Origin of the sequence: Hymenobacter lapidarius (assembly GCF_001816145.1) — a bacterium.
GTDB classification, from domain to species: Bacteria; Bacteroidota; Bacteroidia; order Cytophagales; family Hymenobacteraceae; genus Hymenobacter; species Hymenobacter lapidarius.
The window spans coordinates 1-55,866 of the sequence record NZ_MDZB01000153.1; the positions used below are offsets into that span (position 1 = coordinate 1).

The following is a 55,866-nucleotide window of genomic DNA, read 5'->3' on the forward strand; positions in this document are numbered from 1 at the left end:
CCGGACAACTACCTGGCCATGCTCCATTTTGCCTGCGCGAGAATCACGTGGTATAATTGTCTTTTTGGCTGACGCTCATTCCCTATTCGGATAGACTCTTATTGCTTGTCGGCTTCCGGGCTGTCGGCTTCCGGCCGGGGCTCCGCTTCAGACGAGGCATCCTTCTTCCGGAGGGCCTGCTGAACTTCAGCCCGTGACTTGGGCACCTGGCCCGAGCCGGCCGGCCAGCCTTCGCGCTGTAGCTGCCGGTTGCCGTCGGTGGCTTCGGTCTGGTCGTGCCACAGAATCTGCTGCGTTGGGAAAGGCAGGTCGATGCCGTGGGCGACCAGCGTGTTCTTGATGGCCTCCAGCACCCGGTCCTGCGCGCCCATGATGTCGGCTCGGCGCGGGGGGTTTATCCACCAGCGGGCCCGGATGTTGACGCTGCTGCCGGCCAAATCCACCACCAGTGCCTCGGGGGCCGGGTCGGTGAGCACGCCTTCCACGCCGCGCATGGCTTCGAGGATAAGTTGGCGGGCCTGCGCAATGTCGTCGCCGTAGCCAATGCCAATGTCGTACTCCAGGCGACGCTTGTCGTAGGCCGTGTTCACCGTCACGGCGTTGATGAACAGCTCAGCATTAGGAATCACCACCCGCCGGCCGTCGTAGGTTTTGATGGTGGTGGCCCGCGTCTGAATCGTTTCCACCGTGCCCTCAAAGTCCTTGTAGCGAATCTGGTCGTTGATTTTGAAGGGCTCGGTGAGCAGTAGCAACACCCCGGCCAGAAAGTTCTGGAAGATGTCCTTGAAGGCAAAGCCAATGGCCACGCCACCAATGCCCAGCGCACTAATCAGGCTGGCCGGCGTGAAGCTCGGCACCATGATGGTGACCGTAACCAGCACCCCCAGAATTAATACCAGCACGAAGCTTAGGCGCCGGAGCAACGTCTTCAGGCCCTGGTTCTGGTTCTGTTGCCGGCTCATCACCCGTTCCACCAGCGACTGCACGCCGCGCGCCACAAAATAGAACACCACAAACACCACGATGCCAAACAGCAGGTTTGGCAGCAGCAGCATAAAATCACGACCTATCTGATTGATTTTCTGCCAAGCAATCGAAAAATCCATAAAGTCCGCTGTGTTGTCTGGAAAGGACAAATTGAATCAGAGTACAACCAAACAGGCCCTGTCATGCTCATCGGGTACTTGTCTGAAATGATATACAACTTATATAGTCCTACCGTTCTGATTGAGTTGCCTTGAGAAGATATGTTATTTTTTGTAACATATCAATACTGGACAATCAAAACGCTCTCATATTCAGTTTTATATAGTGCAAACGGTGTAGTTAGCGCGCCCAACCGCCGGTGTCAGAACCGACACCGACCAATCCCTGCAATTACTTTATTATCAGGCATTAAATCGGTTACGGTTCAGAATGAGGATTTGAAACCATTTAATCCAATTGTGCTATAGTTGAGAGACGGCAGCGCAAGCCGGGCCCGCTCGGCGGCCGAAAGGCAGGGCGCCAACCCCGCGGCGGCTTCAGGCGAGGGTGGGCAGCACCAGCACGGGCACCGGGCTGTGCAGCAGCACTTCGGCCGTCACGCTGCGGTGAAACAGCTGCCCCCAGAAGCTACGGGGCCGCGCCAGCACCACCACCAGGTCCGCGCCCCCGGCCTGGGCGGCGTGCAGAATGCCTTCGGCCGGATTGGCCGCCACCGCGTGCCGGAAGCGCATCGGGGTCGGCAAGTCGAGGCCCAGCCCGGTGCGCCGCACCGACGCCATTACGTCGTCCTCCGAAACGTCGGCGTCGGCATCCGGCGTCACGTGCAACACCGTCAACTCCACGCCCAGCGTGCGCGACAGGTGGCGCATGGCCCCGGCGTGCGGGCCTATGGTAAAATCTTCTCCGTCGACGGCCAGCAGCACGCGCCGGGGCAGCACCGTGCTGGTGAGCGTGTGCGGCACAATGAGCATGGGGTACGGCGCCGTGCGCAGGAGGTCGAGCGCGGTGGTGCGCACCAGCTCGTCGGGCGTGGCCGAATAGTCGGGCCGGCCCAGCACCACCAGCAGCGGGTGGTGCCGGCTCACGGCATCGGCCACGGCGAAGGCCACGCGGCCGTGCCCGATTTCGGCCACCACCGGCACGGCCAGGTCATTGGCTACCTGCTTCATGGCCATCGCCGTGGCTTCGGTGCTCAGGTCAGAAAGCTCGCCGGTGAGCCGCTCTGAGTCGAGGATGGAATCGCGGCGCACGTGCAGCAGCACCAGCCGGGCCCCGAGGGGGCCGGCCAGGTTAGTGGCGTAATCAAGCGCCTTGTTGGCGGCCCGAAAAAAGTCGGTAAGAATCAGCAGAGCAGGCGTCATAAGGCAAGGTTTGAGGTGTGGAGTAGCTTCACGGGCAAAGAACCGGGTGGCGCGTGACAAACGACATGCGCAATGTCAGGCTCCGGCATGACTTTCATCAAGTAGCTGGCCACCCGAGCGGCGTATCCTTGTATTCCCGCTTTTCTGCCCATTTCCTGAAGAATACCCCCGCCGACATCGGGCTTTCAGGGCCGGCCGCGTGGCCAGCCAGCCTACTTTCTCAATAGATACCACACGCCATGACCATCACCGTTTTCAGCTCCTACCCCTTCGAGCGCCCCTACCTCGCCACGGCCGCGCAGGGCCAGCATGCCTTCAATTTCCTGGACGCGGCCCTCACCCAGGACACCGCCGCGCAGGCCGCCGGCAGCACCGCCGTGGCCGTTTTCGTGAACGACGACGCTTCCGCGCCGGTGCTCGAAAAACTCTGGGCGCTGGGCGTGCGCTACCTGCTGGTGCGCGCCGCCGGCACGACAACGTGGACCTGCCCGCCGCCCACCGGCTGGGCCTGCGCGTGGCCAATGTGCCCCACTACTCGCCTTTCGCCATTGCCGAGCACGCCCTGGCCCTCATGCTGGCCCTGAACCGCCACCTGCGCCAGGCCGACGCCCAGATGCGCCGCGCCGACTTCCGGCTCGACAACCTCGTGGGCTTTGACCTGCACGGCAAGACGGTGGGCATCATCGGCTGCGGCACCATTGGCGGCACGCTGGCGGGCCTGCTGCACGGTTTTGGCTGCCGCCTGCTGGGCTATGATATCCAGCCCGATGCGGAGCTGCCCCAACGCTACGGCCTGGAGTACGTGTCGTTGGACGAGCTATGCGCGCAGGCCGACGTCATCTCGCTGCATGCCCCGCTCACAGTCGCCACCCGGCACATCATAAACGCGGCACAGCTGGCCCGCACCAAGCGCGGCGCCATGCTCATTAACACAGGCCGGGGCGCGCTCCTGGACACGGAGGCCGCCCTGGCGGCGCTGGAATCGGGCCAGCTGGGCTACTTGGGGCTCGATGTGTACGAGCACGAAAAAGGCCTGTTTTTCAACGACCACTCCCAACAGCCTTTGCAGGATACGCTGCTGGCGCGGCTGCTGGCCCACCCCAACGTGCTGGTAACCGGCCACCAGGGCTTCCTGACCCACGACGCGCTGACCAGCATCGCCACCACTTCCCTCGAAAACCTGGGCTGCTGGCTGGCCGGGCAGCCCACGCCCAACGAGCTGACCCCGCCCAAGCGAATGGCCGGGCCAGCCTGAGGGCAGGCGGGGAAAGCCCTGCAATAACCTTGTGCCTAAGCAGAAAAACGCCAGGCAGAGCATTCTGCCTGCTTTTTTCTGCTTAGGCAGGCTCGCCATCCGGGCATCGTGCTTTTGCTTGTAGCATCGGTATCCGTTTAGCGAGTTACTTCTTTGGCCAGCTGGTTGAGCGCGGTCAAAAACTCGGGCGTGTCGTATTCAGCCATGCCCTCGTGGCGGGCGGCCACCTGGCCATCGGGGCTGAGGAGGACGGTGGAGGGAATGGAGTTGGAATCGAACGGCGCGGGCAAATCGCCGGTACGCATGTACACGGGGAAAGTGAAGCCGTTGCTCTGCACATACTTCCGGGCCTTGGCCACGTCATCATCAAGCGAAAGCATTACGAAAGCCACTTTGGAGCGGTCTACCTTCTTATATAGGGCTTCAATGCCCGGCATTTCGGCGCGGCAGGGCGGGCACCAGCTGGCCCACAGGTTCACGAACACTACTTTGCCTTTCAGGTCGCTCAGGTTCACGGCTTTGCCGTCGAGGGTGGTCATGGGGAGGTTGTGGGGGTAGGCGCTGCCGTTGGCGAGCACCACCGGCATTTCGTTGGCGGGAGCAACGGGCACATCGGCTTTCATGAGGCCGGTAGCCAGCAGGCCGCGCTGCAGGCCACCAAGCACGATGGGCCGCAGCGGCGAAAACATGACGAGGGCAAAGAGGGCCAGCGGGAGCCAGGAGGTGAGGGTCTTGTGATTCATAATTGGGAGAATTAAAGGCATGACACAGTAAATATGAACAAGATTTCATTTGTCAAGCACCGGCAGGTTTTTGCCTTTAGCTCCACGCGCACCCCGTCCAAGGTGAACACCTGGGTCGGGTCGCTGAGGAAGGGCTGGCCGGTGGCCTTGTCGGTTACGTTGGCCCCGCGCATTGGGGAGTGGGCCAGCTGCTGCAACTCGCGGGTCCGGGCGCTGCCGTGGTCGTAATCGTGGTTGCCGAGCGCCATGAACTGGTAGCCCAGCGCATTCATCAGGCGGATGTTGGCGGCGCCTTGGTCTGGTTGGCCAAGAAGTTATCGCCGAACGTGTCGCCGCCGTCGAGCAGCAGCACGTTGGCCGCCCCACGCTGCTCCCGCACCTGCGCCACGGCGGTGGCCAGGTAGGCAAAGCCGCCTACGGTGCCCCCCCGCGTGCTCAAACGAGCTGGGCGGCCGGCCCGGGTCGCCGGTCTGCGACGTGGCATTGCCGGACGCCACGGCGAAGGGCCGGCGCCGGCCGTGAACGTCGTTGGTGTGCAGGATGGTGACGGTGCCGCTGACGGCCCCACCTGCGTTGGCAACGGCCGTTTCCTGTTGTTGCGGTGCCGATTTGCAGGCCGCCAGTAGCAGGTCCGCGCCCAGCACGACAACGGCGGACAGGCCCACGCGGGCTTTTTGGAGAGGACGCAGGGAATTTTTCAAACGGGTTGAAAGAGCAGGATTAGGAGGAAATACCGAAACTCCGTGAACTTATCGAGGGCTTACAATTGTACGTATGATAATTTGTTCATACATTTGTATCCCACATGACAATCCCTGCTTCCCCCGTTGCTGTTGATATGGGCCTCTCCATTGAAAAGATGGAGAAAGTGGCCTTCATTCTAAAGACCACGGCTCACCCCACGCGCATTGCCATCGTTCAGCTGCTGGCGGCCCAGGAAAGCATGTCGGTAACGGAAATAAGCAACAAGCTGAGCGTGGAGCAGAGCCTGCTCTCGCACCACCTTTCGGGCATGAAACTCAAGGGCATTTTGAGCAGCACCCGCGAGGGCAAAAACATCTACTACTCACTGAAAATGCGTGAAGTTATTAATGTAATTCAGTGCCTGGCCGTCTGTACCTTTCTGTAGGGGGCCGGCTTTTTTTGCCCTTACACATGAACAAATTTTCATAAATTCATGCGTTACCTCGTTTGAATTCGTTGCGCTCCCCCTTCTGATATGCTGCATTACATCGGTTACTTCGCCGCCATTTTTATTGGCCTTTCGCTCGGCATTATGGGCGGGGGCGGCTCTATTCTCACCGTGCCCGTGCTGGTGTACCTCATGGGCGTGAGCCCGGTGCTGAGCACGGCCTACTCCCTGTTTGTGGTGGGCTCGACTTCGGTATTGGGCGCGGCGGGCTACTTCCGCAAGGGGCTGGTGTCGCTGAAAACGGCCGTGGTCTTTTTGATTCCGTCGTTGGCGTCGGTATTTCTGGTGCGCAAGGTGCTCATGCCGGCCATTCCGCACGAGCTGTTCACGGTGGGCAGCATCGTGTTTACCAAAGACCTGCTGGTGCTGGTGGCCTTCGCCGTACTCATGGTGGGCGCGGCCGTTTCCATGATTCGCAGCAAGCAGGCGGAGGAAGTGCTCGATGAGGAGCTGCACTGCAAGCACGCCTTCAACTACCCACTCATTCTGGGCATTGGCCTGGTGGTGGGCGCGCTCACGGGCTTTGTGGGCGCGGGGGGAGGTTTCCTTATCATTCCGGCCCTGGTGCTGGGCGCGCGCCTGCCCATGAAACTGGCCGTGGGCACTTCCCTGGCCATTATCGCCCTGAACTCACTCATCGGCTTCACCGGCGACCTGAGCGCGGGCACGCCCATCGCGTGGCCTTTTATCTTGGGCTTTCTGGCCTTTGCGCTTGGCGGCATCGTGCTGGGCACTTACCTGGCCCGCTTCATTCCGGGCGCCAAGCTGAAGCCCGCCTTCGGCTGGTTCACGCTGGCCATGGGCATATTTATTCTGACCAAAGAACTCCTGTTTCACCAACCCTAACCCGTTTTCTTCCCCACTCTTTATGTTAGATGTCATGAAAATTGAGCAATTTGAAGACAAGGGTCTGGCCCATTTCTCTTATGCTGTTCTGAGCGAGGGCACCCGCGAGATTGTGCTGGTAGACCCCGCCCGCGACCCGCAGCAATACTACGATTTTGCAAAGCAGCACGATGCCAAAATCGTGGCCGTGCTCGAAACCCACCCCCACGCCGATTTCGTGTCGTCGCACCTGGAAATCGCGCAGAAGACCGGCGCCATCATCCGCGTCAGCAAGCTACTGGGGGCCGAATATGCCCACGAAGCATTCGACGAGGGCGACTCGTTCACGGTGGGCAAGCTCACGTTTCGGGCCTTGAATACGCCCGGCCACTCGCCCGATTCGGTGAGCACCGTGCTCAGCCGCGAAGGCAAAGACGTGGCCGTGTTCACGGGCGACACGCTGCTCATCGGCGACGTGGGCCGGCCCGACCTGCGCGAAAAGGCCGGCAACCTGACCGCCAAGCGTGAGGAGCTGGCCAAGCAGCTATACCACAGCACTCGCGAAAAGCTCATGCCCCTGGCCGACGACGTGCTGGTGTACCCCGCCCACGGCGCGGGCTCGCTCTGCAGCAAGGCCACCAACTCGGCCAACAGCAGCACCATCGGGGCCGAAAAGGCCGGCAACTACGCCCTGCGCCCGCAGTTGGAAGAAGACTTCGTGAAGGAGCTGCTGGCTGACCAGCCCTTCATTCCCAAGTACTTCGGCTACGACGTGGACCTGAACAAGGCCGGTGCGCCCGACTTTGCCCCGAGCATCGCCAAAGTCCCCCGCCTGGCCGCCGACGCAACGCTGGCCGCCGGTGTCGTGGTAGTGGATGCGCGCACTGAAGCCGAATTCAAGCAGGGCCACGCGGCCGGCGCCATCAACATTCAGCAGGGCGGCAAGTTCGAAACTTGGCTGGGCTCCATCGTGGGGCCGGAGGAGTCGTTTTACTTGCTGGCGGCCGACGAGGCCACGTTGACGGATTTGATTCAGAAAACGGCCAAAATCGGTTATGAGCCCCTGATTAAGGGCGCGCTGGTGGGCACGCCTTCCACCCAGGAAACCCTACCCACAATGGACGTGGAGGCCTTCCGCAAGCACCCCGAGAACTACACCATCGTGGACATCCGCAACGCCTCGGAGGTGAAAGCGGAGCCGCTGTTCGCCGGCGCCATCAACCTGCCGCTGCCCGAGCTGCGCGAGCGGGTGGGCGAGATTCCAACCGGTAAGCCCGTGGTGGTGCATTGCGCCGGCGGCTACCGCTCGGCGGCTGGCAGCAGCATTGTGACCTCCGCCCTGCCCGGCACCGAAGTGCTGGACTTGAGCGAGGCTGTGAAGTCTTTTCAGACGCCTGACGCCGCTTATTAAAGGGCCCGTTATCCCAATCAGACGGTCATGCTGAGCTTGTCGAAGCATGACCGTTACCATTTCACCTCATTCCCCAAAAATCCCCCGCCATGTTCGGTTTTAATAAATCCGCTGACTCCGCCTTCCACAACCTCACCCCCGCACAGTTCGCCGAGGGCCTGCGCCAGCCGGGCGCGGTGCTCGTGGATGTGCGCCGCCCCGAGGAGTTTGCCCAGGGCCATTTGCCCGATGCCGTGAATATCGAAGTCACCGCGCCCGACTTTGCCCAGCGCGTGGCCAGCCTCGACAAAGACGCGCCCACTTACGTGTACTGCCGCAGCGGGGCCCGCTCGGCCAGCGCAGCCGGCCTGCTCACGAAAACCGGTTTTGCCAACGTCAGCAACCTGCTGGGCGGGGTGCTCGACTGGCCCGAGGCGCTGACCACGCGGTAGTTCTTGATTTAAGTTCTTCCGAGCGTCCGGCTCTGAGCTGGGCCGGACGCTTCTTTTTCTCTTCTGAATATCATGCTTGAACTTCTGCAAAAGCCCTGGCCCTGGTACGTGGCCGGGCCCCTGATTGGCCTGACGGTGCCGGCCCTGCTGCTCATCGGCAACAAGGCCCTGGGCATCAGCTCCTCGCTGCGGCACGTGTGCGCGGCCTGCATGCCGGCCGGCATTCCCTTCCTCACCTACAACTGGCGGGCCGAAATCTGGAACCTGGTGTTTGTGCTGGGCGTGGCCCTGGGCGGCTTTATCGGCTACCAGGTGATGGGCCACCCCGATGTGGTGGGCATCTCGCCCGAAACCATCAACGACCTCAAAACCGAGCTGCACCTGACCGATTTCTCGGGTCTGCTGCCGCACGAGCTGTTTTCGCTTGATGGCCTGGCCAACTGGAAGGGCTGGTTTTTCCTGGTCTTTGGGGGCTTTCTGGTGGGCTTCGGCACGCGCTACGCTGGCGGCTGCACCTCGGGCCACGCCATTTCGGGCCTCTCAAACCTGCAGTGGGCGTCGCTGGTGGCCGTTATCGGCTTCTTTGCCGGCGGCCTGCTGATGACCTGGGTGGTTTATCCGATGATGTTTTAATTATACTTTCTGACCCCATGAAACACTTTAAGTATCTGGTGTTGGGCACGTTGTTCGGCATCATTCTCACCAAAAGCGAAGTCATCAGCTGGTTCCGGATTCAGGAAATGTTCCGCTTCCAGGCCTTCCACATGTACGGCGTCATTGGCTCGGCCATTGTGGTGGGCATTATCTCGATTCAGCTCATCAAGCGCAACCGCCTGAAAAGCATCGACGGCGAAGAAATTAAGCTCGCCGACAAGAAATTCAACCACGGCATCTGGATTGGCGGCTTCATTTTCGGAGTGGGCTGGGCCATTACCGGGGCCTGCCCCGGCCCGCTGTTTGCCCAGTTGGGCAGCGGCGTAGGCGCAGCGGCCGTGATGATTGTAGCGGCCCTGGCCGGCACCTGGACCTACAGCGCCTTGCGCGAAAAGCTACCCTACTAATTTCTCCCCCACTAACTCGACCCTACCAACCATGAAACCCACGGAAGGACGGGTACAGCAGCTGCCCCAACTGGTGCGCTTGCTAATGCTGCTGACCGCGGCCGTGCTCCTGGTCCTCATGGTGGTGCTCACCCAACCCTACGGGCCGGCTCCGGCCGCGCCCGAAGTGATAGCCAACGAAGCTACCGACGGCCCGCCGCTGCCCGGCAGCTACCGCCACCCCGCCGCCCCGACACGGCCACTATTCCGCGCACGGCCGCCGGCCGCCAGATTCGCTACGGCCGCAAGCTGATTGCCAACACGGCGCAGTACCTGGGTCCAGCGGGCTCGGTAGCTCACCAACAAGCAGGCCTGGGACGTGGCGGCTTTCGTGAACTCGCAGCCCCGCCCCCATCTTTCTGCCCAACGCGACTGGCCGGACATCAGCGAAAAGCCGGTAGACCATCCGTTTGGTCCCTACCCCGATGCGTTTTCGGCGCGGCAGCACAAATACGGGCCGTGGCAGCCAGCCCTACGAGGCCGATGTGCTGGCGGGCGTGGTTCTGGCCCAGTGCGAGAACTCAACGAAGGCCTACAAGCTGACGAAAGATGACATGCTGCCCTACATTTCCGTGGTGCCCACCGGCAACGGCAAGCTGATTATCCGTCAGGCCGAGGGCGGGGCGCTGGTGCATCCGTAATGGGCGTGCGGGTTTAGAACGGTCCTACTGAGGGCCCCGCCGCGTTGCCAACGACGGGCCATGCGCCCTGCGAAAATGCGCACAAGGCTTCTTCAACCCGAAATTTGACCTCACCTTTGAGGTCTATTTCCAAGCACCCCGGGATGAACGCAACGCAGCAGGAAGAAAAAGAATACCTGGAAGAAATTAAGGAGAAGCTGACGCTGGCCATTCGGCGGATAGACGGCTCGGTGCGGCAATATTCGGAGGAGCTGCGGGAGAAAAAGGAGTACATCCACGAGCACCAGTCCGGCATGGACGATGCCGACATGGTGGCGGCCGGCCAGTCCATTGACCGCATGGCGTTTACGGGGGAAGCCGCCGTTGGCCAGAAGCGGAAGCTCCTCAAGCTGGGGCAGTCGCCCTACTTTGGCCGCATCGACTTTGCGCCCCAGGGCAAGGACAAATTACCCGTGTACATCGGGGTATATTCCTTTATGGACGAGCAGCGGCGGGGCCTCATCTACGATTGGCGGGCGCCGGTGTCGTCCATGTTCTACGACTTTGAGCTGGGCGACGCCTCCTTCACCACGCCCTCCGGCGTGGTTAGTGGCACCATCGACCTCAAGCGGCAGTACAAAATCCGGGACGGCCGCCTGGAGTTCATGATTGAAAACGACGTGAACATTCACGACGACGTGCTGCAGCGCGAGCTGGCCAAGTCCTCCGACGACAAGATGAAGAACATCGTCGCGACCATCCAGCGCGACCAGAACGCGGTGATTCGCAACGAAACCGCGCCGGTAATGGTCATTCAGGGCGTGGCCGGCTCGGGCAAAACATCCATTGCCCTGCACCGCATTGCGTTCCTGCTCTACCGCTACCGGGATACCATCGCGGCCAAGGATGTGCTCATCATCTCGCCCAATAAAGTCTTCGCCGACTACATTTCCAACGTGCTGCCCGAGCTGGGCGAAGAGCACATTCCGGAGCTGGGCATGGAAGAGCTGGCCGCCGATTTGCTCGACCACCGGTACCAGTTCCAGACCTTTTTCGAGCAGGTATCGGCGCTGCTGGACAGCCACAACGCGGCGTTTATTGAGCGCATCCGCTTCAAATCGTCGTTCGAGTTTCTCAGCCAGCTCAACCAGTACCTGCTCCACGTTGAGAACACCTACTTCACGGTCACCGAGCTGCGGGTAGGCAACCTCACCGTGCCCCTGCCGTTCCTGCTGGCCCGCTTCAAAACCTACCACCGGGTGCCGCTCCTGAAGCGGTTTGCGCTGGTGGCCGAGGACGTGCGCACCTACGTGCGCGACGCCACCCGCCGAAAGCTAACTGGGCAGGAGAAATCCCGGATTGGGGAGGCCATTCCGCGCATGTTCAAGTTCCACCAGGTGCTGGACCTCTACCGGGACTTTTTCCGCTGGGTGGGCCGGCCCGAGCTGCTGCGCATCGACCACCGCCAGCACCTGGAATACGCCGACGTTTTTGCCCTGATTTACCTGCACCTGCGCCTGGAAGGCATCAGCGCCTACGCCCACGTGAAGCACTTGCTGGTGGACGAGATGCAGGACTACACGCCCGTGCAGTACGCCGTGCTGTCCCGCCTGTTTTTGTGCAACAAAACCATTCTGGGCGATGTCAGCCAGACAGTGAATCCGTACAGCTCTTCCTCGGCCGAAACCATTGAGCGCGTGTTCCCGGAAGCCGATGTGGTGAAACTGTACCGCAGCTACCGCTCCACCGTCGAGATTACGGCCTTCACCCAGCGCATCACCCCCAACCCGCGCATCATCCCGCTGGAACGGCACGGGCAGGAGCCCGTAGTGGCGCGCTTCGCGAGCAAAGAAGAGGAGCTGCAGGCCATCCAGCGGCTGGTTGCGGCCTTCCCAAGCTCCGAAAACCAATCCCTGGGCATCATCTGCAAAACCCTGCGGCAGGCCGAGGAAGTGCACGCGGCGCTGGACGCCGCTGGCGTCTACCTGCTCACCGACGAGTCCACGCTCTTCAAGGAGGGCATCATCATCACCACGGCCCACCTGGCGAAGGGCCTGGAGTTTGACGCCGTGATTGTGCCCTTCGCCTCCGCCCATAATTATAAAACGGAGGTCGATAAAAGCATGCTCTACGTGGCGTGCACCCGGGCCATGCACCAGCTCACGCTAACGCATTCAGGCACTGTCACCGGGTTTTTATCTGCTTAAAACGCAGTGGCTCCGGCCGCCCCCCTTTGGCGAAACATTAGGGAAGACGTGCCGGTATGCTTCCTGAAAAAGTAGTGGCAGCAGGTGGGGGTCGAAGCCCCGGCCTGCGCCATTTCACGCACCTACCAATACTGGTGCAGCAGCCAGGACTTGGCTGATGAGGCGCCCGACAGCAACTGCCGTGCCAGCCAGCCCCCTTGACCAGCGCCCTTCGCGCCTAAAAAACTACCCCCTTGAAAGAAGAATCTTTGACGGCCCCGGCGCCGGCGTTACCTGTCATCATCATTGGCGCCGGCTTGGCGGGCCTCACGGTGGCCCGGGCCCTGCACGCGACCGGCCGCGCGGTGCTGGTGCTCGAAGCCCGGGACCGGGTGGGCGGGCGCACCCTGGCCGTTTCCGCGCTGCCCGGCTCGGCCGAAGCCGAAGGGCTGGACCTGGGCGCCACCTGGGGCTGGTCGCATCACCCCTACCTGATGGAACTGTGCCAGGAGCTGGGCCTGCAGCCCTTTGTGCAGCCCAGCACCGGCGCCACGGCGTATGAAACGGTGGCTGGCACGCATCACCTGCCGCAGCACCCGTCCGGCTCCACGGGCTACCTGCGCCTGCCGGGTGGGGCGGCAGCCCTTTGCCGCACGCTGGCCCGGCAGCTGCCCGCCGGAAGCCTGCTGATTAATGCGCGGGTGACGCAGCTGCACGCCCCGGCCGGCCACCCAACCATCACGGTTGAGGTGCAGCACGAAGGCGGCCCGCGCACCTATCGGGGTTCGGCCGTGGTAGTGGCCCTGCCGCCGCGCCTGGCGGCGCACAGCCTGCAGTTTGCGCCGGGCTTACCGGCGGCGCTGCAGCAGGCATTGCGGGAAGTGCCCACCTGGATGGCCTATTCAATGAAAGCGGTGGCCGTGTACGCCACCCCCTTCTGGCGCGCAGCCGGCTGGTCCGGGTTTGGGGCCAGCCAGCTGGGGCCGCTGGGCGAAATCCACGATGCCTCCCCGGCAACTGGCCCGCTGGGGGCTTTGTTTGGCTTCTTCGCGCCGATGCACCCGCTGCGGAACGCGCCGCTCGCGCAGCGGCAGGCAGCCGTGGTGCAGCAGCTGGGCCGCCTGTTTGGCCCGGCCGCCCTGCAGCCGCTGGCCTACCACGAGCTGGACTGGAGCCAGGAGCCGCTGACCAGCATTCCCGGCGATGAGCAATTCCCCGACCAGATTCCCCTGCAGGGCCCGGCCCGGCTGCGCCAGCCCTATTGGGACGGCCGGCTGTACTGGGCCGGGGCCGAAACGTCCGTCAGCGAATGGGGCCGGCTGGATGGCGCCATTGAGTCCGGGCAATGGGCGGCTGCGCAGGTACTGAAGGCCCAGTAGCGGCAGCGGAACCCGCTTATACCCTGCTGAGCCGGGCAAAGCAGCACTTATGCAGGCAGGCCCGGGTAGCCGGCTAATACGTGCGGTTGGCTCCGGCCACGGTATAGAGCGGGTCTTCCAGAATGCTCACCTCGATGATGGAGCTGGCCTTGCCCAGCAGCTTGCGGCAGTCGGGGCTGAGATGGCGCAGGTGCACGGTTTTGCCGGCCCGGTGGTAGCGCTCCGTGAGCTTGTGCAGGGCGTCAATGGCCGACATGTCGGCCACGCGGCTGTCCCGGAAGTCGATAACGACCTGGGGCGGGTCGCCGGCCACGTCGAACTTCTCCCCGAAAGCCTGCACCGAGCCGAAGAACAGGGGGCCGAAGATTTCGTAGTGGCGCACCCCGGCCTCGTCCACGTGCTTGCGGGCGCGGATGCGTTTGGCGTTTTCCCAGGCAAAGGCCAGGGCCGACACCACCACGCCCAGCAGCACGGCCAGCGCCAGGTTTTGCGAAACAGCCGTGACCAGGGTCACCAGCAGCATCACCAGCACATCGGTGCGGGGCATGCGCCGCAGAATGCGCAGGCTGGCCCACTCGAAGGTGCCGATGACGACCATGAACATCACCCCCACCAGCGCGGCCAGCGGCAGCCGCTCAATCACGGGGGCGCCCACTACCACAAACAGGGCCAGCGCCCCGGCGGCCACCACGCCCGAGAGCCGCCCCCGGCCCCGCGACTCCAGGTTGACCATGGTCTGGCCAATCATGGCGCAGCCGCCCATGCCCCCGCTGAAGCCCGACGCCACGTTGGCCAGGCCCTGGGCCACGCAGTCCTTATTGCCCCGCCCGCGGGTATCGGTCATCTCATCCACTACCGTGAGGGTGAGCAGGCTCTCGGTGAGCCCCACCAGCGCCATGATGACGGCGTAGGGCAGCACCACCCCCAGGGCCTGCCAGGTGAGGGGCAGCTGCGGCAGGTGAAAGGTGGGCAGCCCGCCCGCAATGGAGGCAATGTCGCCCACCGACTTGGTTGCTATCCCGCCCCCAATCACGAGGGCCGACACCGCCGCGATGGCCACCAGCGAGGCCGGCACGGCCTTGGTGAGCCGGGGCAGCCCGTACACAATGGCCATGGTGAGGGCCACCAGCCCCGCCATAAGCAGCAGCGGACCGCCCGAGAGCCACTGCTCGGCCCCGGCCGCATCGCGCACCTTGAACTGCTCCAGCTGCGCCATAAAGATTATCAGGGCCAGGCCGTTGACGAAGCCGTACACCACCGGTTGGGGCACCAGGCGGATGAACTTGCCCAGCCGCAGCAGCCCGATGCCGATTTGGAGCAGGCCCATGAGCACCACCGCCGCGAAGAGATACTCCACGCCGTGCGTGGCCACCAGGCTCACAATAACCACGGCTACCGAGCCCGCCGCCCCCGAAATCATGCCCGGCCGGCCACCAAACACACTCGTTACCAGGCAAATAATAAAGGCCGAACCAATGCCCACCAACGGGCTGATGTGGGCCAGCAGCGCAAACGCCACCACCTCGGGCACCAGGGCCAGGGCCGTGGTGAGCCCCGCCAGGACTTCATCTTTCACATTGACGGTGTACTGCTGGAAATAGGAAGCAACTCGGGACATAAACACACTGAAACGGGCCAAAAGAAAAGCCGCACCCGTCCGGCAGGACGGGGCGGCAGAAGCTATGCTACGCCAGTGGTGGAAGTGGGGCGAGCTTGAAGAAGGAGCCGGCGAAAAACGCCAATGCGAGGGGCAAAGGTACGGCCGAAGAGTGCTGCGCCAGGCAGCACAACGCGCCTTTGCTATTTCCCGCAAAGCGACAGCAGCCTGTTTGAAGACCACAGCACGACCACCGGAAATTCGAGCCCGGGCAGCAGGCCAGGCAATTTGAGCTGGCCGCGCCGTCCGTCTGCGCGAGCAGTCAAATCCGTATTTATACCCGCAATTTCCGGGTATCTACGCCCGGCGGCCTGCGTAAAGCAGGCATGCCCACGCCTTCATTCAATAGCATTGCCCAACGCCGCCGCGCCGTGGCCTTTGCTGTCGCCCTCACGAGTGGAACCACGCTCGCCCCCCAGCGCTACGAGCGCGACCTGCTGGCCCTGTTCGAAGCCGGCATTCTGGACCTGGACGAGGTGAGCGGGCTGCTGGACCAAAGCATCTACCAAATCTTCTACCACAGCCGCGCTACCCAACCCCCAAGCGAAGACCACCTACGGGCCCTGCTGGAACAGTCGGAACGCAGCAACGCCCGCCATCAGATTACGGGCCTGCTGCTCTACAGCGACGGCCGCTACGTGCAGGTGCTCGAAGGCGCCCGGAACGATGTGGAAGCCCTTTACGCCCGCATTTGCTGCGACCCGCGCCACCAGCAGGTGGTGACCGTGAGCGAAGGCCCCGGCCCCAGGCGGCTATTTGCCGACTGGAACATGGGCTTTGGGCACGTGGCAGCGCCGGAAGTCGACCGGGTGCTCGACGCCGTACTGGCCCCGCACCCGCCCACTGGTTTGCGCATGGAGAATGCCCACTTGCAGGCCCTGCTCGAGGCCTTTGCCCCTGGTGCAGCAACTATTTGCCCCCAACCGGACTAGCCGCTGCGCAGCCGCCTTGCTTAGGCTCGGAGCATTTCGGCGGTAAACGGACGGGCATGTCCCGCAAATACCGAGCGCCGGAGTGCGGTTTACGTATAAGGGCTTTTGCTTAAGCCCATGCATCCTGCTGCCCCCTTGCTCGAGCTCGAAGCCGCCTTGGCGGCCGATGCGCCCCCAGCCGAAGCCCTGCAATGCGCCCTCGACCTGGTGGGCCCGCACCTGCGCGCCGACCGGTGCTTTCTGTACGTGCGCGACCCGGCCCAGGGCCGCGGCCGCATTGCCTTCGTCTGGCGCCTCGACGAGGCCGTGCCCGACCCGCGCCACGACTGGCAAGCCGACACCGGCGACCTGCCCATAGAAGACCCGCTCTTCCGGGCCGCGCTGGCCGCCGCGCCCGCCGTGTTTGTCGATGACGTGACCGAAGCCGGCCCCGACGTGCTCAATCAGGAATTTGAGCGCCGCACCTTTGGCCATCGGGCCCTGGTGCACGCCCACATCACCCACCACGAGCAGCTCTGGGGCATTCTGCAGCCCTGCGTGTTTGGCCACCCCCGCCACTGGACCGCCGCCGAACGCGACTACGTGGATGCAGCCGTGCCGCTGTTTCTGCCCGTGGTGCAGGCCTATATGCGGGCGCAAAGCCGGGAAGTAGCCGTTCAAAAGTAATTGGGTCGCCAGTCATTGGTCAATTGCTCAACCAGCAGCTAACAACGAGCAACTGACAGCTGTTGCCTGACAGCTGAGTAGGCCTAGTAAAGGCGTGAAGTTCGGCTCTGGTTCGACGGCCGGATGCACCGGCCAATGGCAAAAAACGCCGTTGCACCCAGTGGCCAGTTTGGCGCGCCTGCCCGCGCCGCGCCAACTCTTTCAACTTCCTAAACAAACAGCGCGAATGCGGCTTTACGCACCATCCGGGGCGACATTCGCCGTGCTGGTTCGTACGTTTGTGCCACTATTGCCCTGTTGTTGTCTACTTTATGCCCCCTGCTTCGTTACGATTATTTTTTGAAAACTCCGTCGGCCAGGTCCTCGCCCAGGCGCTGCCCGTAGGCGGTTATGTGATAGTAAAGCACAATCCCGGCCCGCGCCGCTTTGCCGATGTGCAAACCCTGCTCGGCCAAGCTAAACTGCTGCTGGCCAAACGCGAATGGCACAAGATACTGGGCGACCATCGGATGATGGTGCCCTTTACCACGGAAGAGGAAACCTGGATTACCGAGCTCTGGCTCAACACCTCCCAGCCGCGTCGCCACCCCTTGTTTGGGGCCGTGCTGCTACCGGCAGAAGCGTTTGCCCAGCTGCCGGCCGAAGTAGCCGCTGCCACCGCCCAGGCGGCAGCCATGACCTACCGGCTCTTCGATGACCCCGGCCTGGCACGGGCGTGGCTTGAGGAGATGGTATAAAGTGGGTATTAAAGCAAGAACACCAGCTACTGCCTGGATTTAAATAACTTAGCCCTGTTTTGGGGTTGTTGTAGGGAGGGTCGAGACGCAATACGCTGCGTCTCGACGTTGAAAGAACATTGCCGCAGCAGCGGCAATAAGCCCTGTTATGCTTGCTCGGGTAGCTTTTAAAAGTGGGCACAACAACGCGGCCGTGATAGCGGAATTGGCCGGGCCGGGGCGTAAGAGCCATTAGCCGCGGTGGCCGCACTGCTTCAGCCAGGCAGGCAAGGTGCCGGCGAATTATACCCTTCATTCCCGCAACCGCAGGGTGTCGAGCGCGACGATTTCAAGGTGTTGCTACCTGCTCATGAGTGCATTAATTCCTAAAAGCATCTATGCATATGTATGAGCATTCTTAAAAATTTTCATACCCAAAGCGCCACAGCCGCGTATAGGCAGCAGATGTTCCCTTCTCCCCTCGATACCGAGGCTCAGTGCCGCGTTAGGGATTGGGCCGCCGACCTAGCCGCCGCTTCTACCCCACACGCCCGGCATTACGAGCACCAGCTGCTGTCCCGCTACCAGCGGCAGGAGGTGAGCTGCGAGCAGGTGCTAACGCTTCTAGACGCTAGCCCTTACCACGTCTTATACCGCAGCCACGCCACCCGGCCCTTCTCCGAAGCCCAGCTGCAGGAGCTGCTGGCCGCGGCCCGCTCCTATAACACCCGGCACCACCTCACCGGGCTGCTGTTGCACAGCAACGGCTGCTTCGTGCAGGTATTGGAAGGCCCCAAAGCCGTCGTGCAGGCCCTCTACGCCCGCATCCAGCAAGATGCCCGGCACACGCACGTCGTCACCGTCAGCGAAGGCCATGGGCCAAAGCGGCGCTTCGGCAACTGGGACATGGCCTTGGGGCGCGTGGCCGGCTCGGCCGTGGTGCGGGCTTTCGAAACCGTGCTCCTTCAGGAAGAGGCACCGGATGCATTCGCTAGCGACAGGCTCCTGTCGGCGCTGCTCCAGGCCTTTGACGTACACCAGCCGCCGCCCACCAGCCTGGCTCCGCTGCGCAGGTAGCTGCCGGGCTTTTCAAGCCAGTAATAAAACATCCATTGTTCGGGCAGCGCCGCCCGTTGCTGACGGCGTGCTCCATGCGAAAAGCCTGTCTGCACCGCTGAAAAAAAAGCCCTGACCAGCGTGGCTAGGGCTTTTTCTTTGATGTCTCTGGGGTTTCCTCAGCTTTGCCAGCAGCTGGTGTTCGCATTCGCCTTGGCAATAAGCAATACAGCGGCCATAATGACAAGCACGGCAATCAATTGATAACCGACTGACTCACAAACGCGGCATTACCACCGATGTAACGCGCTTTTGCTTCCTGTCGTTCCCGGTGTCCTTTTGCCGCTGCGGAACGTATTAGGCACAAAATTCCCCGCCCATGCTTCAGTCGCGTCAGCCCACCACACTCCCACCCTCTTCCTTTGATGCCAACGAGCGGCTGCGCTGGGTGGAGCGTATCGCCCGGCTCATGGATAGCCAGTTTCGGCTGCCGGGCACCCGTTTTCGCTTCGGCCTCGACCCGCTGCTGGGCCTGGTGCCGGTGGTGGGCGACTTGTCGTCGCTGGCCGTGTCGGTGGCCCTGCTGATGACCATGCTCCGCCACGGCGCCAGCGGGGCGGTGGTGGTGCGCATGGCCTTCAACATCCTGCTCGACACCGTGATTGGGGCCATTCCCATGCTGGGCAACATCTTCGACTTCGCCTACAAAAGCAATGAGCGCAACGTGGCCCTGCTGCGCCGCCACTACGCCGAGGGCAGGCACACCGGCAGCGGCAAGGGCTTGGTGGCGCTCCTGCTGCTGGGGTTTTTGGTGGTGTTTGGGCTGGTGGCTTGGGGCAGCTTTGCGGTGCTGCGGTGGGTGTGGCAATATCTTGATGCCCACCCCATCGGGAGCGCCTGGTAGGGAGTGGTGGTGCAGCCCCTGGCGGCTCCGGCTTACGAAAGCTGCCGGGCCTGGTGGGCGGCGCTAATCAGGCCCGGGGCATTCCGGAGGGTGGCCAGCACCACTTCCCGGGCCGCTTGTTTGGCCTCGTCGCCGCTGATGTCCCGGATTTCGTGAGCGAACAGCTCCCCCATGGTCTGAAACGCGTGAAGCAGGGCCTGCCGCTGCGGCTTTTCGGCTTTCAGCTGGGCCTGCGCCAACCGAATCTGGGCAATAATCCGGCGCCGCCGAATGCGAAACACGGACTCATTAACCACGTACGGCTGCAGCGAATCCAGGAGTTCTACCAAGGGCAAGAGGCGGCTGGCTGTCGAAACCAAGGCCCCATCGAGCCGCCGGGGCCGTGGTGCTACTGCACCGGCCGCAACAGCAGCGCAGCCGTTGGAAACAGCATTGTCAGCGTCCGTCAGGCCGAACGGCTGGGCGGGCTCAGAAGTGGGGTTCGTTAGCATGAAGTAGGCGGGGTAGCACGGCGTAGTGGGTTCAAAGTAAGGGGATACGGGGCGGATGTTCGGCTACCGCCCTGCTAATGAAAGCGGAGCAGGCCGGATGATGCATCAGGCGCGGGGATTCAGCTTGCCGGGTCGTTCAACCCACCAAACCGCGCCGCGCCAATACCGGTTGCGGATTTCGCTCTACCTTTCGTTTTTGAAAATTCTGACCATAAGCCCGTTCCCTGCAAAGCATATGCACAAGTATTTATTGGCTCTTACCGTGGTGGCTTTCTCCCTGCCGGAGGCGGCCACGGCCCAGCAGCTACCGGCCCTCACGGCGCAAGACTACGCCCGCGCCGAACGCTTCATGGGCTACAACACCCAGGCGCTGGTAGACCGCAGCATGGGCCGCCCCAACTGGCTGGCCAACGACCGGTTCTGGTACCGGGTGATGACGGCCCAGGGCAGCGAGTTCATTTTGGTGGACCCGGCCCGCAAAACCCGCACCGCTGCATTCGACCACGCCAGGCTGGCGGCCGGGCTCTCAGCGGCCAGCGGCCAGCCCTACGAGGCGGCCCGGCTGCCGTTTCGCAGCTTCACGTTTTCGCCCGATGAAGAGGTCATTTCCTTCGTCACTGGCGGCAAAAGCTGGAATTACGACGTAGTAAGCGGCCAGGTGACCCCCAACACCACGCCCGCGGCCAAGCCCGGCCCCAATGCCGAGAATGAGATAAACTCGCCCAACGGCCAGCTGGCAGCGTACATCCAGGACCACAACCTGTGGGTGCGCGACACCAAAACCGACCAGAAAACCCAACTCACCACCGACGGGGCCAAGGACTACGGCTACGCCACCGACAACGCCGGCTGGACGCACAGCGACAAGCCCGTGCTGCGCTGGTCGCCCGATTCGCGCAAGATTGCCACCTTCCGGCAAGACCAGCGCAACGTGAGCGACATGTACCTGGTGACCACCAACATTGGCAAGCCCACGCTGAAGGCGTGGAAGTACCCACTGCCCGGCGACAAAGACATTGCGATGATTGAGCGGGTGATTGTGGAAGTGAATCCGGCCAAAGTGGTGCGCCTGCAGATACCCGCCGACGCGCACCGCGGCACCCTGTCGGACGATATTTCCAGCAGCGGCACCTTCGACGACGTAGACTGGAGCCCCGACGCCAGCCAGCTGGCTTTCGTGTCGACCTCGCGCGACCACAAACAGGAGAAAATCCGCGTGGCCGATGCTGCCACCGGCGCCGTGCGCGAAGTATTTGAGGAAAACGTGGCCACGCAGTACGAGTCGGGCCAGGGTGCCATCAACTGGCGCTACCTGCCCAAAACCAAGGAAATCATTTGGTATTCGGAGCGCGACAACTGGGGCCATCTGTACCTCCACGACGCCACTAGCGGCAAAGCCAAGCAGCAGATTACCAAAGGTGATTTTGTAGTGACGCAGCTGCTGAAAGTAGACGAGCCCAAGCGCCAGCTCTATTTCCTGGCCGATGGCCGCGAGCCGGGCAACCCCTACTTCACCCATCTCTACCGGGTGGGGCTGGATGGCAAAAAACTGACGCTGCTCACGCCGGAAGCTGGCAACCACCAGGTCACGCTTTCGCCCTCGGGCAAGTACTTTATTGATAGCTACTCGCAGCCCGACCGGCCGGGCGCCACGGTGCTGCGCGCGGCCGACGGCAAGCTGCTGCTGCCCCTGGAAAAGACCGATATTTCCCGCCTCACCGCCACCGGCTGGAAGGCGCCCACGCCCATCACGGTAAAAAACCAGGACGGCCAGATTGACCTGTACGGCCTCATGTTTACGCCCAGCACGCTGGACCCGGCTAAGAAATACCCCATCATCAACTACATCTACCCCGGCCCGCAGGGCGGCGGCGTGGGCAACTGGTCTTTTTCGGCGGCGCGGAGCGACCACCAGGCCCTGGCCGAGCTGGGCTTTGTGGTGGTGGTTATCGAAGGCAGCTGTAACCCCCTGCGCTCCAAGAGCTACCACGATGCCTGCTACGGCAACATGGCCGAAAACACGCTATCGGACCAAGTGACGGGCATGCGGCAGCTGGCGCAGAAATACCCGTACATCGACCTGGAGCGGGCCGGCATCTGGGGCCACTCGGGCGGCGGCTATGCCACGGCGGCGGCCATGTTCCGCTACCCGGACTTCTTCAAGGTGGGCATCTCCGAATCGGGCAACCACGAAAACCGCAACTACGAGGACGACTGGGCCGAGCGCTACATCGGCCTGCTCAAAACCAACCCCGACGGCACCACCAACTACGACAACCAGGCCAACGCCACGTTTGCCAAAAACCTGAAGGGCAAGCTCATGCTGGCCCACGGCCTGATGGACGACAACGTGCCCCCTTACAACACCCTGCTGGTGGTGGAAGCCCTCACCAAAGCCAACAAGAGCTACGACCTGGTGGTGTTCCCGAACGCGGCCCACGGCTACGGCGCCTACTCACCCTACATGACGCGCCGCCGCTGGGACTACTTCGTGCAGCACCTGGCCGGCGCCCAGCCCCCGCACGACTACGAGATGAAGCCCAAGGCCGACCCGCGCAACTAGGCGCGACTTACCCAAAACGCGAATGGGGCAACCGGAGCAGCCGTTACCACGGCCCCGGTTGCCCCATTTTCTGTACCCATGTAGATGCTACTCGCCGCCGTTGTCTAGCCGTGGGCCATCTTCGTTCCAGCCAGCGGAGCGGGCTACGCGGTGGGCAGGCTGCGGTTGAAGTGATTGTGCAGCACTGTGTTGATTTTCTCCTCCGTAAGGGGCTTGTTCAGAAAGCCGGCAATGTTGAGCTTGCCCACCCGGTCCACGTCCTGCGGGTGCAGCGAGGTGGTGAGCATGACGATGATGATGGCCTGTTTCTCCGGGAGAGGCAGCAGGTCGTAGGCCGCCAAAAAGCCAAACCCGTCTAATACAGGCATTTTTACATCCAACAGAATCAGGGCCGGGCAGTCTGTGGTGGCACCCTGGCAATGCTCCTCCAGCAGGCCCAGCGCCTCCTGGCCATTGGTGGCTACCAGCAGCTCACTGGTTACACCCAAACGATTCAACAACAGTTGGTTGAGATAATTAGTCGTTTGGTCGTCATCGACGAGCAAGACGCTGCTAAGTTTTTGCATGGAAGGGTATGGGCCGCTCAAAACCGGCAAACAAACGCGGGCTATCGGACGAAGTATACGGAAAACGTGGTGCCCACGCCGAGCCGGGAGCTAACCTCTATGCGCCCGCCCGCATTCTCAATCATTTTCTTCACCATGTAAAGCCCAATGCCCGAGCCCTCTACGTGGTCGTGGAAGCGCTGAAACATGCCAAACAGTCTTTGCTCATTATGCGCATCCAGGCCCAGGCCGTTGTCCTCCACCTCCAGCACCATATACTCCGCTTCGGAGCGGGCGCGCACGCGCACGTGCGGCGGCCGGCCGGGGTCGCGGTACTTGAGGGCGTTGCTGAGCAGGTTGAATACCACGCTGCGCAGGTTTTTCTCCGAAAACAACACGGTTGGCACCGCCGCCACGTCCACGTCGAGCCGCGCGCCGGCTGCCTGCACAAGCGGCTCCAGGTCGAGGCGCACGTCGTGGATAATGCCAGCCAGGCCCACGGGCTGCGTGGGCAGGCCGTGCTCCTTCTGCAGCTTCGACACGTCGGTGAGGTGCTCAATGGTGCGCTTGAAGCGGTTCACCGAGTCCTGCATCAGGTGCAGAATGGGCTGCACGGGCTCGGTCTGCACGGTGGCGGGCGGCAGCTCCACCAGCAGGGCATGCAGCAGCCCTTCTATGTTGCTGATGGGGGCCTTGAGGTCGTGGGAGGCCGTGTAAATGAAGTTGTCCAGGTCCACGTTCACCCGCGTGAGCTGCTCGTTGTTGTCGCGCAGCTGGCGCTGGCCGTGGTCAATGCGCTCCAGGGCCAGCCTGTGTTCGTGGATGTCGGTGTAGGTGCCAATCCATTGCATCACCTCGCCCTGCTCGTTGCGTGAGGGCAGGGCGCGGCCCAGCATCCAGCGGTAGTCTCCCTGGGCGTTGCGAATGCGGCATTCCACCTCGTAGGGCTGGCCCGTTTGCAAGCTCTGCTGCCAGCGCGCCAGCGTGGGCGCGGCATCGTCGGGGTGCAGGCGCTGGCGCCAGGATTGCTCCGCCGCGGGGCCCTGGCCTTGCTGCTGCCCGATGTAGTCGTACCAGCGGCGGTTGCGGTAGGTGTGTTCGCCCAGCGCGTTGGTGGTCCAGGCAATTTGAGAGATACCTTCCAGCATGCGGCTGGCTTCGGCTGCGGCGCGCTCAACCACGAGCCGGGCGGCTTCTTCGCGCTTCAGCGCTTGGGTTTTGCGGTCGAGCAGGGCGTTTTGCTCGGCTACCTGGGCCCGAATGGCGGTTATTTCGCGCTGGGCCGACAAGTCCGTGACAATCACCGCCAGCGTGGGCGTTTCGTTGAACTGCAGCATATTCATCGACACCGAGAAAGGCACCAGCGCCCCTGCTTTGGTTTGCAGCAGCAGCTCGCCTTTGCTTTTGCCGCCCCAGCCCCGCAGCATCAGGCCGGCCCAGTACTCCTTGCTGGCCGGGGGCACAAACTCGTCAAACGCGCTGCCAATCAGCTCGCTCAGGGGGCGGCCCATGAGCCCGGCCAGGCAGGCATTGCAGTACAGCACCGTTGCGTCTTCGGTGAGCAGCAAGGCGCCCTCGTTCATTTCCTCAATCAGGGTGCGGTAGCCCTGGTCGGCGCCCTGCAGCGTGAAAATGCGCGGGCCCTCGGCGCCTTGCACGGCCAAGGCGTCCACGGCTCCGGTCCGGATGGCGTGAATCAGCTCCTGCGCCTCCTCAAGCTGGTAACGCAGCTCCTCGTTCTCACGGGCCAGCGCAGCGGACGTGGGCCGGTCCTCACTCATTCCCACACGGGCCCTGTAGTAGGTGGGGTGATGCCCAGGGCTTTCAGCACCGCTCGCGGTTGGAAAAGTCGCCCACCAGGCGGCGCACCAGCCCCGGCCGCCGCTTAATGAGCGTGGGCACGCCTATCAAATCCATTTCATGGGCCAGCTCGGGCTGCTGGTACACGTCCACAATCAGCAGCTCGTAGCGGCCTTTCAGGAACTGCTCGCAAATTTCCTTGATGTTGCGCACGGCCCGCGTCGAGTTGGGCGTGGCCCCCGTGATGTACAGGTGCAGCAAGTATTCGGGGCCGGAATGTTCTTCCGGCGCGTCGTCCGAGTCCAATTGAGGTTCCATGGGCCGGGGGTTAACGGGTGAGATAGTGCACGTCCAGTCCCAACAGCACCCGCTCCTCGTTCGAGAGGTCGCCGATGATTTTACGAATGGGCTCGGGCACCTTGCGCACCAGCGTGGGAATGGCTAGAATCTGGTCGCCTTCGGCCAGCTGGGGGTTCACCAACAGGTCGATTACTTCAATTTTGTAGCGGCCTTTGAGGTGCTGCTCGCAATATCTTTTCAGGTTGGCCAGGGCCGTTACAGATTTGGGCGTTTGGCCAGCTACGTACAAGCGCAGTTCCCAAGTTTCTTCGTCGTTTTCTTCAGCCATGGAAAGGATGGGGCAAATGCCAATAGCATTTTGGGTATATGTGCTACTACTTGGTTTCGGCGGGGGCCGGCGTCGCGCGCGCGGGAGGGTTGGCGGCGGCAATGCGCTGGTTGCCGCTCGTGAGGGTTTGCTGGCGGTTTTGCTCGTCGGAATAGATTTGCCGCAGCTCCTCTTCCACCGATTCAAACTCGGTGCGCAGGTTGGCAATGTTGGCTTCGAGCACGCGGCGGCGGCGCTCCAGCTCCCGGTCGCGGCGGTCGGTTTCCTGCTGCGCTGCCAGCGTTTGGGCGTGCTGCTGCATTTGCTGCGTGAGGCGGCTGGCCCCGGTCACAATGCCGGTGGGCCCCACCACCACGTCCAGCAGCTCAATGCCATGCTCGGTCACAATAAATTCGCGCACCTGGTTGGAGTGGGCCATGCCGCGCGATTTCAAAATGCTCAGGCCGCGGTTGCGCTCGCCAATGCCCTCCAGGTCGCGCACGCTTATCCAGGTATCTACCAGCGACGACACGCCTTCGTCGGTCATTTCCTGCTGCAGCCCGCGCCCACTTACCAGGGCGGTGAAGAAGGCGGTGATGCCGTTCACCTTCAAAAAGTCGATGAGGCGGGTGAGCATGCTGCGCACCTCGGCCGCGTTGCCCACGGAAATCAGATTGGTGATGGGGTCGATGACCACCGCCGCGGGTTTGAAGTCTTTCACCAGCCGGTGCAGCGTCACGAGGTGCTGCTCCAGGCCGTTGATGGTGGGCCGCGAGGCTTCGATGCGCAGCAACCCTGCCGCCACGTGCTGCTGCAAATCGATGCCCACCGACCTCATGTTGCGCAGCAATTGCTGCGGCGATTCTTCAAAGGCAAACAGCAGGCAGCGCTGCCCCTGCTGGCAGACTTTTTCTGCAAAGGCAGCGGCCAGCGTGGTTTTGGCCGTGCCCGCTGTGCCGGTTATTAGCACGCTGGTGCCCTGGTAGAAGCCGCGCCGGCCAAACATCTCGTCGAGGGCCGGCACGCCGGAAGCCATGATGTTGTCGGAAACGGGGTGGTCGAGCTGCAGCGACGTCACGGGCAGCACCGAAATGCCGTCTTCGGTGATGAGGTAGGGGTATTCGTTGGTGCCGTGGGTGCTGCCGCGGTACTTCACAATGCGCAGGCGGCGGGTGGTAATCTGGTCGATAACCCGGTTATCAAGCAAAATCACGCAGTCCGACACGTACTCCTCCAGGCCCTGGCGCGTCAGAGTGCCGTCGCCGCGCTCGGCCGTGATGATGGTGGTCACGCCCTTGCCCTTCAGCCAGTGAAACAGGCGGCGGATTTCGGAGCGCAGCACGCCCTGGTTGGGAAAGCCCGAAAACAGGGCCTCAATGGTGTCAAGCACCACGCGCTTGGCCCCAATGGAGTCGATGGCGTGGCCCAGGCGAATGAACAACCCTTCGAGGTCGTACTCCCCGGTTTCCTCAATCTCGGAACGGTCGACGTGCACGTGGTCGACACGCAGCATCTTGCGGGCCTGCAGCTCCACCAGGTCGAAACCCAGCGACGCCACGTTGGCGGCCAGCTCCGGCGCGGTTTCCTCAAAGGCCATGAGCACGCCCGGCTCGTTGTAGTCCTGAATGCCGCGCACCAGAAACTCGATGCCCATCAGGGTTTTGCCGCAGCCGGCGCTGCCACAAATCAGCGTGGGACGCCCCAGCGGCAGGCCGCCTTCGGTAATTTCGTCAAGCCCTTCGATACCCGTAGGGGACTTGGGCAGCTTGGGTAATGCGGGGGCAACAGACGAGCGAAACTCTTGCATGTAGGGGGTTTAGATTAAGTCAAAGTTAGTTGCGGAGCGGGCACATTTGTTTTGCGCCCGCGGCTCAGCCGGCGTACCCCTCCCCACAAATTGCCTTTGCAAGGTGCGAGGGCCCAAAAGGCAGCCGCCACCAAACGGGCGGGCACCCGGGTGCTTGGGCCGGCCCCTCCCCCACTCCCCGCTATGCCTTTTAGCTGCGCTTACCGGCTGCCGGACTCAAAATCGAGCCAGCCGGCGCGGTGCGTCTCCATTTCGGAGCGGCTGATGCCGTAGGCGCGGCAGGCTTCCTCGGCGCTCATCAGGCCCTGGTCCACAGCGTTGAGCACGGCCCACACCTTCAGCTTGCGCTCGGCTTCCAGGCTGGCGGCATCCGCTGGTTCAGGGCGGCCGTCCGTGTCAAAAAAATCGGAATGGGAGGGGCTCATATGCCCTGCAAGTTAGCCATTTGCTTGTTATGTCAATGTGATTTTTGCTTGAATTTTTCGCTCTTTTTTTGTGGGCCCGAAATCGGCTGTGGCAGGCGGGAAAGCGCCATTGCTACGGCCCGCTTTTTTGGTGGGGATGTTTCGGTTGGCTCAGGTAATTGGGAATGGCATGCGCCCGGCAGCCGCGGCTTGCAATGGGCCACCTGGCATGTTTTTCCTACAAACCGTCGACTAAAAAAAGCCTGTGGCCCTTACTTATTCACCTTTACAAGGCTATCAGCACCTTAACCAGCTATATGGGGTTTCCCATCTTGTTTTGTTTCTTTTTTTTCTAAAAGAAATTCCGCAACTTGGCACCCCGAGCCACCATCTTTTACATTTCCCGTGCCTTTTATAGCTGCACTCCGCCCCAGAAAATCGAGATACTCGGTTCACGGCGCTCCTTCTGTTGTCGAAACCAAAGACGCCCAGCCAACGACCCCCGCTTCCGGAGCCGACGTCTCCGGCGTGCCTGCCCCTGGCAGCCTGGCCGTGGCCGGAGCGCCGCATGACCTGGCCCCCAGCCCCCGCATCGTGCTGGACCGCGAAACTGGGGGGCAGTTCATCCTGGGCCAGAATTACCCCAACCCGTACCACGGCGAAACCACCGTTCCGTTTACGCTCAGCAACGGCGGCGATGTTCGCCTCGACCTTTTCGACGCGGCCAGCCGAAAAGTAGCAAGCATCCTACGGAAGGAAATGGGCGTGGGCAACCACACCATCCACTTAAATCTGAGTGGTCTGGGCCTGCGGACCGGCGACTACACGTACCAACTGCAAGTAACCAACAGCCGCGGGGTATACCGCCAGAGCAAGCCAATGACGGCAGGCTAACAAAAAAGGAAGTGACGGGAGGAAGTGAATGCGAGGCCGACCGTTGCTACGGCCGGCCTCTTTTTTGGGGCCGACCGCGGCGCCTGCGGCAGCCGCTCGGCCTCGGCTGCGGGCACCGGACTTTCAGGTTAGGCAGCGCCGACCGTACTTTGCTGTCCGGCGCCCGCACGGGCGGCCGGTTTCCCGTTGCTTTACTTCTCACCATCGCGGCGCTGCCGCACAATTTGTTTTTATGGCTGACCAAACCCTTACCGGCCTGCGGGCGGGCGTCCTGCACGGCGACGAAGTGCAGGCTCTATTCCAACACGCCAAGGCCAATGCCTACGCGCTGCCCGCCGTGAACGTGACCGGCACCAACACCGTGAACGGCGTGCTGGAAACCGCCAAGGCAGTGAACTCGCCCGTTATGATTCAGTTTTCGAACGGCGGCGCCCAATTTTTTGCCGGCAAGTCGGTGCCCAACGACAAGCAACAGGCCAGCATTGCGGGCGGTATTTCGGGTGCCAAGCACGTACACGAGATGGCCGCCCTCTACGACGTGCCCGTGGTGCTGCACACCGACCACGCCGCCAAGAAATTGTTACCCTGGATTGATGGCCTGCTCGACGCCGGCGAGAAATACTACCAGACGCACGGCCAGCCCCTCTACAGCTCGCACATGCTGGACCTGTCGGAGGAGCCGATTGAGGAGAACATCGAAATCTGCAAGCGCTACCTGGAGCGCATGGCCAAAATCGGCATGACGCTGGAGATTGAGCTGGGCGTGACCGGCGGCGAGGAAGACGGCGTGGACAACTCCGACGTGGACAGCTCCAAGCTCTACACCCAGCCCGAGGAAGTGGCCTACGCCTACGAGCAGCTGAGCGCCATCAGCCCGCGCTTTACCATTGCGGCCGCTTTCGGCAACGTGCACGGCGTATACAAGCCCGGCAACGTGAAGCTGCAGCCCAAGATTCTGCACAACTCGCAGGAGCACCTGCGCCAGAAGCACAACATTGCGGAGCTGCTGCCCATCGACTTCGTGTTTCACGGCGGCTCGGGCTCGAGCCAGGAGGAAATCCGGGAGGCCATCAGTTACGGCGCCATCAAAATGAACATCGACACCGACCTGCAGTGGGCGTTCTGGGAAGGCATCAAGGACTACTACGTGAAGAACGAAGGCTTCCTACAGGGCCAGATTGGCAACCCCGGCGGAGCCGACTCGCCCAATAAGAAGTACTATGACCCGCGCGTGTGGCTGCGCAAGGGCGAGGAAACCTTCGTAACGCGCCTCAAGCAGGCATTCGAGGACCTGAACTGCATCAACCGCCGGTTTTAACGCCTGCGGCTTAATGAGGAATGAAGAATGAGGAATGAAGTATTGAGAACGGCCCAAAAGCCAATTCCTCATTCCTCATTCCTCATTAAGCCGCAGGCGTCCGTCCTACTTCCCAATCGAGCCAATTTTGGGTTGAACCTGAATAATAAAGCGCTTATTCAGACCTTCCTGGGCGCCCACGTAGCGGCCCACGCCCCGGAAGCCGCTGCCCGCCGCCACCACTTCCAGGTTGCTGGGGAAGCGCAGGCCGGCCTGCTCCCATAGCCGGATAACGGCCAGCGCCCGGCTGTAGCTGAGCTGGCGCACGGCCGGGCCGTCGAGGTTGCGCGGGTCGGAGGCGGGGTAGCGCATGTCTTTGGCGGCCCGGCCTTCCACCACAATGAGGTACTGTACGTTGTCGTTGGTTTCCAGGGCCTTCATCTGACTAAGCAGGAACCGGCCGGCTTTCACCAGCGGCGTTTGGGCGTCGGCGGGTAGCACCGCGCTCTGCGGGGCAAACGTGACCGGGAAATTCAGCTCGTAGCGCTTGTAGCGCTGGTTGTAAATAAAGTAGTCGCTTTCCAGTCGCTTCAGGGCCGCTTTTATCTCATCGAGCTTGCGCTTTTCCTGCAGTTGCACGTTGAGCTGTTTGTTGGCAACCTGCAGGCTTACCTCCTTGTCTTTGAAGCGCTTGAAGCTGAGCACGAACAGCACGAGCATGGTCAGAAACAAGGCCGTCATGAGGTCCACGTAGCTGGGCCAGAAGAAGTCCTTGCTCTCTTTCATGTTTAGGAAGGCTTTTACTAGGTTTTAATTAGGACTTCATGCTGAGCGCAGTCGAAGCATCTCGCGTGCCTTACTTACTCAATCTTTGTAGCAATCTTGATTACTTACCATACGCGAGATGCTTCGGCTGCGCTCAGCATGACAACTTTTCCCAGGCTCAGTTTTACTTCTTGCCCAGCACGGTGCGCTGAAACCAGTTGGGCCGGGTGATTTCTTCCAGCACTTTGTTGGTGCGGTCTACCTGCTGCAGGAGCTGCTGCTGAATCTGGGCATCGGCCAGCAATCGGGCTTCCATGCGCTGCATGGCCTGGGCGGCCAGTGCGGCCTGGCGTTCCTGCAGCACGTTCAGCTGCTGCTGCTGGGCGGGTAGTTGGGTGAAGGGGTCGAGGTACTCCGTGATTTTCTGGTACACGTTGTTGCTGTTCAGCTCGCGGAAGTGGCGCTGCCACTGCTCGTGGGCTTCGGTGGCTTCCTGCTGCAGCTCCTGCAGGCGGCCGTCGAGCTCCTGGTCCATGCGGTGCACGCCTTCGCTCACGCCCTGGCGGACCTGGGCACCCAAATCGGCCAGTAGCTTGCCGTGCTGGCTAAAGAAGGCTACCTGCTGGCGCAGGGCATCGTCGTGCTGCTGCAGGTACTGCGGCACGCTAGCGAGGCCTTTTTCCAAGGCCGTGAGGCGGTTGAGCAGGGCGCCGATGGTCTGCGCCGCTTCGTTACTGTGCGTCACGGTGGTGTTTAGGGCCTGCTGGTAACCCAGGAATTTCTCGAACGTCTGGGCGCTTTCGTCTACCCTATCGAACACCTTGATGGTGGCATTGGCCAGCTCCGAATACCCGATTTTTTCCAGCTGCTCCAGGAAGCGCTTCTGCACGCTCACGTTCTCCGTGATGCTGGCAATGAGCGGCGTAAACTCGTGGATTTTGCTGAAAAAGTCGTTCTGAATCTGGCTAAAGAAATCGGTATTAAACGTATCAAGCACCGATTTCAGGTTGGCCATGCCGGCCTGCATGTCGGAGTTCAGCTTGGGCAGCAGGGCCTTCTGCAGGTAGGTGTAGTAGGCATTCTTGTTGCGGTCACGCGCGGCGCGGGCCTGCTTCAGCAGCTGGTTGCCGGCCAGCGTAAAAGCCAGCCCGAACAAGCTGCCTATCATGGCAATGAGCACCCCGCCCAGGAAGTGCTGCACGTCGGTGTTGCTGAACGAAGTATCCAGGGCCGGGTCGACGGCCACCTCCGCGAAGGGATTGCCCACCAGCGCCACCAGGCCCAGAATAGCCCCCGTGAACGTGCCCAGCAGGCCCAGGTACAGCGGCGTGGCAATCTGAGCCTGAATCTCCTCGTCCAGCGCTTCGGCGTGGCGCTCGGAAATATCTTTCAGAATGCCAAAGTCGGCTGCGGCGCCGCGGTTGTTTTGCAGGTACTCGTTGGTGTCGGCAATGATTTGCCCGAACTCCGGTGAGGCGTCGCGGGTGATGAGGGCATCGTAATGCACCGCGAAGTTTTTCTCCGGGTTTGCGGCGGTGTAGGTAATTGGCTGCACCGCCACCGCGCCCGCGGCAGGGTACATGGCCTGCACCCGGGCGGTGAGCTGACGGTTGTGCCAGAACACATACGCCTGCCAGGCCACCAGCGCCAGAACTAATACGATTTCAATTAGAAGCATAAATCAGGTAACAGAACCGCAAAGATGCGTTGCTACAGTCTTCGGCCGGACGTTAGCGCAGGGCGATGGTGGCTTTTTGAACCACGTGCCACGTGTCTTCGCGCTTTTCCAGCTTGCCCGCCACCAGGTTGGTGATGGTGGTGAACTGCTCGGTGGGCGGTAGCTCAAACGAAAAAAACTCCTTCAGCTCCCGCACCCCGTTGCCGATGATGCGTGACTGGTCGGCCTGCGGGCTGAACGAGTACTGCGCCGTGCCCGCCTCGGCGTTCGCCAAGGTGATGAGCAGCGGCATCTGGGGCAGCGGGTTGGGGCTGAGCTTGCGGTGCTCGATGCTGGGCACGTCGGGGGCCGGCGCGTAGTAGTGAATGGGGCCGTTGGAAGCAGCAGGCGCGGGAGTACTGGCCGTCTCGGGAGCGGCCGCCGGCGCCGGGGCAGAGGTTTGCGGCTCCGAGGCGGGGCCGGCGCTGGCGTCAATCATTTCCTGAATGGCGGGCGGCGTTGAGGTAGGCGCTGCCCATTCTATGGTTTGGCCGGTTTCCAGGGGCTGGTCGCCGTCAACGGGCGGTACGGATGGCAAAGTTGGGTTCATGGTGGCGGGACGAGGAGGCATCGCAGGCCAGCCGCCGGACGAGTTGGCCGACGCGGAGCTACGGGAATTAAAATTCGACTTGTTCTTCTTGCCCGCCCCCGAAGATTTGCCGGCGGATTTCGGAACCGTGCCCTGCACCTCTCGCAGCGACTGAAACGACACGCCCTTGCCCGCATTTTCAGCAGACGAATTCTCCGGCGCGGCAGGTGGCAGCTCAGTGGAAGCGGCAGCTTGTGGAGCAGCTTTGCGCACGTTTTCCGCCGGCCTTTTTTGAATGGGCGCGGCCCGCGTTTCCGGCGCTTCAGGCACTACGGTATCCGCAGCCATTGGCTGCTTCGCCCGCCGCGCCCACAGCCAGGCACCTAACACGCCAATGCCAACGCCACCCAGTACCGCCCACGCCGTGGTCCAGCTTGACGCAGGCTCGGCAACTACTTCCGCACCAGCCACCGCCGTTGAATCGATAGCGGCACCGGGCACTTCGGAGCCGGTCCCGGGTTGCGCCCACGCTCTCGCACCACCACCCAACCCCAGTAGCAACGCGAGTAGCAGCAGTGGCCGGCTTCTCTTGCGCGGGAAGCCGGCCAGCAATGATGGATTACCCATACCGGGCGGGCTAGTTAAGCGGCTGCGCGTCATGAAGCACCTTGGATAGCTCATACAGGGCGTTTTTGAACGGCAGGAAGAACAGCGTTTCGGGAATGGTGTCTCCGTCGCGCAGCACCTCGCCGTATTGCTGGCGGTAGAGGTTGAAGGAGTCGCCAAGGTGGCGGTCCAGCGTGCCCATCACCAGGCCGGGGTCGTTTTTCACGCCCAGGTCGGCTTGCAGGCGCTTCACTTCGGGGTCTTCGAGCAACAGCTGCAGGCAAGCGCGGGCATTGGCCAATACCGCCTGCTTGATTTCGTCGGTCACGGCCGCAGCCTCCAGGTGGTGTTCGCCTTTGTCGGCCTGCAGGTTTTCCGCATCCGGCAGTACGCCCACCGGGCGCACCAGTGGCGGGTCCTGCGGCATCTGGCCGGTGGCTAGCACGCCGCCGTTGGCGGTGGTTTGCTTGGGGTCATCGGCGAGCTTGATGCGGAAATCGGCCGGCACAGTCTGGCCGGTGGCCTTTTCCATGATGAGGCGGGCCAGGCGCTCCACCGGCTGCAGGTTGGAGCCCGCAGCCAGCAGGCGCACGTAGAGGCTGCCGCGCCCCGTGAAGCACAGGTAGCGCGGCAGCTGCTGGCCGTTGGCCGCCACCACTTGCGCCACGTGATAAATCAGCGTGCCGAAGTGCAGGTAGAACAGCACCCGCAGGTGCTCGGCCCGCAGCAGCCGCTCGCTGAAGCCCAGCAGCTGGTCGTAGTTAAACAGGAAGCTGGCCACGTCTTCGGAGCCAAAATTATCGGTTCCCTCGGCCACCAGCACGTATTCGCGGGCCCGGCGGGCCGCCGGCGAGAGCACCGCGCTCTGCACCCCGGCCACGCCGAAGCGCACCAGGCCGTTGTCTTTCGAGCCGCGCACCTCGGCGCCGCCGTCGCCCCACAGGTCGTTGCCGGCAAAGCGGAACGAGGTGCTGAGCACCGGCTTGCGGTCGGCGTACAGCAGCACGTCCGTGGTGCCGCCACCGATGTCGATGAAGGCCGCGTTTTCGCCCGGCCCCAGCGTCACGATATTGCGGCGGGTGAGGTAGTAGTACGGGGCTGTGCTCTCCACCATGCAAGGCATGGAGTTGGTTGTGTGGAAAATACTGTGGAACAGCGTGTCCCACTCGCGCTGGTACAGATTGCGCTGGTAGGTAGAGAAGCTCAACGGGGCAAACCAAGTGATTTGCGTGGCACTCAGATTAGCACCGTTCATGGCCGCTTTGGCACGGCACAGCAGCAGGATTTCCTGGAAGAAAGCCCGCACGCGGTTGGTGCTGGCCTGGTTCAGGCTGTTGTCCCACTTCAGGTTGGTGTGGTAGTTGGGCCGGCGCTGCTCCTCGGTAATGATGCCGAAGGCCACGTTGATGTTGCCCAGCACGCTCAGTTCCTGGGTAGCGTAGTTGGGCGCTTCGTAGGTGGCCGTGCGGGCCGGGAAGGCGTACGGCGAGCTGTCGGCCCCAATAATGGGCGGCACAAATTCGCGCTCCTGATACTGCTGCCAGCGCTTGATTTGCACGAAGTTGGCCGGGTCGTCGTCGATGCCGCGGTACAGGCGCTCGTACGCGCTGCGGTCGGGCTCGTTGGTGCTCTTTTTCAGCAGGGCCACGGGCGTATCGGTCAGGCCAAAGCTGAAGGGCTTGGGCTCCTGGCCGGGGCTATCCTGCATGGCCACGTGGGTGTTGGTGGTGCCGAAGTCGATGGCAAACCGGAATTCCTTCGTGCCCTGCCGCACCTCGGGCCAGCGCGGAATAATCAGGGCGGCGCCGGCCGCCGGGGCCGGATTCAGCACTTCCAGATAGTCGAAATGGGTGCCGCGCACTTCAAAATAGGTACTGCCTTCGTCCTGGCCGGTCTTGTGCGTCCGCTCGTAGCGGGTGGCGCTCTGGCCGGTGCCGGTCTCGCCCAGCGGGCGGCCATCCACCCAGAATTTCAGGTCGACTTTCTTGGTCACCATGCTCGGGTCGATGTTGTTGGCATCCACCAGCATGATTTTGTAGAAGTCGTTGTACTGCGGCGCATCGGCCACCTTCACGAAGGGAAAAATGGACAGGGCCACGTTGGTCACCAGCAGGCGACCCACGTTGTCGCCCTGCGGGTTGGAATAATAGGCCCGCTCAAAGTCCACAAAGTCGCCGCCGCTCACGGGCACGCGCAGTTTCACGCGCACGCAGGCCGGGTCAAGCTCCAGGCTCAGATGCTCGGCCAAATCCTGGGCCGAGAAGTAGTCGAAGTAAGCCGGCTTGAGTGGCAGCAGCGGCCAGGTGCTGGGCTTGAAGCCGGGCGCAATTTTCAGGTTTCCGCAGTAAAAACGCGTTTCATCGACCTCGTAAGGCACGGTAAGCAGCGTTTCTTCCAGCAAGTCGTTCACCGTGAGGTACGGGTAGGGCAGCTCCGGGCCGGGCAGCGTCCGTTCCTTCAGCGGGCGCGGGTCGGAGGCGGGAATAATGGCGCCGCTGTCGGCAAACATCGTTTCGTTGAAGTAGCGCTTGCCCACCGCCTTCAGGCCGGGGCGCAGCACGATGGGCAGCGGACCGGCCACGCCGGGCTTGCTGGGCCGGATAAACAGGTCGGAATTGCGCACGGTGCCCTCATCGGAGCGCACGCGCAGCAGCACGCCGGCCACGTCAATCTGGTTGTTGGAGGCATCGGTGAGCACCGGGAAGGTGCCGAGGTTGGCGCTGCCGTCCATGGCCCACTTCTGCAGAATGCCACGGTCAAGGGTGTCACGCACCAGCGGCGCCAGGGCCATCAGGGCCGGGTCGCCCACAAACTGCTGGTACACGAAGTCGCGGAACGCGGTCTCGCGGCTGGCCAGCGCCACGTATTGATTATCAAAATAATAGCCGCCGCCCTGGGGCCGCTGCACGGGCAAGGGCTTCACGTTGGGCGCCGGAAAAAACAGCGTGAGCGGCGAGGTGCCGCCAATGAGCTGCGGCACGCCGTTGGCGCCGGGGAAATAAATCAGGTGCATCTCGGTCAGCTTCGCGAAGCGGCCGTCGAGGTACAGGCTCAGCACATCGGCCAGGGGCCGGGTGCCGGGGTTGGCACGCAGCTTGGCCAGCTCCTCGTCTTTGCGCCAGGCCCGGATTTGCAGGCGCTGGCTGGCCAGCTTGCGCTGGTGGTAGTTGAACACCATTTCCCATACGTCCCAGAAATGGCTCACCAGCTGGTGGTACACTGAATCCTGGTGCGCACCGCCCTGGCCCACAAAGCGCAGGGCCGTTTCCACCAGGTGCATCCGGGCAAAGGGCGACGGGATGGACACCGCCACCTTGGCGGCGCGGCCGCCTTGCGGGTCCATCAGCCGCTCCACCTCGTGGGGACCGATTTTACCAGTCGGGCCCCAACCCTCGTGGGTGCTGGAACCGGTATCGTGCAAACGCAGGATTTTAGCCATGTTTTATGTTGAGAGAGGCGCGGCCGGCGGTAACCTCACCCCCGGCCCCTCTCCCGTGGAGAGGGGAGCCGAGAGGAATTTCGGTAGGCGCAAATGACCTCTAAAATTGATTCTAGTTTATTTTAAGCAAGATTGTGTCTGGCTCCCCTCTCCGCGGGAGAGGGGCTGGGGGTGAGGTGAGGTTCCGTGGCTACGAATACTGTAGCTTCTTGTCAAGAATCTCGCCCGTGGCCTCTTCAAAAGCCTTCACCACCCAGCGCAGCGCCTCGTTTTCGGTCGGATTCGACAACGTGGCTTTGCCCACGGCTTTGGTCAGCTCATCCCGGAAGTAGCCGGGCGTGATGCCTTTGCTGAAAATACCGGTTTCCACCGTTTTATCGGCCACCATTTTGTTGAAGTCCATCTCCTCGGCGCGGATGGCGGTGTAGCGGCGCTGGTTCACGCCCAGCTCGCGAATCCATTCATTGTAGTCCCCGAAAAAGTCGCTCAGCTCGCGCAGGGCGCGGTTGTTGCGCAGCTGAGCCGATAGGTTGCCGGCTTCGTAATAGGGCGCTTTGGCGTCGTCCGGCGTGTGCTTGAGGAAGTAGCGGGCGAAGTAATGCAGCTGAATCAGCGGGCGGGCCACTTCCTGGCGCAGGTCGGGGGGCAGCTGGCCGAAGTCTACTTCCGGGCTGTCGGCTTTCAGGCCAAACTCGTGGTAAAGGGGTTGGTTGGTGTCAAGCTGGTTGTCGGGCACTTCCATGAAGTGCGGCACCGCGAGGGCGCCCAGCAGCTCCAGTAGGTGCGCTTGGTTGCGCTGCTCGGCGCGGCCGGGGTGGTTGGCCAGCGGCTGGCCCGGCTGGTCACCGAGGTAGTACATAGCCTCCAGGCCCTGCAGGTTGTCGGCATAGTACGAAAGCGCGGTTTTGGTCTTCGTGATGAAGGTATTGGAGTCGATGAAGTCCTGGCCGGCGGCTTTTTCGTCCACCGAAGGCTCTTGTAGCTTGAAATATGGCAGCATGACCAGCGCGCCGGCTTTCATGCGGCGGCGCACTTCGGGGTGGGCCAGCTGCGAGTTACCATCGCGCAGGTTCTTCACCAGCAGCGGGAAACCGGCCGCGCCGGTCCCCCCAAATATCGAGCTGATGAAAAAGGCACGGTCGCCGTCCTGCAGGCTTTGCGCCAGGTAGCGCATTTCCTTGGACTGCACCACGGCGTTCAGCACCACCGAGCCCACGTTGGGCGAGCCGCGGAAACCCACGTCCAGATTGGCCGCGAGGCTGTCCTGCGTAAACAGCAAATCGACCAGCCCCTGGCTTTCCACCGAGAGGTCGTTGTATTTCAGGTAGTCCCGAAACGGCTGGCTGATGCCGCCGAAGTCGTACACGAACGAGTCGCGTAGCTCCTCCGAGCCTCCGGTGTTGAGGTGCGCCAGCGTGTTCATGGGCTGGCTGAAGAAGCCCTCCTTCTCCTTTTGGCCATCGCCGTACAGGGCCTCGTGAATGCGGGCGTAGCGCTTGAGCAGGGCCACGGTGCGGGTCACGTCGCCATTTTGGGTATCTGGGTCGATGAGCACGGGCACCACTTGGTCGCAATGGGGAATGCGCACGCCCGAAGCGAGCAGCATGGTGAGCGAGCGCAGCACGCGGGCTCCGGTGCCGCCCACGGCAAAGATGAAGAGTTTAGGCATTTGTTTGTTTCTAACGTGAGAACCTCACCCCCGACCCCTCTCCAAAAAAGAGGGGAGCCTCAGCAGCATGGTTGTTTCTGTTGATAATTTCAAAATCACCACCCAAAAAGCATCAGGCTCCCCTCTCTTTTGGAGAGGGGCCGGGGCCGTGCCCGGCAGGGGTGAGGTTTCGTCTTAAAGAGGGCCCACAAACGGGGTAGTGCGGGCGTAGGTGCTCCAGCGCTTGAGTAGCACTGAGAACAACAGGAACCACAGCGCGGCCACCAGCAAGTTTACCACCATGAAATACCCGAGGTAGCTGCTGCCTTCGGCGCCGTGGCTTTTGCTGAGCGTGTTGGCCAGCAGCGTGCCCAGGCCCGCGGCCAGAGCCAGCGTCAGTACCCAGTGCGTGGTGCGGAACATGCCCGTGCGCAGGGCCGAATTGAATAGATAATAGAAAGCCAGCACCAGCAGGAGGGCCACGCCAAGCGTGCTCCACCCAACCAGCGAAAACAGGTCGGTTTTATACAAGCCGAAGTCGGCCGGGCGCTGGCTTTGAAAGATGGAAATCAGGGCCGAGTACAGGCTAGTGAAGAAGGTTTGCATAGAAAAGCAAGCAGGTTATTTGTCGTTTTTGAGGGGAAGCTGAACCGTGAATACGGCCGGTAGCGGGCTTGGGTACGATTGCCGCACGCCGGTCAGAATCTGGTCGAGGCCAAACGTGCGCGGGGCCGGGGTATTGTCGTTGGTGGTCGACCAGGCCGCTACCCATTCCGGCGTTTCCGGGGCGGGCAGGGCCAGGCTGAGGGTAGCCGTGGGAGCGGCCAGCTTGCTCACCCGCAGGCGCATTACGTGGGTGTAGGGCGCCAACACCGGCTGGCCGCTTTGCTCGTCGTCGGTGAGCAGGCGCACCGAGTTCGGCAGCAGGGCAGCCTGGCCGTTGGGCAGGCGCACCTGCATATGTTGGGCCAAAAACGCTGGTTTCTGCCACGCCGCGGGCAATTCCCCTAAATTTATACCAACCGAAAAGTCCACCGGGTCGTCGGAAGGGTTCAGGGTCAGGCCGTTGTTTTCAGCATACACGGTGCCCCCGCTCGGCTTTAATTTGGGGTCCGTGAGCTTGGTGAGCAGGGGCACGAAGACGGGCGTGCTCGTTTTCAACCCAAAAAACGCCTGCTGGGCCGGGGCATTTTTGAATACCTCGGCCGTGTAGCGCGCCACCAGCGCGGGCGGCCCAATTACCCACACGTAGTACGGCACTTTCTCGCCATCGAGCGTGCGCTTGGTCGCGGGCGTTTTCACGGCCGGGTGGTAGGTGCCGTAGAAGCGCGACGTTTCGCCGAAAACGGCCACGGCCAGCTGCTTCTGGCTCACGGGCGCAATAGAGGTGCGAATCAGGTTCGGCAGCTGCGAGAAATCGGACTTGCGCGCCGGCCCATAGATAAAGTCAGAAATCACCACGCTCACCTGCTGCGTGGCCTGTGGCATATTGAGGATGCCTTCGAGCATCTGCGGCAGCTCCGTGCCCAGGGCGGCCTGGTTCACTTCGCCCTGCACCACGTCGCGCAGCTGCTGAAAGGGCACCGCGCGGGGCGCCGCGTTTTCGCAGAGATAATATTTACGGTCGGCAATGGCCCCGCTCACCTGGGTTTCGGTAATGAGCGCGCCAATGCGCTGCTGGAACTCGGTGGCCGGCTTGCTTGCGCCGCCGCGGGGCACAAAGCCTTTCATGCCCCCCGAATATTCCAGAAAAACATTAACCCGGAGCGGCGCGGCTTCAGTCGCAGCCGGCGCGGTAGCGGCGGGCTTCCTGCTTTTGCCAGGGCTACCCGACTTGGTATCGGCGGGCTCTTCGGAGCCGCAGCTGCTCAGAAGCAGCGCTCCGAGGAGCCCGCCGACAAAACCCAAACGATGAGAAAACCGCCGCACACGCGGCCCCACGGAAACAAATGATGGCATAAGCAGAGAAAACGAGGTTTTGGGCCGAAGTATAGGCATTACGCAGCCGATGGCCGCCCGGCCGAAATCCGTCGGGCTTACAACGTGTCAGAGGCAGGTGTTGGTACATGCCCTTCTGCAAACCTACATGTTCCCGTAAGGGCTGGGCAGGTGGCACCCTGTTTTATGCTTCTGGCAATGCCCGCCAACTGGCCGCGGCGATTGCTGTCCGGTAGTAGCTCCCGTCACCGGAAATATTATATCCTGCAAGCGGCACTTCCGGTTTTTTGGGTGGCGCTCACTTTTTAAACTCAACCAGTGTACCTGCTAAAAGCTGATTTTGAATTAATGACAGCGAAGTCCGCGAAGCCATGCACCAGAGCTGCGAGCGGTACGTCGCTCCATTACCACGCGCAGCTTACGCATAGCTTAGCCACCTCATATTAATATATTTGCCGAACAACGGTAACGTTCTACGTACTAATATTGCCAGCTCACCGAGTTCTGGATAGTTATTCGGACGCGCGTTGCTATATGTATTGATTGAAGATATGCGTGTTATTGCTGCCCGACCCGAGTACCAGATTACTGTTGAATACGAGAAAAACCGGCTGTTCTACCAAAACTTTGGGCAGATGCAGCAGGCCGTTTCCCTGCCTGACTACCTGGAAGACTGGACGAGGGCACTATCTGAAGTACGTCCGGGGTTTAGCATTCTCAGCGACATGCAGGTGGTGAACCAGTGCAACCAGGCCCTGCTAACCATTTTCCAGGCCGTGGAACAGATGATAGTGGCGCGCGGGGTGAGCATGGTAGCCGAGGTGCACGTGCCCGGCTTGTCTACCCGCCGCGGCTGCGACGGGGTGACCACGGCCCAGGCCATGCCCGTGCGCCACTTCCTGACCGTGTGGGAGGCGGTGCAGTTCCTGGACGACGTGGGCGTGGAGCCCGCGCTGGTGCCCGTGCACGCCGCCGTGCTACGCTAGCCCAATATTGGGTAGCAGCCAACGATTTGGGCGCCGCGATTGTTACTACCCGGGACGTCGTTGGCGGCCCCGGTTGCGGACCGTACCTTTGCCGAACAGCTCCTCAAAGGGTGCGGCCGCTTTTCACTCGGCGCCTCGTCAGGCACTATTTGCTATTATGCCCAATACTATTTCCACCGACATCTGCATCGTCGGGGCCGGCCCGGTCGGCTTATTTGCCGTTTTCGAAGCCGGTTTGCTCAAGCTTCGCTGCCACGTAGTAGATGCCCTGCCCCAGCCCGGCGGCCAGCTCTCCGAAATCTATCCCAAGAAGCCGATTTACGACATTCCGGGCTTTCCTGAGATTCTGGCCGGCGACCTGGTCGATAACCTCATGAAGCAGATTGAGCCCTTCCACCCCACCTTCACGCTGGGCGAGCGGGTGGAGCGGTTTGCTAAGCTCGACGACGGCTCGTTTCAGCTTTACACCACCGACGGCACCGAAATTCACTGCAAGGCCGTGGCCATTGCCGGCGGCTTGGGTTCGTTTGAGCCGCGCAAGCCGGCCGTGGAAAACCTCGAGCAGTTTGAGGGCGGCAAAGGCGTGCACTACATGGTGCGCGACCCCGAGTATTTCCGCGACCAGAAAATCGTCATCGCCGGCGGCGGCGACTCTGCCCTGGACTGGACCAATTTCCTGGCCAATGTAGCGGCCGATGTGACCCTGGTGCACCGCGGCACCACTTTCCGCGCGCCGCCGACTCGGCCGAGAAAGTGAAAACGCTGGCCGACGCCGGCAAAATCAAGCTGGTGCTCAGCTCCAACGTGACGCACCTGCACGGCAACGGCAAGCTGGCCGAAGTGACCATTACCGGCAACGACGGCACCGCCGAAACCGTGCCGCTCGACCACTTCATTCCGCTGTTCGGCCTCACGCCCAAGCTCGGCCCCATCGGCGAGTGGGGCCTCGAGCTCACCGACGACGCCATTGTGGTCGACACCGTGGATTACAGCACCTCGCTGCCCGGCGTGTTTGCTATTGGTGACATCAACACCTACCCCGGCAAGCTGAAGCTCATTCTCTGCGGTTTCCACGAGGCCGCGCTCATGTGCCAGGGCGCGTTCAAATACATTTACCCCGACAAAAAATACACCCTCAAATACACGACGGTAAACGGGGCTCCCTCTATGTGAGGCGGTGAAATGGTAAAATGGTGAGTTTGACGTTCCAGCCGCGCTACCTGCGCAGACGGAACATCAAACTCACTGCCTTGCCATTTCACCATTTCACCATTTCACTTTTATGGAAGAAGATATCCGCATCTACGTCGAGGAAGCGCCAGGCCAACGCACGGAGCTCATCGGCCCCACCGATATGGGCCTGAGCTTGATGGAGCTGCTAAAAGCCAGCGGCTATAACATCATGGCCACCTGCGGCGGCATGGCGCTGTGCGCCACTTGCCACGTAGAAGTGCTGGCCGGCCCAGCCCTCCCGGAGCCCAGCGACGACGAACTGGACATGCTCGAAACCCTACCCGTGGTGCACTTGGGCAGCCGCCTGAGCTGCCAGATTCGCCTCACGCCCCGCACCGACGGGCTGGTGGTGCGCCTGGCTCCCGGAGCGTAGGCCCAAACCAGAGTCCGTTGGTTGCTGTTTTTGTTGCGGCGCACACCCGGACGCCGTAACGCAGAAACCCTAAAAAAAGCCCTCATCTGCGCAGATGAGGGCTTTTCATGTGGTTAGTATGCCAACCAACTTATTTCTTCATGTCAGCCGGGGTGGTTGATGCGGCTGCCGGTGTACTGGCCGGAACCGCATCAGCAGTGGCATTGGCATTGGGTGCAAAGTTGAAAATTTCCAGCACCACGCGCCAGCCGGCCACGGCCTCGCGGCGCCAGATGCGCAGGTAAGTGCCGTTCTCTTCGGGGCGCTTGGCGGTGCCGGGGCGGCGCAGGGTGCCCACCACATAGCCCAGGTCGCCGGCAGCAGCCAGGTAGCCATCCACGACCACGAACAGGTAGCCGCCGTCCAGGTTTTTCATGTTGGCGGCGGCCGCAGCTCCCTGCATCATGCTCAGGCCGGGGCGGTACAGGCGGGCCTCGGAGCTGAGGTACTGCTGGTAAGTAGCACCGGGCTTGAGCAGCTCGGCCGCGGCAAACTTCCGGTCAACTTCTAGCACAATATTCGAGGGGGCGGTGCTGGGCACTGCGGCGGCCGGCAGCAGGCGCGGCTGCGGCACGTTGGCGGTTTTGGCCGGGGCGGTACCCACGCGCTCAATGCCCATGTCCACCACCACTTTCAGCTTGCTGTCGGGCTGCTTGCGCCACACGGTCACGTACTCGCCGGTGGTTTGCGGCTTGTCGTCTTGGAAGGAAGTCCAGGGGCCGGTGGTATAGCCCAAGTCGCCGGATTGGGCGGCACCGGCCAGCACAGGGTACCGGGCCAGCGTGCTGCCGGACTGGGCCGGGCGGCTTTTCCACACTTCCTGGGCATTGGCCCACTTGCCCTGCTCGGCTACGAGGGCCGTGGGCGCGGCGTGGGCTAGAAACGCGGCCTTGGTGCTGGCCTGCGCGGCCGTGGCAATAAACGCCGTTTCGGCAGCTACCACGGCATCGTGTGCCGACTGCGCGTGTGACGTAACCGGTAATGCGAGGGCGAGGGCCAGCCCGATAGTCAATTGATTCTTCATAGGATACAATCGTAGCAGTCTTTCTATAGCGAAGATACGATTTCCGGGATAATCATAATTTCGACTTGCCTCAGGTTTGCGCATTCTTGCCGTTCTTGCGCCTGCATTGCAGCGACAGGGCCGCTTTTTCCCCCTTCTGGCATCCGCTTATTCTTGTTTTTATGAAACTAGCCGAACTCCTGGCCCGCGCCCGCCGCATCCGCTTAGTACTCACCGACTGCGACGGCGTGCTCACCGACGGCGGCGTGTATTATTCCGAGCGCGGGGAGGAAATGAAGCGCTTCCACATCCGCGATGGCATGGGCGTGGTCCGGCTGCGCGACTGCGGCATTGCCACGGGCATTGTCACGGGTGAAATGTCGCCGTCGGTGCGCACCCGGGCGGCCAAACTGCAAATTGAGGAGCTACACCTGGGCATCAAGGACAAACCCGCCTGCCTGGCCGAAATCCTGGTGCGCACCGGCCTGCGGGCCGAGGAAGTGGCCTTTATCGGCGACGACACTAATGACGTGGAAATCCTGCGCCTCGTGGGCCTCTCCGCCTGTCCCGGCGATGCCACGTCGTTTGCCCGCGCCGAAGCCGATTTTCACTGCCAGGCGGCCGGCGGCCACGGGTGCTTCCGCGAGCTGGCCGAATTCATCATTGCCGCGCAGGGCAGCGAGGGCGTAAACCAGCCACACGCAAAATAGCAATGTGCTGATTTTGACGCATTAATGACAGCACCTGCGTAGCCGAAACATCAAACCACCCATACTTCACCTCATTCTGGCAGCAGCCCCTGGCGCACGGCCAGCCGGATGAGGGCGGCGGTGTTCTTGGTGTTGGTTTTGGTGATAATGTTCTGGCGGTGGGTTTCGATGGTGCGCTTGCTGGTGAAGAGCTTGGCGGCTATTTCGGCGTTGGTGAAGCCCTCGCCCACGAGTCCCAGCACTTCCATTTCGCGCTTGCTCAAGCCCAGGGTCGAGCGCACAGCGTCGCTCGAAGCAGGGCTTTCGGCGTAGAAATGCCCCACAAGGCCCAGCCCGATGGCGGTGCACAAAAAAGGCCGCCCCGCGGCCACGGTGGCCAGGCCGTGCCGCAGCTCCATGGGCAGGGAATTGGCCAGCAGGTAGCCGTGGGCGCCCAGGTCGAAGGCGCGGCTCACGTAGTGCTCGTTGGACTGGTCACCCCGGGCCAGCACGCGCACCTGCGGGTACTGCCGCCGTAGGGCCGGCAAGAGCGCGAAAGCATCGGGGCCGGGCAGGTTTAAATCGAGCAGCACTACGGTGGGCGCCGCGCTGGCCAGCAGCGCCAGCAGCTCATCGCCGGTCCCGGCTTCCCCCACTATCTCCAGGCCCGGCGCCGTGGCCAGCCCGAGGCGCAGTTCCTCGCGGGCGGCCGCGTGGCCATCGGTTAGCAGTAAGCGAATCATAAGCGGGAAGACAGTGCAGGTAGACCAGAGTTTTTAATTCGCCGGAGTATTTGCCGAGAAATTAATTTTCACCACCTCGAAAGTACAGAGCGCACCCGCCTACATCTGGATTACGTACACAAAAGCCGTATTAATACCAGTAAATCAGGACCAAAAAGGGCTATTTTCGTACAAATACGGAGTCTTTTTTGCGTATACGGGACGGGCATAACTCTGTTATTTCTCCTCAACTTTGCACTTCCTTTTCCACTGGCCATGATTCGTATTCTGCTCGCTGACGACCACACCATTCTGCGCGACGGCATCAGGGCCCTGCTTTCGGCCGACGCCGACCTGGAAGTGGTGGGAGAAGCCAGCAACGGTGCCGAGGTCCTCTCACTGCTCGAAACGACTCCTGCCGACGTAGTGCTGATGGACGTGCAGATGCCGGTGCTCGACGGGTTTGCCACTGTGCCGGAGGTACGCCAGCGCTTTCCGGAAGTGCGGGTGCTGGTACTCACTATGCTCGACCACGAAAATTACGTGACGCGCATGTTCGAAGCCGGGGCCTCGGGCTACGTGCTGAAAAATGCGACCATCAACGAAATCACCCACGCCATCAGGACGGTGGCAGCGGGCAACTCGTTTTTGTGCACCGAAATTGGGATGAGCATGCTCTACAAAGCCGTTGCGCATGCGCCGGGCACTCCCCTTATTTCCACCGACGGCGTTGCCACGGCCGACCTCACGGCCCGCGAATTGGAGGTGCTCAAGCTCATCGCCGAGGGCCTTACCAACGGCGAAATATCCGATAAGCTCTTCACCAGCAAGCGCACCATCGAAACCCACCGCCAGAACATTATCGCCAAAACCCAGGCCAAGAACACGGCGGCACTCATTAAGCTGGCCGTGAGCCGCGGGCTTATTTCGTAAAGGGTTGAGTGTTAAGTTTTGAGTGCTGCTCTGCCTAATTCAATATTTAACACGCAACCCCCAAAACTTATCTACAGCAGTCCGCCTACGGCGCTGATGCTCAGGGCCACGATGGCGGTATTGAACCCGAAGGAGATGATGGCGTGGAGCAACGCCGTGCGCCGCTGCCGCCGGCCGGGAATGGTAACGTCTGCGGTCTGGGCGGCCATGCCGATGGTGAAGGTGAAATAAGCGAAGTCGAGGTTGTCGGGCTCGGGGTCGTTGCCGGGGAATTCTAGGCCGCCGGTGTCGCCGCCGTGCCGCTCGTCGCTGTCGTAGTAAATATGGGCGTAGTGCAGCGTGAACACCGTGTGCACCAGCAGCCACGCCTCCAGCACGGCGGCCACGCTCAGGGCCACGTGCTGCACAAAGGCGCCGCGCGGTAAGTTGTCGAGGGTGCCCAGCAGGGCCACCACGCCCAGCAGACTGGCCACAGCCGCCACCAGCACAAAAACAAAGGCCACCACCCGGCCAAGGTCTTCGCTGTTGGCCACTTTGCGAATAGTGGCTGCGTCGGCCGTGAACATGGCTGCCGCGACGAGCAGCAGGGTGCGGCCCGCGTACACGTCCCACATCGCCACCCAGCGGCTGGTGGTGTCTGCCCCGGCCGGCGCCAGGGTCCAAGCCACGGCCCCCAGGGCCAGGCCAATCAGCAGCCGGTACTTCGCTGTGATGGAGCCCAGGTGGTGGCCAGACGAAAAAAAGCGGAGGTAGAGGGCTGCATGGGGCGCAAGATGCGGGGCCGCCCGACGGCGACGGCCGGCTTTGTTTCTTTTCCCTGCGTTTCCTTTGTGGCTCCGGCATTCGCTTCATTGCCGGCCCTGTTTGTATGAACGCAGCTCCCCTTTCCGGCCTCTACGCCCCGTCCCTGGCCCTCGTCACCGATTTATATCAGCTCACGATGGCCTATGGCTACTGGCAGCAGGGCATGCAGGACCGGGAGGCCGTGTTTCACTTGTACTTCCGCAAGGCGCCATTCCAGGGCGGCTACGCGGTAGCGGCGGGACTGGCGCTGGCCGTGGATTGGGTCGAGAACCTGCAATTTTCGGACGACGACCTGACGTATCTGGGCAGCCTGCGCGGCAGCAAAGGTGCCGCGCTATTTCCAGTTGAATTCCTGGAATACCTGCGCCAACTGAAGTTCACCTGCGACATCGACGCCGTGCCGGAGGGCACCGTGGTATTCGGCAACGAGCCGATGATGCGCGTGCGCGGGCCACTGCTGCAAGCCCAGCTGCTGGAAACGGCGCTGCTCACGCTCCTCAATTTTCAAACCCTGATTGCCACCAAAGCTGCCCGCATCCGGGAAGCTGCCGGGCCCGGCGACCAAGTGCTGGAGTTTGGCCTGCGCCGGGCGCAGGGCTTCGATGGCGGCCTGGGGGCCAGCCGGGCAGCTTATCTGGGCGGGGCCGATGCCACCAGCAACGTGCTGGCCGGGCAGCGTTACGGCATTCCGGTGCGCGGGACCCACGCCCACAGCTGGGTGCAGGCGTTTGGCGATGAAACGCAGGCGTTTTCGGCCTACGCGCAGGCCTTCCCCGACGACTCGGTGTTTCTGGTCGATACCTACGACACCATCGAGGGCGTGCGCCAGGCCATAAAAGTGGCCCGCGACATGCGCGCCAACGGCCACGAGTTGTCCGGCATCCGGCTCGATTCGGGCGACCTGGCCTACCTGAGCCGGGAAGCGCGCGCCGTGCTGGATGAGGCCGGCTTCACCAAAACGCGCATCGTGGCCAGCAACGATTTGGAAGAAAACCTCATCACCAGCCTCAAGCAGCAGGGCGCCCGCATCGATACCTGGGGCGTGGGCACGCAACTCGTGACGGCCTACAACCAGGCGGCGCTGGGAGGCGTGTACAAGCTGGCCGCCCTGCGCAAAGCCGACGACTCGGGCTGGGACTTCACCATCAAGCTCTCGGAGCAGGTGGCCAAAACCAGTATTCCCGGCATCCTGCAGGTGCGCCGCTACCTCAACGAATACGGCAAGCCCCGCGCCGACATGCTCTATAACACCGCCGAGCCCCTCCCCGACCAGCTCACCCTCATCGACCCGGCCGACAACACCCGCCGCCTGGCCATCAAGCCCGAAACCAAGTTCCGCGAGCTGCTGGAGCCCGTGTTCCGCCAGGGCCAGCGCGTACTGGACCTGCCCACCCTGGCCGAAAGCCGCGCCCACGCCCAGCGCGAAGTGCAAAGCCTGGACCCCAGCATCCGCCGCTTCCTCAACCCACACGTGTACCCCGTGGGCCTGGAAAAAACCCTCTGCGACTACCGCACGCAGCTTATTCTAGAGAAGCGCCCGGTGCGCGGGGCGTAAGTTTTAATGCGCCCATTTCTTGATGAGTCCTACTTCTCGCCACTCAGGGTCGCGCTTATAAAGAATAATTGCTCCACCCCCGCTTAGTAGGTAGCCATTATCGAATGCGATAACTGCGTAAGTACCGCTGTTATCAAACACCGGCCTTGAAAATGCCGTCACGCGCCTGTTGGCCGGCGAGGTATTATTGTAACGCCAGATGATTTTTTTATAGAAAGAAATCAACCTTTTATCAGCAATTTTCAACCTTTTGATTTCAACTTGGGAGCGCAGGTATTGCTCCTGATTGACAACGAATATCACGCTATCCAACTCCTGCGTGGTCCATGCAGCAGTGTCCAAACCTGCACTGTTGCTGATGATTTCCGCCAATTTTCTTTTGGAAATCACGTCCAAGGCCAACGGTCCCCCACGGCGTTTAACCATTGAATCGGCGGTATCGCCCACTGACCAATACAGTCGATGGAGAGGCCGCAACTCCACTAAAGCACCCCTCCGGTTTATTACGGAGTTGAGTAATTGCTGGGTTTGGGTAACAACGTGTTGAGCAATTGTTTGCTCACCCAACAGTAGTAGCCCTAGGCAAAGCATGTATGGTTTCATGTAATCCCAGATGCAAATTTTAGAAATTATGCATACCGCAATTCCCCCGTGCCCAAGCGCAGCGTCACGCCGCTCTCGGCCGTGAGGTGGCCGGCCACTTGCGCCGCGTAGCCGCTGCCTTGCAGCGAGTCCACCACGGCCGCAGCTGAAGCTTCTTCCGTGACGAGGAGCATGCCGGTGCCCATGTTCCAGTAGAGGTAGGCGGTTTCGGGGCTGAGGTCGCCGATTTCGCAGAGGCGCTGCATGGCGGGCAGGGGCGCAAATAGTTTGTCGAGCACCGCGCCGAGGCTGTTTTTGAGGATGCGCTGGAAGTTGTCGGCCACGCCGCCGCCGGTGATGTGGGCGGCGCCGTGTAGGGGCAGGCCGGCATCGAGTAGGGCCGCCACGCCGGGCGAATAGATAAGCGAGGGCGCCAGCAGGGCGTCGCCCCAGGTGGCGTACTGTTCGGCGTCGGAGCCGTCGTAGGGGGCTTCGTGCCAGTTGTCGCCGAATACTTTTTGCAGCGTTTTGCGGGCCAGCGAGTAGCCGTTGGAGCGGAAGGAGGGCGACTGAATGGCCACCACGGCCATGCCGGCCCGGGCGGTGTGCCCGCTCAGGGGCCGCGCCAGGCTGGGGTGCAGGCTACCGATGGCCGTGGAGCACCAGTTGAAGTTCATCTTAGCGCCCGGCCAGCCGCCGATGCGGTTGCCGAGCTCCGCGATTTCGCCGCCGGTGATGGCCAGTTGGGCGAAGTTGCAGGCGTCGTGCAGGCCGCGCATCATCTGGTCCACCACGTCGTAGTCGAGGTGGTTCACATCAATGATGTTGGAGAGGTTGGTGGGCACGAAACCGGCCACGATGAGGTCATCGGCGGTCATGGCCACGAGGTCGAAGCCCAAGGTGTCGTAGCGGCCCACGCGCTCGGCTACCTCGATTTTGGTGCCGATGCCGTCGGAGCTGATGCCGAGGCGGGCGTTGCCGAAGCGGATTTCGTTGGCAAATCCGCCGTCGAGGTCCTGGGCGGCTTCGCCGGGCTTGCCGGCGCGGTTCTGGAAGGTTTTTTTGGCCCAGCTGTAGGCGTTGCGCGAAGCGGCGTTGCCTTCTTCGATGGAATAGCCGGCGGGGTTTTCGGGGGATGCGGACATGGGGAAGTTTGAACGTCAAACTCCCCTCCTTACCAAGGAGGGGACGTTGCCGCGACGCGGCAACTGGGGTGGTTGAATCGTTGAACGATGTGCGTGAGAAAAAGCAGCAGGCGGGTGTCGTTCAACGACTTCAACCGCCCCCGTTCGCGCCTCTTCGGCGCTCACATTCCCTCCTCATCTGAGGGAGGGAGTTTCATGCTCCCCCCCTCATTTTCTGATTAATGCTCCGTCGGCTCGGGCGCTTTGGCACTTACGGACAGGTTTTTCTTGCCTTTTTCGGGGCGGTGGCTGGCGCGCTCTTCCTGCACGTGGCGCAGGTAGTGGGTCACGTCGCCGGTGGGGTACTTGCCCGAGAAACAGGCGAAACAGCTGCCGCCGTGGCCTTTTTCTTCGGAGAAAAGCTCCTGCAAATCCTCCAAATCCTGGTAGATAACTTTGTCGGCTTCGATGTAGCGGCAGATTTCGTCCTCCGTGTAGTTGGCCGCAATCAGCTCGGTGCTCATGGCCATATCGATGCCGTAGATGCAGGGCGACACGATAGGCGGCGCGCTGGAAATGAAGTAGACCTCGGATGCGCCGGCGTCGCGCAGCAGCCGCACAATGCGGCGCGAGGTAGTGCCGCGCACGATGCTGTCGTCCACTACGGCTATTTTCTTGCCTTCCACAAACTCGCGAATGGGGTTGAGCTTCTTCTTCACCACGTCCTCGCGCCCGGCCTGGGTGGCCACGATGAAGGAGCGGCCCATGTGGTTGTTCTTCACCAGCGCGCGGCGGTAGGGCACCCCAATGGCCTCGGCCAGCCCGGAAGCGGCGAAGTAGCCGCTGCTGGGCACGTCGATGACCATATCGGGTTTGAGGCCGGCGTCGGCCACTTTGCGGGCCAGGCGCTTGCCCAGGCGCACCCGCTCGCGAGCCACCAGCCGGCCGTGAATAATAGAGTCCTCGCGGGCAAAGTAAATCTGCTCGAACGCGCAGAAATTCTTGGGCAGTTCGTAAGGGTTCTTGTGGTGAACCTGGAAGTTGTTATCAATGAAAATGGCCTGGCCCGGCCCCACGTTTTCCACAAACTCAAAGCCCAGAAAATCGAAACAGGTGCTTTCCGACGCGAAGGCGTACATCGGCCCGGCGGGCGTGTCGCGGCGGCCCAGCACCAGCGGCCGGATGGCCAGCGGGTCGGTGAAGGCCAGCAGGCCGTGCCCGGCAATGAGCGTGATGGTGGCATAAGCGCCCTCCACCAGCTCCTGGGTGGTTTCCACGGCATCGAAAATATCCACGACGGAGAGGTGGTCGAGGTCTTTCACGCGCAGCTCCGAGGCGAAGGTGTACATGATGAGCTCGAGGTCGTTGGTGGTTTTGGGCAGCACGTGGTACTTGTCGTGCAGGCGCTTGGCCACGTCGCGGAAGTTGATGACGTTGCCGTTGTGCACCATGGCCAGCCCGAAGGGGTAGCTGGTGGTGAAGGGCTGGGCCAGGTCGGAATCGTTGGCCCCCTGGGTGGTGTAGCGCACGTGGCCGATGCCGCTGTTGCCCTTCAGCTTCTTGAGGTGCTTGGGCTTGAACATGTCGTTCACCAGGCCCTGCCCCTTGTGCAGGTGGAAGGCCAAACCGTCGAACGTGGCAATGCCGGCCGCGTCCTGCCCCCGGTGCTGCAGCGCCGTGAGGCCCACCACCATGTCGGCAACCACATCATCGGGGCCATGAAAACCTACTATTCCACACATGGGCTTCGCTTGAATTATGAGTTATGAATTATGAGTTATGAATTATTATCCTTGAGTCAGAAATGGCCTTCCCCGGAACAGAACGGCACATTCATAACTCATAATTTATAATCCATAATTAAACGCTTCAGCGTTTCTGCGTACAGCTCGTGCTCCACAGCCAGGCCGCGGCGCTCGACTTCGGCCAGCGTGTCGGCCCCGCGCAAGTCCACGGGCTGCTGGGCGAGAATGGGCCCGGTGTCAAGGCCCTCGTCTACCAGGTGAACGGTGATTTTAGTTTCCGACAGCTTGTTGTCGAAGGCCCATTCATAGGCGTGCAGGCCCTGGTGCTGGTGCGTATCGGCGGGATGAATGTTAAGAATGCGCCCCGCAAACGGCTGAATGAAGGCCGGCGACAGGATGCGCATGTACCCCGCCAGCACCACCAAGTCGGGTTGGTACTGCTTGAGCAGCTCGGCCGCTTCAGCATCAAAAGTCTCTCGCTTGCGGCCCTGGCTGGGCAGCGCCGCCACCGGGCAGCCGTGGGCAGCTGCCCGGTCCAAACCCGGCGCATCGGGCTTGTTGCTGAACACCACGGCCACTTCGGCCAAGTCCTTCAACACCCCGGTTTGCGTGGACCGCACCAAGGAGAGCATGTTGGAGCCACGGCCCGACAGCAGAATAGCCAGACGGACTTTGCGGCCTTCCTCGCCGGGTAACCTCACCCCCAGCCCCTCGCCTGCGGAGAGGGTAGCTTGACGAATTTGCTCTTTGGAAGTGGGGCTGTTCATGGACGGATTTTCAACTTCAATTTACAACGCTGGCAGTGAGAACGGGCGCCGGGCGTTGGGCAATGTCGGTGCGGAAGTAAGCGTCCTGGAACGTGACCTGAGCGCACGCCTCGTAGGCCCGGGCTATGGCCGATTCCAAGTCATGGCCGTGCGCGGTGAGCACGAGAACCCGGCCGCCGTTGGTTACGAGCTGGCCGGCGTCATCGCGGCGGGTGGCGCCGTGGTAGGCGCGCACGTCATTGGGTAGGTTGTCGAGGCCAGCGATGGGGAAGCCGGTGGGGAATTTCGGGGCCGGGTAGCCACTCGAGGCCAGCACCACGCCCACGAACGCGCCGGGCCGTTGCACCACGCCCTGCCGGGACAGTGTGCCGTTGAGCGTGGCTTCAATTAAATCGAGCAGGCTGCTCTCCAAGGCGGGTAGCAGAACTTCGGCCTCGGGGTCGCCCAGGCGCACGTTGTATTCCAGCAGCTTGGGGCCGGTGGGCGTGAGCATGATGCCGAAGTAGAGGAAGCCCCGGAACTCGAACTGCTCGATTTGCAGGCCGCGCAGGGTGGGGTCCACGATGTCGCGGCGCAGCGTAGCCAGCACGTTGTCGTCGGCGAAGGGCACGGGGCAGTAGGCGCCCATGCCGCCGGTATTGGGGCCGTAGTCGCCGGCTAGCAGCTGCTTGTGGTCCTGCGAAGTGGCCAGCAGGCTAATAACGTGGCCATCGGTGAGGCCGATGATGCTGATTTCGGGGCCGGTCAATTTCTCTTCGAGCAGGAAGGAAAACCAGCCGGAATAGCTCGTTTGCAAGTCGTCGAAAGCCGCATCGGCTTCTTCCGGCGACGAGCACACGTACACGCCCTTGCCGGCGGCCAAGCCGTCGTACTTCACCACCACGTGCCCACCCAGCTCGGCCGCTTTGACGCGGGCCGCCGCAATGTTGTCGCTCCTGAAGGGCCAGGCCTGCGCTGTGGCCACGCCGTGGCGGCGCATGAATTCCTTGCTCCACACCTTGGAGCTTTCGAGCCGCGCCGCCGAGCGCGTCGGGCCAAAAACCTGGATGTCGGAACCAGCAAAAAAGTCGGTGATACCAGCCGCCAGCGGCGCTTCCGGTCCTACCACAATCAGCTTAGCATCGTGGGCCTGAGCGAGGGCTTTCACGGCCTCAAAATCCAACGGGTTGACCTCGGGGTGACTGTTGGGGATACCGGCATTGCCGGGCAGCACGTGCACCGTGGCCCCGTCGCGGGTCAGCTTTTCGGCCAGGGCGTGCTCGCGGGCGCCGGAACCGAGGAGGAGAAGGGTTTTGGAGTCAGTCAAGAAAGTAAGGGCTTAGGCTGGCGCCGAGGGTTAGCTAATGTCTTCGATGGAAATAATTTTACCGTTTTCAACCTGAAAGATGGACTTGCCTTGCAAATGCAAGGGGTCGCCTGGGTTCAAACCATTCGGAAATGCAATTGCCGCAATTGCCTTGTAATCAATGCCCACTTCGACCTGTTGGCCATTCACTTGCCAATCAGTGACGCGCTGTTCGCGCTCGGAGAAATAGGGCTTGGCTTGGTCGGCCTGCTGCCGAAAAGCCTCTTTGCCAATCAAATTCAGGTTTACTTCGCCGTTGGCAATGTTGCGGAACACCACGTTCTCGTGTAAGGGTGCAAGCATGCCCGCTACGTCGAAGCGGTTGTACGCTTCGATGTAGGCTTCAACCAGTTGCTTAGGCTCGGCGGGGTTCATCAGTAGCTTGGTTGCTTAAAGTATCCGCAACTCCTCGTCGGCTGCTCTCAGCTTGGCTTTGGTGGCGAGGATGTCCTTGTTGAGACGTTCGCGCAGACGCGGCAGGTTCAGGGCTCGGAGGGCGCCCTGGGCGGCGTTGTCAGGGCGCACCACGGTAAGGTTGGGCGTGCCGCTGGGCATGATGACCGACGAGTTCAGGTTCATGGCCAGCTCGGCGTAGTCCTTGTAAGGCGGGCACGAAATCACGGGCACATTCACGTTGGCTGCCAACGCGCCGCCGAGGCCGTTGCTCAGGCCGGCCACGGCGATGATGACGCCGGGCTCGATGCTGTTGTTCCAGATTTCGGCCATGCCGGCAATGGCTTCGCCGTTTTTGTGGGCCGAAGTCACGCGCAGCTGCGTGAAGACGTCGTAGCCCTCAAACTGCTGGCGGATTTTCTCGCAGTGCTCCTTATCGGCGGGCGAGCCCATCACGATATTCACCCAGGCATCCTTAATCATTCCGGCCTGCACCAGATTGGCCAGTAGGCGGGCGCGGGCGTCCTGGCGGCCGGTATGGGGCGCGTCGGCGGCTTCCGTTTCAGCCGTGGGCAGGGCCTGGCCCACAATGCGCTGGTAGATGTCGAGGTAGCGGCGGCTGGCTTCCTGGGCCACTTCCGGAGTGAGGGCGCGAAGGTATTTGCCGTCTTTTTTGTTGGCGATGAGCCACTGCCGAACGTATTCCTTGTCCATCTGCTCGGCGGTTTCGGGGTTGCGGGCGTAGTCCTCGGCAGCCCAGAAACGCGAAGAATCGGGCGTGTGCATTTCGTCGATGAGAATCAGCTTGCCATTGAGCAGGCCAAACTCATACTTGGTATCCACTAGGATGATGCCCTTTTCGGCCAGCAGCTGCGAACCCACGGCAAACAGCATCTGGGATTTTACGGCCATCTGGTCGTACAGCTCTTTGGTCACCCAGCCTTCGCTCACCAGGTTTTCGGGCGTGATTTCGCGGTCTGACTCCTCCTTGGTGGTCGGCGTCACGATGGCCTGCGGGAAGGGCTGGTTTTTCGTCAGTCCATCCGGCACCGTCACGCCCGAAAACGTGCGCTGGCCCTCCTGATAGCCACGCCACATCGAC

General features: G+C 62.0%; 55 protein-coding genes and 1 pseudogene (1 of these 56 only partly in view). 26 read left to right on the forward strand and 30 right to left on the reverse strand.

Annotated features, from left to right (window positions below):
- Window positions 1-98: 98 nt before the first annotated feature.
- Window positions 99-1,106, reverse strand: coding sequence for a mechanosensitive ion channel family protein (locus BEN47_RS17485; protein WP_070730210.1), 1,008 nt, complete (start codon window positions 1,104-1,106; stop codon window positions 99-101).
- A 417-nt stretch (window positions 1,107-1,523) separates the two neighbouring features.
- Window positions 1,524-2,348: a universal stress protein gene (locus tag BEN47_RS17490; protein ID WP_070730213.1), complete on the reverse strand. Its 825-nt coding sequence runs from the start codon at window positions 2,346-2,348 to the stop codon at window positions 1,524-1,526.
- Window positions 2,349-2,587: 239 nt separating this feature from the next.
- On the opposite strand from BEN47_RS17490, the gene BEN47_RS22320 reads away from it, so the two are divergent.
- The gene (locus BEN47_RS22320; RefSeq protein ID WP_239691651.1) at window positions 2,588-2,932 is read left to right on the forward strand and encodes a Rossmann-fold NAD(P)-binding domain-containing protein; all 345 of its coding nucleotides are present in this window, start codon (window positions 2,588-2,590) and stop codon (window positions 2,930-2,932) included.
- Complete coding sequence (locus BEN47_RS17495; protein WP_239691652.1) at window positions 2,827-3,603, forward strand: NAD(P)-dependent oxidoreductase; 777 nt, start codon at window positions 2,827-2,829, stop codon at window positions 3,601-3,603. Before BEN47_RS22320 ends, BEN47_RS17495 begins: the two co-directional genes overlap by 106 nt.
- 137 nt (window positions 3,604-3,740) lie before the next feature.
- Here BEN47_RS17495 and BEN47_RS17500 read toward each other — a convergent pair whose 3' ends face one another.
- From BEN47_RS17500 to BEN47_RS21575, 3 genes are read right to left on the reverse strand one after another with little or no spacing between them, the layout of a single operon-like run.
- Complete coding sequence (locus tag BEN47_RS17500; protein ID WP_070730214.1) at window positions 3,741-4,346, reverse strand: TlpA family protein disulfide reductase; 606 nt, start codon at window positions 4,344-4,346, stop codon at window positions 3,741-3,743.
- Between the two features lie 11 nt (window positions 4,347-4,357).
- Window positions 4,358-4,618: a hypothetical protein gene (locus BEN47_RS17505; protein ID WP_070730216.1), complete on the reverse strand. Its 261-nt coding sequence runs from the start codon at window positions 4,616-4,618 to the stop codon at window positions 4,358-4,360.
- Window positions 4,618-4,785: a hypothetical protein gene (locus tag BEN47_RS21575; protein WP_158011082.1), complete on the reverse strand. Its 168-nt coding sequence runs from the start codon at window positions 4,783-4,785 to the stop codon at window positions 4,618-4,620. Before BEN47_RS21575 ends, BEN47_RS17505 begins: the two co-directional genes overlap by 1 nt.
- A 366-nt stretch (window positions 4,786-5,151) precedes the next feature.
- On the opposite strand from BEN47_RS21575, the gene BEN47_RS17510 reads away from it, so the two are divergent.
- The 10 genes from BEN47_RS17510 to BEN47_RS17555 all read left to right on the forward strand — a co-directional run bounded on the left by BEN47_RS17510 (window position 5,152) and on the right by BEN47_RS17555 (window position 13,490).
- Window positions 5,152-5,475, forward strand: coding sequence for an ArsR/SmtB family transcription factor (locus tag BEN47_RS17510; RefSeq protein ID WP_070730218.1), 324 nt, complete (start codon window positions 5,152-5,154; stop codon window positions 5,473-5,475).
- Window positions 5,476-5,565: 90 nt separating this feature from the next.
- Window positions 5,566-6,384 carry a sulfite exporter TauE/SafE family protein gene (locus tag BEN47_RS17515; protein WP_070730220.1) on the forward strand — a complete coding sequence of 273 codons (819 nt, stop codon included), beginning with the start codon at window positions 5,566-5,568 and terminating at the stop codon, window positions 6,382-6,384.
- A 34-nt stretch (window positions 6,385-6,418) separates the two neighbouring features.
- Window positions 6,419-7,774: an MBL fold metallo-hydrolase gene (locus BEN47_RS17520; RefSeq protein WP_070730222.1), complete on the forward strand. Its 1,356-nt coding sequence runs from the start codon at window positions 6,419-6,421 to the stop codon at window positions 7,772-7,774.
- Between the two features lie 89 nt (window positions 7,775-7,863).
- Entirely contained in the window at window positions 7,864-8,205 is a 342-nt protein-coding gene (locus BEN47_RS17525) for a rhodanese-like domain-containing protein (RefSeq protein ID WP_070730225.1), read from the forward strand.
- 72 nt (window positions 8,206-8,277) lie between these two features.
- A complete protein-coding gene (locus BEN47_RS17530) occupies window positions 8,278-8,838 on the forward strand; it encodes a YeeE/YedE family protein (protein ID WP_070730226.1) in 561 nt (186 codons plus the stop codon).
- 17 nt (window positions 8,839-8,855) lie between these two features.
- Complete coding sequence (locus tag BEN47_RS17535) at window positions 8,856-9,266, forward strand: DUF6691 family protein (RefSeq protein WP_070730227.1); 411 nt, start codon at window positions 8,856-8,858, stop codon at window positions 9,264-9,266.
- A 31-nt stretch (window positions 9,267-9,297) separates the two neighbouring features.
- On the forward strand, window positions 9,298-9,558 hold the full coding sequence (locus BEN47_RS17540; protein ID WP_070730229.1) for a hypothetical protein: 261 nt from the start codon (window positions 9,298-9,300) through the stop codon (window positions 9,556-9,558).
- A 172-nt stretch (window positions 9,559-9,730) separates the two neighbouring features.
- The gene (locus BEN47_RS22735; protein WP_070730231.1) at window positions 9,731-9,946 is read left to right on the forward strand and encodes a hypothetical protein; all 216 of its coding nucleotides are present in this window, start codon (window positions 9,731-9,733) and stop codon (window positions 9,944-9,946) included.
- Between the two features lie 143 nt (window positions 9,947-10,089).
- Entirely contained in the window at window positions 10,090-12,132 is a 2,043-nt protein-coding gene (locus BEN47_RS17550; protein WP_070730233.1) for a HelD family protein, read from the forward strand.
- Between the two features lie 233 nt (window positions 12,133-12,365).
- Window positions 12,366-13,490 carry a flavin monoamine oxidase family protein gene (locus tag BEN47_RS17555; protein ID WP_083322552.1) on the forward strand — a complete coding sequence of 375 codons (1,125 nt, stop codon included), beginning with the start codon at window positions 12,366-12,368 and terminating at the stop codon, window positions 13,488-13,490.
- 73 nt (window positions 13,491-13,563) lie between these two features.
- Here the strand turns inward: BEN47_RS17555 and BEN47_RS17560 are convergent, their stop codons facing one another.
- On the reverse strand, window positions 13,564-15,108 hold the full coding sequence (locus BEN47_RS17560; protein ID WP_070730236.1) for a SulP family inorganic anion transporter: 1,545 nt from the start codon (window positions 15,106-15,108) through the stop codon (window positions 13,564-13,566).
- Between the two features lie 365 nt (window positions 15,109-15,473).
- On the opposite strand from BEN47_RS17560, the gene BEN47_RS17565 reads away from it, so the two are divergent.
- The 5 genes from BEN47_RS17565 (at window position 15,474) to BEN47_RS17585 (ending at window position 19,421) form a co-directional block, all read left to right on the forward strand.
- On the forward strand, window positions 15,474-16,079 hold the full coding sequence (locus BEN47_RS17565) for a BLUF domain-containing protein (protein ID WP_070730238.1): 606 nt from the start codon (window positions 15,474-15,476) through the stop codon (window positions 16,077-16,079).
- Window positions 16,080-16,196: 117 nt separating this feature from the next.
- Window positions 16,197-16,745, forward strand: coding sequence for a GAF domain-containing protein (locus BEN47_RS17570; RefSeq protein ID WP_070730240.1), 549 nt, complete (start codon window positions 16,197-16,199; stop codon window positions 16,743-16,745).
- A gap of 311 nt (window positions 16,746-17,056) precedes the next feature.
- Entirely contained in the window at window positions 17,057-17,482 is a 426-nt protein-coding gene (locus tag BEN47_RS17575; RefSeq protein WP_125921759.1) for a hypothetical protein, read from the forward strand.
- A 444-nt stretch (window positions 17,483-17,926) separates the two neighbouring features.
- Window positions 17,927-18,538 carry a BLUF domain-containing protein gene (locus tag BEN47_RS17580; protein ID WP_158011084.1) on the forward strand — a complete coding sequence of 204 codons (612 nt, stop codon included), beginning with the start codon at window positions 17,927-17,929 and terminating at the stop codon, window positions 18,536-18,538.
- Window positions 18,539-18,896: 358 nt separating this feature from the next.
- Window positions 18,897-19,421 (forward strand): DUF4112 domain-containing protein, encoded by a 525-nt coding sequence (locus tag BEN47_RS17585; RefSeq protein ID WP_083322553.1) that lies wholly within the window; start codon window positions 18,897-18,899, stop codon window positions 19,419-19,421.
- Between the two features lie 32 nt (window positions 19,422-19,453).
- Here BEN47_RS17585 and BEN47_RS21130 read toward each other — a convergent pair whose 3' ends face one another.
- Entirely contained in the window at window positions 19,454-19,912 is a 459-nt protein-coding gene (locus tag BEN47_RS21130; RefSeq protein WP_125921762.1) for a hypothetical protein, read from the reverse strand.
- A gap of 235 nt (window positions 19,913-20,147) precedes the next feature.
- On the opposite strand from BEN47_RS21130, the gene BEN47_RS17595 reads away from it, so the two are divergent.
- A complete protein-coding gene (locus tag BEN47_RS17595) occupies window positions 20,148-22,475 on the forward strand; it encodes a S9 family peptidase (protein WP_070730444.1) in 2,328 nt (775 codons plus the stop codon).
- A gap of 143 nt (window positions 22,476-22,618) precedes the next feature.
- Here BEN47_RS17595 and BEN47_RS17600 read toward each other — a convergent pair whose 3' ends face one another.
- From BEN47_RS17600 to BEN47_RS17625, 6 genes are all read right to left on the reverse strand, one after another.
- Window positions 22,619-23,041 carry a response regulator gene (locus tag BEN47_RS17600; RefSeq protein ID WP_070730248.1) on the reverse strand — a complete coding sequence of 141 codons (423 nt, stop codon included), beginning with the start codon at window positions 23,039-23,041 and terminating at the stop codon, window positions 22,619-22,621.
- Window positions 23,042-23,082: 41 nt separating this feature from the next.
- On the reverse strand, window positions 23,083-24,801 hold the full coding sequence (locus BEN47_RS17605) for a PAS domain-containing sensor histidine kinase (RefSeq protein WP_070730250.1): 1,719 nt from the start codon (window positions 24,799-24,801) through the stop codon (window positions 23,083-23,085).
- Between the two features lie 43 nt (window positions 24,802-24,844).
- On the reverse strand, window positions 24,845-25,138 hold the full coding sequence (locus BEN47_RS17610; RefSeq protein WP_070730252.1) for a circadian clock KaiB family protein: 294 nt from the start codon (window positions 25,136-25,138) through the stop codon (window positions 24,845-24,847).
- Between the two features lie 10 nt (window positions 25,139-25,148).
- Window positions 25,149-25,448, reverse strand: a complete 300-nt coding sequence (kaiB, locus tag BEN47_RS17615; RefSeq protein WP_070730253.1) for a circadian clock protein KaiB — start codon at window positions 25,446-25,448, stop codon at window positions 25,149-25,151.
- Window positions 25,449-25,494: 46 nt separating this feature from the next.
- Complete coding sequence (gene kaiC / locus BEN47_RS17620) at window positions 25,495-27,234, reverse strand: circadian clock protein KaiC (protein ID WP_070730255.1); 1,740 nt, start codon at window positions 27,232-27,234, stop codon at window positions 25,495-25,497.
- Window positions 27,235-27,434: 200 nt separating this feature from the next.
- Complete coding sequence (locus BEN47_RS17625; RefSeq protein WP_070730258.1) at window positions 27,435-27,659, reverse strand: DUF1153 domain-containing protein; 225 nt, start codon at window positions 27,657-27,659, stop codon at window positions 27,435-27,437.
- 384 nt (window positions 27,660-28,043) lie between these two features.
- Between BEN47_RS17625 and BEN47_RS17630 the strand changes: the two genes are divergently transcribed.
- Together BEN47_RS17630 and fbaA are read left to right on the forward strand one after the other, a co-directional pair.
- Window positions 28,044-28,532: a T9SS type A sorting domain-containing protein gene (locus BEN47_RS17630; RefSeq protein ID WP_125921764.1), complete on the forward strand. Its 489-nt coding sequence runs from the start codon at window positions 28,044-28,046 to the stop codon at window positions 28,530-28,532.
- Between the two features lie 232 nt (window positions 28,533-28,764).
- Window positions 28,765-29,850: a class II fructose-bisphosphate aldolase gene (gene fbaA, locus BEN47_RS17635; RefSeq protein ID WP_070730264.1), complete on the forward strand. Its 1,086-nt coding sequence runs from the start codon at window positions 28,765-28,767 to the stop codon at window positions 29,848-29,850.
- Between the two features lie 105 nt (window positions 29,851-29,955).
- Here the strand turns inward: fbaA and BEN47_RS17640 are convergent, their stop codons facing one another.
- From BEN47_RS17640 to BEN47_RS17670, 7 genes are all read right to left on the reverse strand, one after another.
- Window positions 29,956-30,615, reverse strand: a complete 660-nt coding sequence (locus BEN47_RS17640; RefSeq protein ID WP_070730266.1) for an OmpA family protein — start codon at window positions 30,613-30,615, stop codon at window positions 29,956-29,958.
- A gap of 163 nt (window positions 30,616-30,778) precedes the next feature.
- Window positions 30,779-32,272: a hypothetical protein gene (locus BEN47_RS17645; protein ID WP_070730268.1), complete on the reverse strand. Its 1,494-nt coding sequence runs from the start codon at window positions 32,270-32,272 to the stop codon at window positions 30,779-30,781.
- A gap of 52 nt (window positions 32,273-32,324) precedes the next feature.
- Window positions 32,325-33,188 (reverse strand): hypothetical protein, encoded by an 864-nt coding sequence (locus tag BEN47_RS17650; RefSeq protein ID WP_070730269.1) that lies wholly within the window; start codon window positions 33,186-33,188, stop codon window positions 32,325-32,327.
- A 289-nt stretch (window positions 33,189-33,477) separates the two neighbouring features.
- Window positions 33,478-36,885, reverse strand: coding sequence for an acetate and sugar kinases/Hsc70/actin family protein (locus BEN47_RS17655; protein ID WP_070730272.1), 3,408 nt, complete (start codon window positions 36,883-36,885; stop codon window positions 33,478-33,480).
- Window positions 36,886-37,075: 190 nt separating this feature from the next.
- Window positions 37,076-38,554, reverse strand: a complete 1,479-nt coding sequence (locus BEN47_RS17660; RefSeq protein ID WP_070730274.1) for a hypothetical protein — start codon at window positions 38,552-38,554, stop codon at window positions 37,076-37,078.
- A 174-nt stretch (window positions 38,555-38,728) separates the two neighbouring features.
- Complete coding sequence (locus tag BEN47_RS17665) at window positions 38,729-39,139, reverse strand: hypothetical protein (protein WP_070730277.1); 411 nt, start codon at window positions 39,137-39,139, stop codon at window positions 38,729-38,731.
- A 15-nt stretch (window positions 39,140-39,154) separates the two neighbouring features.
- Window positions 39,155-40,492 carry a hypothetical protein gene (locus tag BEN47_RS17670; protein WP_125921766.1) on the reverse strand — a complete coding sequence of 446 codons (1,338 nt, stop codon included), beginning with the start codon at window positions 40,490-40,492 and terminating at the stop codon, window positions 39,155-39,157.
- A 530-nt stretch (window positions 40,493-41,022) separates the two neighbouring features.
- Here BEN47_RS17670 and BEN47_RS17675 point away from each other — a divergent pair.
- The 3 genes and pseudogenes from BEN47_RS17675 to BEN47_RS17685 all read left to right on the forward strand — a co-directional run bounded on the left by BEN47_RS17675 (window position 41,023) and on the right by BEN47_RS17685 (window position 43,063).
- Window positions 41,023-41,457, forward strand: a complete 435-nt coding sequence (locus tag BEN47_RS17675) for a hypothetical protein (RefSeq protein ID WP_070730282.1) — start codon at window positions 41,023-41,025, stop codon at window positions 41,455-41,457.
- Window positions 41,458-41,614: 157 nt separating this feature from the next.
- A pseudogene (locus BEN47_RS17680) lies at window positions 41,615-42,630 on the forward strand (NAD(P)/FAD-dependent oxidoreductase).
- A 109-nt stretch (window positions 42,631-42,739) separates the two neighbouring features.
- Window positions 42,740-43,063 carry a 2Fe-2S iron-sulfur cluster-binding protein gene (locus BEN47_RS17685; protein WP_070730284.1) on the forward strand — a complete coding sequence of 108 codons (324 nt, stop codon included), beginning with the start codon at window positions 42,740-42,742 and terminating at the stop codon, window positions 43,061-43,063.
- A 130-nt stretch (window positions 43,064-43,193) separates the two neighbouring features.
- Here BEN47_RS17685 and BEN47_RS17690 read toward each other — a convergent pair whose 3' ends face one another.
- Complete coding sequence (locus BEN47_RS17690; protein WP_070730286.1) at window positions 43,194-44,126, reverse strand: Cif family virulence factor; 933 nt, start codon at window positions 44,124-44,126, stop codon at window positions 43,194-43,196.
- 161 nt (window positions 44,127-44,287) lie between these two features.
- Between BEN47_RS17690 and BEN47_RS17695 the strand changes: the two genes are divergently transcribed.
- Entirely contained in the window at window positions 44,288-44,815 is a 528-nt protein-coding gene (locus BEN47_RS17695; protein ID WP_070730288.1) for a KdsC family phosphatase, read from the forward strand.
- A 71-nt stretch (window positions 44,816-44,886) separates the two neighbouring features.
- On the opposite strand, the gene BEN47_RS17700 is transcribed toward BEN47_RS17695, so the two are convergent.
- A complete protein-coding gene (locus BEN47_RS17700; protein ID WP_070730290.1) occupies window positions 44,887-45,537 on the reverse strand; it encodes a LuxR C-terminal-related transcriptional regulator in 651 nt (216 codons plus the stop codon).
- A gap of 255 nt (window positions 45,538-45,792) precedes the next feature.
- Between BEN47_RS17700 and BEN47_RS17705 the strand changes: the two genes are divergently transcribed.
- Entirely contained in the window at window positions 45,793-46,449 is a 657-nt protein-coding gene (locus BEN47_RS17705) for a response regulator (protein WP_070730292.1), read from the forward strand.
- A 71-nt stretch (window positions 46,450-46,520) separates the two neighbouring features.
- On the opposite strand, the gene BEN47_RS17710 is transcribed toward BEN47_RS17705, so the two are convergent.
- Window positions 46,521-47,117 (reverse strand): DUF1345 domain-containing protein, encoded by a 597-nt coding sequence (locus BEN47_RS17710; protein WP_083322554.1) that lies wholly within the window; start codon window positions 47,115-47,117, stop codon window positions 46,521-46,523.
- A 200-nt stretch (window positions 47,118-47,317) separates the two neighbouring features.
- Between BEN47_RS17710 and BEN47_RS17715 the strand changes: the two genes are divergently transcribed.
- Window positions 47,318-48,808: a nicotinate phosphoribosyltransferase gene (locus BEN47_RS17715; RefSeq protein ID WP_070730296.1), complete on the forward strand. Its 1,491-nt coding sequence runs from the start codon at window positions 47,318-47,320 to the stop codon at window positions 48,806-48,808.
- Window positions 48,809-48,811: 3 nt separating this feature from the next.
- Here BEN47_RS17715 and BEN47_RS17720 read toward each other — a convergent pair whose 3' ends face one another.
- From BEN47_RS17720 to BEN47_RS17750, 7 genes are all read right to left on the reverse strand, one after another.
- Window positions 48,812-49,411 carry a hypothetical protein gene (locus tag BEN47_RS17720; RefSeq protein ID WP_070730297.1) on the reverse strand — a complete coding sequence of 200 codons (600 nt, stop codon included), beginning with the start codon at window positions 49,409-49,411 and terminating at the stop codon, window positions 48,812-48,814.
- Window positions 49,412-49,437: 26 nt separating this feature from the next.
- A complete protein-coding gene (locus tag BEN47_RS17725) occupies window positions 49,438-50,535 on the reverse strand; it encodes an AIR synthase-related protein (protein WP_070730300.1) in 1,098 nt (365 codons plus the stop codon).
- Between the two features lie 218 nt (window positions 50,536-50,753).
- Window positions 50,754-52,256 carry an amidophosphoribosyltransferase gene (purF, locus tag BEN47_RS17730; RefSeq protein WP_070730302.1) on the reverse strand — a complete coding sequence of 501 codons (1,503 nt, stop codon included), beginning with the start codon at window positions 52,254-52,256 and terminating at the stop codon, window positions 50,754-50,756.
- A gap of 98 nt (window positions 52,257-52,354) precedes the next feature.
- Complete coding sequence (gene purN / locus BEN47_RS17735) at window positions 52,355-53,026, reverse strand: phosphoribosylglycinamide formyltransferase (protein WP_083322555.1); 672 nt, start codon at window positions 53,024-53,026, stop codon at window positions 52,355-52,357.
- A gap of 16 nt (window positions 53,027-53,042) precedes the next feature.
- Window positions 53,043-54,332 (reverse strand): phosphoribosylamine--glycine ligase, encoded by a 1,290-nt coding sequence (gene purD, locus BEN47_RS17740; protein ID WP_070730304.1) that lies wholly within the window; start codon window positions 54,330-54,332, stop codon window positions 53,043-53,045.
- Window positions 54,333-54,362: 30 nt separating this feature from the next.
- Entirely contained in the window at window positions 54,363-54,746 is a 384-nt protein-coding gene (locus BEN47_RS17745) for a nuclear transport factor 2 family protein (RefSeq protein ID WP_070730306.1), read from the reverse strand.
- 15 nt (window positions 54,747-54,761) lie between these two features.
- A protein-coding gene (locus BEN47_RS17750; RefSeq protein ID WP_070730307.1) for a phosphoribosylaminoimidazolesuccinocarboxamide synthase crosses the window boundary here: on the reverse strand, window positions 54,762-55,866 show its 3' portion. 314 nt of this gene lie beyond the right edge of the window; only the last 1,105 of its 1,419 coding nucleotides appear in the window; its start codon lies beyond the right edge, outside the window; it ends in the stop codon at window positions 54,762-54,764.

Coding starts and splice junctions, on each gene's coding strand:
- BEN47_RS17485 (WP_070730210.1), bottom strand. CDS start 1,106: ATGGATTTTTCGATTGCTTGGCAGAAAATCAATCAGATAGGTCGTGAT.
- BEN47_RS17490 (WP_070730213.1), bottom strand. CDS start 2,348: ATGACGCCTGCTCTGCTGATTCTTACCGACTTTTTTCGGGCCGCCAAC.
- BEN47_RS22320 (WP_239691651.1), top strand. CDS start 2,588: ATGACCATCACCGTTTTCAGCTCCTACCCCTTCGAGCGCCCCTACCTC.
- BEN47_RS17500 (WP_070730214.1), bottom strand. CDS start 4,346: ATGAATCACAAGACCCTCACCTCCTGGCTCCCGCTGGCCCTCTTTGCC.
- BEN47_RS17505 (WP_070730216.1), bottom strand. CDS start 4,618: ATGAATGCGCTGGGCTACCAGTTCATGGCGCTCGGCAACCACGATTAC.
- BEN47_RS17510 (WP_070730218.1), top strand. CDS start 5,152: ATGACAATCCCTGCTTCCCCCGTTGCTGTTGATATGGGCCTCTCCATT.
- BEN47_RS17515 (WP_070730220.1), top strand. CDS start 5,566: ATGCTGCATTACATCGGTTACTTCGCCGCCATTTTTATTGGCCTTTCG.
- BEN47_RS17520 (WP_070730222.1), top strand. CDS start 6,419: ATGAAAATTGAGCAATTTGAAGACAAGGGTCTGGCCCATTTCTCTTAT.
- BEN47_RS17525 (WP_070730225.1), top strand. CDS start 7,864: ATGTTCGGTTTTAATAAATCCGCTGACTCCGCCTTCCACAACCTCACC.
- BEN47_RS17530 (WP_070730226.1), top strand. CDS start 8,278: ATGCTTGAACTTCTGCAAAAGCCCTGGCCCTGGTACGTGGCCGGGCCC.
- BEN47_RS17535 (WP_070730227.1), top strand. CDS start 8,856: ATGAAACACTTTAAGTATCTGGTGTTGGGCACGTTGTTCGGCATCATT.
- BEN47_RS17540 (WP_070730229.1), top strand. CDS start 9,298: ATGAAACCCACGGAAGGACGGGTACAGCAGCTGCCCCAACTGGTGCGC.
- BEN47_RS22735 (WP_070730231.1), top strand. CDS start 9,731: ATGCGTTTTCGGCGCGGCAGCACAAATACGGGCCGTGGCAGCCAGCCC.
- BEN47_RS17550 (WP_070730233.1), top strand. CDS start 10,090: ATGAACGCAACGCAGCAGGAAGAAAAAGAATACCTGGAAGAAATTAAG.
- BEN47_RS17560 (WP_070730236.1), bottom strand. CDS start 15,108: ATGTCCCGAGTTGCTTCCTATTTCCAGCAGTACACCGTCAATGTGAAA.
- BEN47_RS17565 (WP_070730238.1), top strand. CDS start 15,474: ATGCCCACGCCTTCATTCAATAGCATTGCCCAACGCCGCCGCGCCGTG.
- BEN47_RS17570 (WP_070730240.1), top strand. CDS start 16,197: ATGCATCCTGCTGCCCCCTTGCTCGAGCTCGAAGCCGCCTTGGCGGCC.
- BEN47_RS17575 (WP_125921759.1), top strand. CDS start 17,057: ATGCCCCCTGCTTCGTTACGATTATTTTTTGAAAACTCCGTCGGCCAG.
- BEN47_RS17580 (WP_158011084.1), top strand. CDS start 17,927: ATGTTCCCTTCTCCCCTCGATACCGAGGCTCAGTGCCGCGTTAGGGAT.
- BEN47_RS17585 (WP_083322553.1), top strand. CDS start 18,897: ATGCTTCAGTCGCGTCAGCCCACCACACTCCCACCCTCTTCCTTTGAT.
- BEN47_RS21130 (WP_125921762.1), bottom strand. CDS start 19,912: ATGCTAACGAACCCCACTTCTGAGCCCGCCCAGCCGTTCGGCCTGACG.
- BEN47_RS17595 (WP_070730444.1), top strand. CDS start 20,148: ATGCACAAGTATTTATTGGCTCTTACCGTGGTGGCTTTCTCCCTGCCG.
- BEN47_RS17600 (WP_070730248.1), bottom strand. CDS start 23,041: ATGCAAAAACTTAGCAGCGTCTTGCTCGTCGATGACGACCAAACGACT.
- BEN47_RS17605 (WP_070730250.1), bottom strand. CDS start 24,801: ATGAGTGAGGACCGGCCCACGTCCGCTGCGCTGGCCCGTGAGAACGAG.
- BEN47_RS17610 (WP_070730252.1), bottom strand. CDS start 25,138: ATGGAACCTCAATTGGACTCGGACGACGCGCCGGAAGAACATTCCGGC.
- kaiB (WP_070730253.1), bottom strand. CDS start 25,448: ATGGCTGAAGAAAACGACGAAGAAACTTGGGAACTGCGCTTGTACGTA.
- kaiC (WP_070730255.1), bottom strand. CDS start 27,234: ATGCAAGAGTTTCGCTCGTCTGTTGCCCCCGCATTACCCAAGCTGCCC.
- BEN47_RS17625 (WP_070730258.1), bottom strand. CDS start 27,659: ATGAGCCCCTCCCATTCCGATTTTTTTGACACGGACGGCCGCCCTGAA.
- fbaA (WP_070730264.1), top strand. CDS start 28,765: ATGGCTGACCAAACCCTTACCGGCCTGCGGGCGGGCGTCCTGCACGGC.
- BEN47_RS17640 (WP_070730266.1), bottom strand. CDS start 30,615: ATGAAAGAGAGCAAGGACTTCTTCTGGCCCAGCTACGTGGACCTCATG.
- BEN47_RS17645 (WP_070730268.1), bottom strand. CDS start 32,272: ATGCTTCTAATTGAAATCGTATTAGTTCTGGCGCTGGTGGCCTGGCAG.
- BEN47_RS17650 (WP_070730269.1), bottom strand. CDS start 33,188: ATGGCTGCGGATACCGTAGTGCCTGAAGCGCCGGAAACGCGGGCCGCG.
- BEN47_RS17655 (WP_070730272.1), bottom strand. CDS start 36,885: ATGGCTAAAATCCTGCGTTTGCACGATACCGGTTCCAGCACCCACGAG.
- BEN47_RS17660 (WP_070730274.1), bottom strand. CDS start 38,554: ATGCCTAAACTCTTCATCTTTGCCGTGGGCGGCACCGGAGCCCGCGTG.
- BEN47_RS17665 (WP_070730277.1), bottom strand. CDS start 39,139: ATGCAAACCTTCTTCACTAGCCTGTACTCGGCCCTGATTTCCATCTTT.
- BEN47_RS17670 (WP_125921766.1), bottom strand. CDS start 40,492: ATGCCATCATTTGTTTCCGTGGGGCCGCGTGTGCGGCGGTTTTCTCAT.
- BEN47_RS17675 (WP_070730282.1), top strand. CDS start 41,023: ATGCGTGTTATTGCTGCCCGACCCGAGTACCAGATTACTGTTGAATAC.
- BEN47_RS17685 (WP_070730284.1), top strand. CDS start 42,740: ATGGAAGAAGATATCCGCATCTACGTCGAGGAAGCGCCAGGCCAACGC.
- BEN47_RS17690 (WP_070730286.1), bottom strand. CDS start 44,126: ATGAAGAATCAATTGACTATCGGGCTGGCCCTCGCCCTCGCATTACCG.
- BEN47_RS17695 (WP_070730288.1), top strand. CDS start 44,288: ATGAAACTAGCCGAACTCCTGGCCCGCGCCCGCCGCATCCGCTTAGTA.
- BEN47_RS17700 (WP_070730290.1), bottom strand. CDS start 45,537: ATGATTCGCTTACTGCTAACCGATGGCCACGCGGCCGCCCGCGAGGAA.
- BEN47_RS17705 (WP_070730292.1), top strand. CDS start 45,793: ATGATTCGTATTCTGCTCGCTGACGACCACACCATTCTGCGCGACGGC.
- BEN47_RS17715 (WP_070730296.1), top strand. CDS start 47,318: ATGAACGCAGCTCCCCTTTCCGGCCTCTACGCCCCGTCCCTGGCCCTC.
- BEN47_RS17720 (WP_070730297.1), bottom strand. CDS start 49,411: ATGAAACCATACATGCTTTGCCTAGGGCTACTACTGTTGGGTGAGCAA.
- BEN47_RS17725 (WP_070730300.1), bottom strand. CDS start 50,535: ATGTCCGCATCCCCCGAAAACCCCGCCGGCTATTCCATCGAAGAAGGC.
- purF (WP_070730302.1), bottom strand. CDS start 52,256: ATGTGTGGAATAGTAGGTTTTCATGGCCCCGATGATGTGGTTGCCGAC.
- purN (WP_083322555.1), bottom strand. CDS start 53,026: ATGAACAGCCCCACTTCCAAAGAGCAAATTCGTCAAGCTACCCTCTCC.
- BEN47_RS17745 (WP_070730306.1), bottom strand. CDS start 54,746: ATGAACCCCGCCGAGCCTAAGCAACTGGTTGAAGCCTACATCGAAGCG.